Origin of the sequence: Alcaligenes sp. AB3, assembly GCF_031844565.1 — a bacterium.
Taxonomy (GTDB): domain Bacteria; phylum Pseudomonadota; class Gammaproteobacteria; order Burkholderiales; family Burkholderiaceae_B; genus Alcaligenes; species Alcaligenes faecalis.
In genome coordinates, this window is sequence record NZ_JAUZVM010000006.1 from 1 (window position 1) to 57,671 (window position 57,671).

General features: G+C 57.1%; 53 protein-coding genes (1 of these 53 running past the window's edge). 16 read left to right on the forward strand and 37 right to left on the reverse strand.

Annotated features, from left to right (window positions below):
• Nucleotides 1-208 precede the first annotated feature (208 nt).
• Complete coding sequence (gene rng / locus Q9R35_RS13080; protein WP_042484397.1) at nt 209-1,672, forward strand: ribonuclease G; 1,464 nt, start codon at nt 209-211, stop codon at nt 1,670-1,672.
• Nucleotides 1,673-1,971: 299 nt separating this feature from the next.
• Here rng and Q9R35_RS13085 read toward each other — a convergent pair whose 3' ends face one another.
• The 3 genes from Q9R35_RS13085 to msbA all read right to left on the reverse strand — a co-directional run bounded on the left by Q9R35_RS13085 (nt 1,972) and on the right by msbA (nt 4,920).
• Nucleotides 1,972-2,487: an ATP-binding protein gene (locus tag Q9R35_RS13085; RefSeq protein ID WP_198501048.1), complete on the reverse strand. Its 516-nt coding sequence runs from the start codon at nt 2,485-2,487 to the stop codon at nt 1,972-1,974.
• Between the two features lie 150 nt (nt 2,488-2,637).
• Nucleotides 2,638-3,096: a hypothetical protein gene (locus tag Q9R35_RS13090; protein WP_042484395.1), complete on the reverse strand. Its 459-nt coding sequence runs from the start codon at nt 3,094-3,096 to the stop codon at nt 2,638-2,640.
• A 30-nt stretch (nt 3,097-3,126) separates the two neighbouring features.
• Nucleotides 3,127-4,920, reverse strand: a complete 1,794-nt coding sequence (msbA, locus tag Q9R35_RS13095; protein WP_404977952.1) for a lipid A export permease/ATP-binding protein MsbA — start codon at nt 4,918-4,920, stop codon at nt 3,127-3,129.
• Between the two features lie 147 nt (nt 4,921-5,067).
• On the opposite strand from msbA, the gene Q9R35_RS13100 reads away from it, so the two are divergent.
• Genes Q9R35_RS13100 through Q9R35_RS13110 form a run of 3 tightly spaced genes read left to right on the forward strand, consistent with a single transcriptional unit; the run spans nt 5,068 to nt 6,997 of the window.
• Nucleotides 5,068-5,973 (forward strand): glycosyltransferase family 9 protein, encoded by a 906-nt coding sequence (locus Q9R35_RS13100; protein ID WP_042484393.1) that lies wholly within the window; start codon nt 5,068-5,070, stop codon nt 5,971-5,973.
• Nucleotides 5,970-6,734 (forward strand): YdcF family protein, encoded by a 765-nt coding sequence (locus tag Q9R35_RS13105; protein WP_042484390.1) that lies wholly within the window; start codon nt 5,970-5,972, stop codon nt 6,732-6,734. The genes Q9R35_RS13100 and Q9R35_RS13105 overlap by 4 nt, the downstream gene beginning before the upstream one ends.
• On the forward strand, nt 6,731-6,997 hold the full coding sequence (locus Q9R35_RS13110; protein WP_042484388.1) for a YkgJ family cysteine cluster protein: 267 nt from the start codon (nt 6,731-6,733) through the stop codon (nt 6,995-6,997). The genes Q9R35_RS13105 and Q9R35_RS13110 overlap by 4 nt, the downstream gene beginning before the upstream one ends.
• Before the next feature lie 68 nt (nt 6,998-7,065).
• Here the strand turns inward: Q9R35_RS13110 and Q9R35_RS13115 are convergent, their stop codons facing one another.
• The 8 genes from Q9R35_RS13115 to hrpA form a co-directional block, all read right to left on the reverse strand.
• Nucleotides 7,066-8,181: a glycosyltransferase family 4 protein gene (locus tag Q9R35_RS13115; protein WP_042484385.1), complete on the reverse strand. Its 1,116-nt coding sequence runs from the start codon at nt 8,179-8,181 to the stop codon at nt 7,066-7,068.
• A gap of 158 nt (nt 8,182-8,339) precedes the next feature.
• Nucleotides 8,340-9,524, reverse strand: coding sequence for a glycosyltransferase family 4 protein (locus Q9R35_RS13120; RefSeq protein ID WP_042484380.1), 1,185 nt, complete (start codon nt 9,522-9,524; stop codon nt 8,340-8,342).
• Complete coding sequence (locus tag Q9R35_RS13125) at nt 9,521-10,237, reverse strand: polysaccharide deacetylase family protein (protein ID WP_042484378.1); 717 nt, start codon at nt 10,235-10,237, stop codon at nt 9,521-9,523. The genes Q9R35_RS13120 and Q9R35_RS13125 overlap by 4 nt, the downstream gene beginning before the upstream one ends.
• 33 nt (nt 10,238-10,270) lie before the next feature.
• Complete coding sequence (locus tag Q9R35_RS13130; protein WP_042484375.1) at nt 10,271-11,077, reverse strand: glycosyltransferase family 2 protein; 807 nt, start codon at nt 11,075-11,077, stop codon at nt 10,271-10,273.
• On the reverse strand, nt 11,050-11,892 hold the full coding sequence (locus tag Q9R35_RS13135; RefSeq protein ID WP_042484371.1) for a polysaccharide deacetylase family protein: 843 nt from the start codon (nt 11,890-11,892) through the stop codon (nt 11,050-11,052). The genes Q9R35_RS13130 and Q9R35_RS13135 overlap by 28 nt, the downstream gene beginning before the upstream one ends.
• Nucleotides 11,889-12,995 carry a glycosyltransferase family 4 protein gene (locus Q9R35_RS13140; RefSeq protein WP_311219966.1) on the reverse strand — a complete coding sequence of 369 codons (1,107 nt, stop codon included), beginning with the start codon at nt 12,993-12,995 and terminating at the stop codon, nt 11,889-11,891. Before Q9R35_RS13140 ends, Q9R35_RS13135 begins: the two co-directional genes overlap by 4 nt.
• Complete coding sequence (dnaE, locus tag Q9R35_RS13145) at nt 12,992-16,468, reverse strand: DNA polymerase III subunit alpha (protein WP_197313373.1); 3,477 nt, start codon at nt 16,466-16,468, stop codon at nt 12,992-12,994. Before dnaE ends, Q9R35_RS13140 begins: the two co-directional genes overlap by 4 nt.
• 157 nt (nt 16,469-16,625) lie before the next feature.
• Nucleotides 16,626-20,417, reverse strand: coding sequence for an ATP-dependent RNA helicase HrpA (hrpA, locus tag Q9R35_RS13150; protein WP_311219967.1), 3,792 nt, complete (start codon nt 20,415-20,417; stop codon nt 16,626-16,628).
• A gap of 72 nt (nt 20,418-20,489) precedes the next feature.
• Here hrpA and argA point away from each other — a divergent pair, with 72 nt between their 5' ends.
• The 4 genes from argA to Q9R35_RS13170 all read left to right on the forward strand — a co-directional run bounded on the left by argA (nt 20,490) and on the right by Q9R35_RS13170 (nt 25,644).
• Nucleotides 20,490-21,845 (forward strand): amino-acid N-acetyltransferase, encoded by a 1,356-nt coding sequence (argA, locus tag Q9R35_RS13155; RefSeq protein ID WP_042484360.1) that lies wholly within the window; start codon nt 20,490-20,492, stop codon nt 21,843-21,845.
• A gap of 208 nt (nt 21,846-22,053) precedes the next feature.
• A complete protein-coding gene (locus Q9R35_RS13160; protein ID WP_009461661.1) occupies nt 22,054-22,326 on the forward strand; it encodes an oxidative damage protection protein in 273 nt (90 codons plus the stop codon).
• A gap of 316 nt (nt 22,327-22,642) precedes the next feature.
• Complete coding sequence (locus Q9R35_RS13165; RefSeq protein WP_109088660.1) at nt 22,643-24,100, forward strand: SulP family inorganic anion transporter; 1,458 nt, start codon at nt 22,643-22,645, stop codon at nt 24,098-24,100.
• A 257-nt stretch (nt 24,101-24,357) separates the two neighbouring features.
• On the forward strand, nt 24,358-25,644 hold the full coding sequence (locus Q9R35_RS13170; RefSeq protein ID WP_311219968.1) for an EAL domain-containing protein: 1,287 nt from the start codon (nt 24,358-24,360) through the stop codon (nt 25,642-25,644).
• 104 nt (nt 25,645-25,748) lie between these two features.
• On the opposite strand, the gene phoU is transcribed toward Q9R35_RS13170, so the two are convergent.
• From phoU to alr, 12 genes are all read right to left on the reverse strand, one after another.
• Nucleotides 25,749-26,483 (reverse strand): phosphate signaling complex protein PhoU, encoded by a 735-nt coding sequence (gene phoU / locus Q9R35_RS13175; RefSeq protein ID WP_009461659.1) that lies wholly within the window; start codon nt 26,481-26,483, stop codon nt 25,749-25,751.
• A gap of 87 nt (nt 26,484-26,570) precedes the next feature.
• Nucleotides 26,571-27,254: a ribose-5-phosphate isomerase RpiA gene (gene rpiA / locus Q9R35_RS13180; protein ID WP_042484348.1), complete on the reverse strand. Its 684-nt coding sequence runs from the start codon at nt 27,252-27,254 to the stop codon at nt 26,571-26,573.
• 39 nt (nt 27,255-27,293) lie between these two features.
• Nucleotides 27,294-27,638 (reverse strand): Spx/MgsR family RNA polymerase-binding regulatory protein, encoded by a 345-nt coding sequence (locus Q9R35_RS13185; RefSeq protein ID WP_042484346.1) that lies wholly within the window; start codon nt 27,636-27,638, stop codon nt 27,294-27,296.
• A 27-nt stretch (nt 27,639-27,665) separates the two neighbouring features.
• Nucleotides 27,666-28,472, reverse strand: coding sequence for an ABC transporter permease subunit (locus tag Q9R35_RS13190; protein ID WP_042484343.1), 807 nt, complete (start codon nt 28,470-28,472; stop codon nt 27,666-27,668).
• Nucleotides 28,469-29,389 carry an ABC transporter permease subunit gene (locus Q9R35_RS13195; RefSeq protein ID WP_042484340.1) on the reverse strand — a complete coding sequence of 307 codons (921 nt, stop codon included), beginning with the start codon at nt 29,387-29,389 and terminating at the stop codon, nt 28,469-28,471. The genes Q9R35_RS13190 and Q9R35_RS13195 overlap by 4 nt, the downstream gene beginning before the upstream one ends.
• Complete coding sequence (locus Q9R35_RS13200) at nt 29,386-30,516, reverse strand: ABC transporter ATP-binding protein (RefSeq protein ID WP_042484336.1); 1,131 nt, start codon at nt 30,514-30,516, stop codon at nt 29,386-29,388. Before Q9R35_RS13200 ends, Q9R35_RS13195 begins: the two co-directional genes overlap by 4 nt.
• Before the next feature lie 5 nt (nt 30,517-30,521).
• A complete protein-coding gene (locus Q9R35_RS13205) occupies nt 30,522-31,616 on the reverse strand; it encodes a polyamine ABC transporter substrate-binding protein (protein ID WP_404977953.1) in 1,095 nt (364 codons plus the stop codon).
• Between the two features lie 89 nt (nt 31,617-31,705).
• A complete protein-coding gene (locus tag Q9R35_RS13210) occupies nt 31,706-32,425 on the reverse strand; it encodes a 3-deoxy-D-manno-octulosonic acid kinase (protein ID WP_042484330.1) in 720 nt (239 codons plus the stop codon).
• A 9-nt stretch (nt 32,426-32,434) separates the two neighbouring features.
• Nucleotides 32,435-33,214, reverse strand: coding sequence for a sulfite exporter TauE/SafE family protein (locus Q9R35_RS13215; RefSeq protein ID WP_042484326.1), 780 nt, complete (start codon nt 33,212-33,214; stop codon nt 32,435-32,437).
• Between the two features lie 5 nt (nt 33,215-33,219).
• Nucleotides 33,220-34,605 (reverse strand): DNA repair protein RadA, encoded by a 1,386-nt coding sequence (gene radA / locus Q9R35_RS13220; protein WP_026484350.1) that lies wholly within the window; start codon nt 34,603-34,605, stop codon nt 33,220-33,222.
• A gap of 9 nt (nt 34,606-34,614) precedes the next feature.
• Nucleotides 34,615-35,331: an SDR family oxidoreductase gene (locus tag Q9R35_RS13225; RefSeq protein WP_042484323.1), complete on the reverse strand. Its 717-nt coding sequence runs from the start codon at nt 35,329-35,331 to the stop codon at nt 34,615-34,617.
• A gap of 18 nt (nt 35,332-35,349) precedes the next feature.
• Entirely contained in the window at nt 35,350-36,480 is a 1,131-nt protein-coding gene (alr, locus tag Q9R35_RS13230; RefSeq protein WP_045931122.1) for an alanine racemase, read from the reverse strand.
• A gap of 70 nt (nt 36,481-36,550) precedes the next feature.
• Here alr and hpnC point away from each other — a divergent pair, with 70 nt between their 5' ends.
• Genes hpnC through hpnE form a run of 3 tightly spaced genes read left to right on the forward strand, consistent with a single transcriptional unit; the run spans nt 36,551 to nt 39,564 of the window.
• On the forward strand, nt 36,551-37,411 hold the full coding sequence (gene hpnC / locus Q9R35_RS13235; RefSeq protein ID WP_042484317.1) for a squalene synthase HpnC: 861 nt from the start codon (nt 36,551-36,553) through the stop codon (nt 37,409-37,411).
• Between the two features lie 6 nt (nt 37,412-37,417).
• Nucleotides 37,418-38,281, forward strand: coding sequence for a presqualene diphosphate synthase HpnD (gene hpnD / locus Q9R35_RS13240; protein ID WP_009461634.1), 864 nt, complete (start codon nt 37,418-37,420; stop codon nt 38,279-38,281).
• Entirely contained in the window at nt 38,278-39,564 is a 1,287-nt protein-coding gene (hpnE, locus tag Q9R35_RS13245; protein ID WP_311219970.1) for a hydroxysqualene dehydroxylase HpnE, read from the forward strand. The genes hpnD and hpnE overlap by 4 nt, the downstream gene beginning before the upstream one ends.
• A 16-nt stretch (nt 39,565-39,580) precedes the next feature.
• Here the strand turns inward: hpnE and speG are convergent, their stop codons facing one another.
• From speG to alaC, 4 genes are all read right to left on the reverse strand, one after another.
• The gene (gene speG / locus Q9R35_RS13250; RefSeq protein WP_042484305.1) at nt 39,581-40,138 is read right to left on the reverse strand and encodes a spermidine N1-acetyltransferase; all 558 of its coding nucleotides are present in this window, start codon (nt 40,136-40,138) and stop codon (nt 39,581-39,583) included.
• 311 nt (nt 40,139-40,449) lie between these two features.
• Entirely contained in the window at nt 40,450-41,859 is a 1,410-nt protein-coding gene (thrC, locus tag Q9R35_RS13255; RefSeq protein ID WP_311219971.1) for a threonine synthase, read from the reverse strand.
• On the reverse strand, nt 41,859-43,157 hold the full coding sequence (locus Q9R35_RS13260; RefSeq protein WP_022983573.1) for a homoserine dehydrogenase: 1,299 nt from the start codon (nt 43,155-43,157) through the stop codon (nt 41,859-41,861). Before Q9R35_RS13260 ends, thrC begins: the two co-directional genes overlap by 1 nt.
• Nucleotides 43,154-44,341 carry an alanine transaminase gene (alaC, locus tag Q9R35_RS13265; RefSeq protein WP_026484343.1) on the reverse strand — a complete coding sequence of 396 codons (1,188 nt, stop codon included), beginning with the start codon at nt 44,339-44,341 and terminating at the stop codon, nt 43,154-43,156. The genes Q9R35_RS13260 and alaC overlap by 4 nt, the downstream gene beginning before the upstream one ends.
• Before the next feature lie 166 nt (nt 44,342-44,507).
• On the opposite strand from alaC, the gene Q9R35_RS13270 reads away from it, so the two are divergent.
• From Q9R35_RS13270 to Q9R35_RS13290, 5 genes are all read left to right on the forward strand, one after another.
• A complete protein-coding gene (locus Q9R35_RS13270; protein WP_042484296.1) occupies nt 44,508-44,951 on the forward strand; it encodes an Mth938-like domain-containing protein in 444 nt (147 codons plus the stop codon).
• Nucleotides 44,948-45,415 (forward strand): peroxiredoxin, encoded by a 468-nt coding sequence (locus Q9R35_RS13275; protein ID WP_042484293.1) that lies wholly within the window; start codon nt 44,948-44,950, stop codon nt 45,413-45,415. Before Q9R35_RS13270 ends, Q9R35_RS13275 begins: the two co-directional genes overlap by 4 nt.
• A 52-nt stretch (nt 45,416-45,467) precedes the next feature.
• Nucleotides 45,468-47,192: a PhoH family protein gene (locus Q9R35_RS13280; RefSeq protein ID WP_042484290.1), complete on the forward strand. Its 1,725-nt coding sequence runs from the start codon at nt 45,468-45,470 to the stop codon at nt 47,190-47,192.
• 117 nt (nt 47,193-47,309) lie between these two features.
• Nucleotides 47,310-48,302 carry a 4-hydroxythreonine-4-phosphate dehydrogenase PdxA gene (pdxA, locus tag Q9R35_RS13285; RefSeq protein ID WP_086046089.1) on the forward strand — a complete coding sequence of 331 codons (993 nt, stop codon included), beginning with the start codon at nt 47,310-47,312 and terminating at the stop codon, nt 48,300-48,302.
• Nucleotides 48,299-49,270: a bile acid:sodium symporter family protein gene (locus Q9R35_RS13290; RefSeq protein ID WP_311219972.1), complete on the forward strand. Its 972-nt coding sequence runs from the start codon at nt 48,299-48,301 to the stop codon at nt 49,268-49,270. The genes pdxA and Q9R35_RS13290 overlap by 4 nt, the downstream gene beginning before the upstream one ends.
• 328 nt (nt 49,271-49,598) lie before the next feature.
• Here Q9R35_RS13290 and Q9R35_RS13295 read toward each other — a convergent pair whose 3' ends face one another.
• From Q9R35_RS13295 to Q9R35_RS13340, 10 genes are all read right to left on the reverse strand, one after another.
• Complete coding sequence (locus tag Q9R35_RS13295; RefSeq protein WP_063693582.1) at nt 49,599-50,969, reverse strand: replicative DNA helicase; 1,371 nt, start codon at nt 50,967-50,969, stop codon at nt 49,599-49,601.
• A 274-nt stretch (nt 50,970-51,243) separates the two neighbouring features.
• Nucleotides 51,244-51,699, reverse strand: a complete 456-nt coding sequence (gene rplI / locus Q9R35_RS13300; protein WP_311219973.1) for a 50S ribosomal protein L9 — start codon at nt 51,697-51,699, stop codon at nt 51,244-51,246.
• A gap of 18 nt (nt 51,700-51,717) precedes the next feature.
• Nucleotides 51,718-51,990, reverse strand: coding sequence for a 30S ribosomal protein S18 (rpsR, locus tag Q9R35_RS13305; protein ID WP_003802444.1), 273 nt, complete (start codon nt 51,988-51,990; stop codon nt 51,718-51,720).
• 89 nt (nt 51,991-52,079) lie between these two features.
• Complete coding sequence (gene priB, locus Q9R35_RS13310; protein WP_026484338.1) at nt 52,080-52,397, reverse strand: primosomal replication protein N; 318 nt, start codon at nt 52,395-52,397, stop codon at nt 52,080-52,082.
• Nucleotides 52,398-52,410: 13 nt separating this feature from the next.
• Entirely contained in the window at nt 52,411-52,809 is a 399-nt protein-coding gene (gene rpsF, locus Q9R35_RS13315; RefSeq protein WP_026484337.1) for a 30S ribosomal protein S6, read from the reverse strand.
• Between the two features lie 143 nt (nt 52,810-52,952).
• Complete coding sequence (gene folE2, locus Q9R35_RS13320) at nt 52,953-53,756, reverse strand: GTP cyclohydrolase FolE2 (RefSeq protein ID WP_042484276.1); 804 nt, start codon at nt 53,754-53,756, stop codon at nt 52,953-52,955.
• Between the two features lie 149 nt (nt 53,757-53,905).
• A complete protein-coding gene (gene dxs / locus Q9R35_RS13325; RefSeq protein WP_042484274.1) occupies nt 53,906-55,771 on the reverse strand; it encodes a 1-deoxy-D-xylulose-5-phosphate synthase in 1,866 nt (621 codons plus the stop codon).
• 113 nt (nt 55,772-55,884) lie between these two features.
• Nucleotides 55,885-56,793, reverse strand: a complete 909-nt coding sequence (locus tag Q9R35_RS13330) for a polyprenyl synthetase family protein (protein ID WP_080723742.1) — start codon at nt 56,791-56,793, stop codon at nt 55,885-55,887.
• Between the two features lies 1 nt (nt 56,794).
• Nucleotides 56,795-57,061: an exodeoxyribonuclease VII small subunit gene (locus Q9R35_RS13335; protein ID WP_003802451.1), complete on the reverse strand. Its 267-nt coding sequence runs from the start codon at nt 57,059-57,061 to the stop codon at nt 56,795-56,797.
• Between the two features lie 181 nt (nt 57,062-57,242).
• Nucleotides 57,243-57,671: the 3' portion of a sulfurtransferase gene (locus Q9R35_RS13340; RefSeq protein WP_404977954.1), read on the reverse strand. 423 nt of this gene lie beyond the right edge of the window; only the last 429 of its 852 coding nucleotides appear in the window; the start codon falls outside the window, past its right edge; it ends in the stop codon at nt 57,243-57,245.

Below are 57,671 nucleotides of genomic sequence, written 5' to 3' on the forward strand. Positions count from 1 at the left end.
AGTCCGCCCCAACACCCTGTCCCGGGGCCCCGAGCGGCGTCCTATATAGAGCGGTTAGAACCACATCCACCCCCAAGCAGCCTCCAGAACAAAGGCAAGCGAAGCATTCCTTCTCACTAAACTCTCTATATAGTCATAAAGGCATAGCAGCCTCCCTGACTTGGCCCTACACTAGGCCGAAACAGATATTCCTTTAGCGAAACTAATTATGCATGAAGACATCCTGATTAACGTCACTCCTTTTGAAACCCGTGTTGCCCTGGTCGAGCAAGGTGCTGTCCAGGAAATTCATATCGAGCGCAGCATCCAACGTGGCTATGTGGGGAACGTCTATCTAGGAAAGGTGGCGCGGGTTCTACCCGGCATGCAAAGTGCCTTTATTGATATTGGCCTGGAGCGCGCGGCATTTATCCATGTAGCCGACTTGCGGCAGAACCGTACCGAGCGCAATCAAGGTAGCGCGACTACCCCCATTGAAAAACTCCTGTTCGAAGGCCAGTCTCTATTAGTACAAGTCATCAAGGATCCTTTGGGCACCAAAGGCGCTCGCGTCTCTACGCAGATCAGCATTGCTGGACGCATGCTGGTGTATTTGCCCTTTGATCCGCATATTGGTGTGTCGCAGCGAATTGGTTCGGATGCAGACCGGATCGAGCTACGCGAACGCGTCAGCCGCCTGATGCCCAAGGACGAAAAAGGCGGCTTTATCGTACGGACTCAGGCCGAATGCGCGACAGATGAAGAGATCAGTGCGGATCAGCAATATCTGCGCACTTTATGGACACGCATTCAGGAACGTATCCGCGAGCAAGGCGCCCCTTCCGTTCTCTATACGGACTTGAGCCTGGCACAACGTGTTTTGCGCGATATGGTCACGCCCAACACTCAATCCATCATTGTGGACTCACGCACTGTGGTTCAAGAGATGAAGGAGTGGGCCCAGATTTATACGCCCTCCGTGCTGGAGCGAATTAGTCACCACAAAGGCAGCCGCGCCTTGTTCGATACCGCTCATGTGGATGAAGAGATCAACCGCGCCTTGTCGCGCCGGGTCGATCTGAAGTCTGGCGGTTACTTGATTATCGATCAGACCGAAGCCCTGACTACGGTCGATGTGAATACGGGTGGTTTTGTCGGTGGCCGCAACTTTGACGACACCATCTTCAAGACCAACCTGGAAGCAGCGATTGCCCTGGCTCGCCAACTGCGTCTGCGCAACCTGGGTGGCATTATCATTCTGGACTTTATTGATATGGACGATCCCGCTCACCGGGAGTCTGTCTTGCAGGAGCTGCAAAAAGCACTGGCCAAGGATCGTACTCGCGTGACGATCAATGGCTTTAGCCAGTTAGGCCTGGTGGAGATGACACGCAAACGTACACGTGATTCCCTGGCGCACCAGTTGTGCGAGCCCTGCCCTACTTGCCAGTCGCGTGGTTCCGTGCGCACGGCCCGTACCGTCTGCTATGAAATTCTGCGCGAAGTCTTGCGCGAGGCCAAGCAATTCAACCCCAAGGAATTCCGCATCCTGGCAGCACAGGAAGTAGTGGATCTGTTTCTGGAAGAAGAAAGCCAGCATTTGGCCGTGGCGGGCGACTTTATTGGCAAGCCTATTTCCCTGGAAGTAGACCCGCACTACTCCCAGGAGCAATACGACATTATTTTGCTGTAAATGGTCTGTTTTGGGATTGGCGGGGTAGCCAATCCCCTTCATTCGCCATCGAACGGCAAGGTCTGCGCCCTGCAACCGGGCGTCACTTAATAGTGGCGTGGAGTCAACTGGCTAGTTCAATAGAGCCCATAGCGCAAAGTGCTTTAAGCATTACATGAGTGGCTTGCCCTAATACGCATCAAAAAATACTTCACCACACCCAGCTTAGCCCTCTCTTGCAGCCTGCTCGCGCAGGCATCTACAAGCTCAAGACTTAGCCAAGTAAACAGCATCAAGCGACTGAAAACTAAACTCCAAGCCTATTCCTTGATCTGATGGCGGATGACATGAAAGCCCTCTGACTCCTGGGGCGCTACAAAATAGCGGCTGAACAAATCAAACTGCGCTTCAGTCGTTTCAAAGGGATGATCACCGCTGGCATTACGAGCATGCAAGCGCGCTTTGCACAACTCATCGGCCACATCCAGATAATGCAATTCGTGAGCCACGCTCGCCTGTTCAATCAATTCCCGCGCCCAAGCTCGTGTTGCCAGAGTGTTGGATGGAAAATCCAGCACCACGGGCACTCCGGCCTGGAGCAGACCCACGATGTGCGGAGCCATGGCAGTACGCAGCAGCTCCGAACAACGAGCGTAATCCTCCAAAGAGGCAATTTGACCGGAATACAAACTTGCCAACCAAAAGTCTTCGCTGATCAGCACCGTTCTTGACTGCTCGGACAAGCGCTTGGCAAAGGTGGATTTGCCCGCCGCAATCTTGCCGCAAATCAGATAGAGCATTGCTGCTGTCGTGGCTGTCTGTTTGGTTTGGGACATAGCGGCAAAATCCAACATCATCTCTATTAACGAGAAAAGACTAAAAACAATAAACCCGCTTGAAAAAGCGGGTCAAGAGCAAGACAGAGCTGTCCTGCGAGTGGGGCGCCTCAGGTGGAGAAAGAACCGCCCTGCACCCAGCTTGAGCACTTACTGCGGTGCAACGGGGACAAAGTCGTCCTCGGGCAATTCTTCTTTCGGTGCATCATCCGGATTACACACGCCTGGCGCGCGAATCGAGGTGAAGATCTCCTTGATTTCCTTTTTCACATCCGCGCGGTAGCTATACACCTTGGCATCTACCCAGCCTTTTTGCATCAAGGTCAGATCAACCAGAATGCTTTTATCCCAACCCGCCCCCGGCTCCAGTTCATAACGCAAGGTGCCGTAGCTGGCCTGGCGTTCGTCCATCTTGAAGACGGCTGCTTTGCCACACTCTGCCTGGTGCTTGAACAAGGCACGCTGAATGCCCACAAAGTCTGCATTGATGCGTCGCTCTGTCTTGAAATAGCTGGAACGACGCAAATCCTGTTCTCGCAGTTCCGCACCCTGCTTGGCACATCCTGCCAACACAGCCAGCCCAGCCAGCGCAAGAATGATTTTCTTCATGATGTTCCTTATTGTGCAGCCCCAGGCTGCTTATTCGTTGAACTGAAACTGCATTTGGTAGAAACCGGCATACACGCCGTTACGGGCCAGCAATTCGTCGTGACGACCTTGCTCAATGATCCGCCCTTCGTCCAGCACCAGAATTTGATCTGCATTTTGTACGGTAGACAGACGATGTGCAATCACCAGGGTACTGCGGCCTTTCATCAAGGTTTCCAACGACATCTGAACCTGACGCTCGGACTCGTTATCCAGAGCCGAGGTGGCTTCATCCAGAATCAGGATAGGTGCATTTTTGATCAGGGCACGGGCAATTGCCAGGCGCTGACGTTGACCGCCGGACAGAGCGTTGGCGTTCTCGCCCACCATCGTATCCAGACCTTGTGGCAGACCTTCCACAAACTCGCGCAGATTGGCCGCTTCCAAGGCCTTCCAAATACGTTCCGGCGGAACATCGGCACCTGCGCCATAAGCGACGTTCTGGCCAATTGTCGCCTCAAACAGCACCACATCCTGGCTGACCAGGGAAATCTGGCTGCGCAGGCTGCGCAAGGTCAACTCTTCCGAGGGGATACCGTCCACACGGACTTCTCCGCCGGTAGGAATCAAGAAACGCGGCAGCATATTGGCCAGCGTGGTCTTGCCACTGCCGGACCTACCGACCAAGGCAATGGTCTGGCCAGGCTGCACCGCAAAGCTCACCTCGGACAGAGTATCGCGATGCGCGTTAGGAAAACGGTGAGAAACCGTGTCAAATTCAATATGACCGCGCACAGGCTGCTTGAATTCGCGAGTCCCGGTATCAGGCTCGGGCTCCTGATCGACCAGTTTGAACACGCTTTCTGCCGCTACCAACATGCGCTGCATGGTGCCCGTGATATTGGTCAGACGCTTGATGGGATCAAAAATCTGCCCCAAAGCCGCCATGAAAGCGGCAAAGCTACCAATAGTCAGCGTGCCGGTGTTGGCCTGGTAAAGGGCCACAAAAATCACCCCGGCCACGGCGATGGACACAAACAGCTGGGTAATGGGCGACAAGGCCGCATCCGCGGAAGCCGCGCGCATGGCAAAGCGACGCAAACGTGCGTTCACATACATGAAACGCGTATTTTCACGCTCGTAACCGTCAAACAGCTTGATGACACGTTGAGCATCAATGGCTTCGCTGACCACGCGGGTCAGCTCGGCATTCATGTTTACCGTATCGCGGTTAATGCGGCGCAGGCGGCGCGACACCAGCTTGGCTACAAAGACCGAGGCGGGCATGACCAGAAACACGATAACCGTCAGTTGCCAGGACATGTAGAGCAAGACGCCCAGCAAGGCAATCACCGTCAGGGTCTCGCGCACCACGACAGTGACCACCTCGGTGGCTACCCCGGTCATGGTGCCCGCATCAATGGTGAAACGGTTCAGCAAACGACCCGTATCCCCTTGCTTGAACTCCGAATCGGACAATCCCAGCAAGCGGGAGAACATGTCGCCACGTAAAGTCAGCAACATTTTGTTGGCGATCCAGGCAAACAAGTAGGAGCTGCCATAACTGGTGACGCCACGCACGAACATCAGCCCGATCACCGCCAGGGGTATGGACCACATATAGTCGGGATTGGCACCGGTAAAGCCGTCATCCAGCAATGGCTTCATGATCACTGCCAGCACCGGCTGCGTTGCCGAGGAAATGCTGACCAGGATCAGCGCCAGCACCGCTACCTTCCAATAAGGTAGCAAACGACTGTAAATGCGCTTCCAGAGATCGGATTTGACGGGATCGTGCCCAGCAGGCTTGATTTTGGTTTCTATGGCGTTGGACAACGAGGACACCCTATATACTATCTAATTGTGTTTATTCTAACGCTCATTGCCTGAATCGAGCGTCCCCGCTCTTGTTCGTCCTGCCTAGTTGTCCTGTTCATGTCTGATCCCTCTGCCCTTTACCTGCGATTGCCTAATTGGTTAGGCGATGTATGCATGAGCCTGCCGTGTTTACAGGCCCTGCTGGATACTGGTTTGCCCGTTGTGGTTTGCGCCCGTCCCTGGGCCCGCGAACTGCTGTCAGCCTACCCCTTGCAGGGTTTCATCCCCATGACCAGCCACTGGCACCAGGATGCCAAGGCCATACGCCGCTATCGTCGCCAGCATGGCCACCGCAATGCATACGGCCTGCTGCTGCCCGATTCGCTTAGCAGTGCGCTCAGCTTCAAACTGGCGGGCCTGCCCGCCTGCGGTTACCGGGACGATGGCCGTAGCCTTTTATTACGTTGGCCACTCAATAAGCCGCAAAAGCAGTTGCACGCGGTGCAATCCTGGTTCTATATTGTTCAGCAGGCTTTGGAGCTGTGGAAGTTGAAACCAGCTCCTGAACAAGCCCCAGCCACCCTGGATTTGACGCTTAGCCCCCTGCAACGGCAAGAAGGCGACAACAGTCTGCGCCAAGCCGCCCTGCGCCCCGGTGACTATATTCTGATCGCCCCTACCGCAACGGGACTGCACAAAGGCCGCGTCAAAGTCTGGCCGTATTTCGACCAACTGACCCGCCATCTGCAAGCCCAAGGCAAAACCGTCATTATGTGCCCTCCACCCAACGAGCATGAGGCTGCCCTGCGTAATGCGCCCAGCGCACGCTGCTTGCCGCCCCTGCCTCTGGGGGCGTTCGCACGGCTTTGCCAACAGGCGCAGTGGGTTATTTGCAATGATTCTGGCGTCTCCCATGTCGCAGCAGCCATAAAGGCTCAGCAGCTGACCTTATGTGGTGTTACCAACCCCGAAGACACTGGTCCCTGGTCGCCGCGGGCTATCTGCCTCGGCCGGGATGGCCAATGGCCTACACTCGATGAGGTGGTGCAAGTGCTGGAGTCAGAGCGGGAGCATTCATGAGTCTATCGAGCATTCTGACCAGCCTTGTCATTCCGCTGAATCTGTTTGCCGCCCTATTACTTTTGGCGGTACTGCTTTTTATCCTGCGTCTGCGCAAAACCGCAGCTGCCTTGGCTTTGGCGGGTTTGCTCTGGACCGGTGCCTGGTCCCTGCCCGCCACCAGCCTGTATGCCGGTGGGTATCTGGAAAAAATGTACCCCTACCAGCCCGCTGACCAGGTAACGCAAGCCGATGCCATTGTGGTGCTAGGTGGCCATACCGCCCAAAACCGCAGCAATTGGTTCCTGCCCCAGACCGCACAAAAGACATCGGCACGGGTAGAGCGCGCTGCTGATTTGTATAAAGCAGGTCGTGCTCCCTATATTGTCCTGTCGGGCGCCGCTCTGGATGGAGGGATCAGTGAGGCCAAGGTCATGGCCAATACCCTGAACAACCTGGATGTTCCCCCTTCGGCCACGCTGATGGAAAACGAGAGCCTGACCACCCAGCAAAATGGGGAATACACCGCGCAGCTGCTGAAAGAAAAGCAGGCTAACCAGGTCTTGTTGGTGACCTCTGCCCTGCACATGCCACGCGCCATGGCTATTTTCCGCAAGCAAGGGGTCAATGTGATTGCTGCAGGGGCGGCACCTCAGCTAACCGTTCCCAACAGTCCCGAATTTTCCATATGGAAACCCAATCTGATGGCGCTGCAGTCCAGCCGCTCCATCATCAAGGAATATGTAGGGATTCTGGTGTACTGGTCCCGAGGCTGGGCATGATTTGTCGTTCTGAATGCGGGGCATGCTGTATCGCCCCCTCTATTTCCAGCCCGATTCCCGGCATGCCCCACGGCAAACCCGCTGGTGTGCCCTGTATCCAGCTGGACGAACAACTGCGTTGTCGGATTTTCGGCCAGCCTGAACGCCCTGCCTGTTGCTCGGGCTTGCAAGCCTCGCAGGAAATGTGCGGGGAGAAACGGGAGGACGCCTTGATCTGGCTGACCAGGCTGGAAGCGCTGACCGCCCCGGCCATCAAGAACTAGATGTAAAAAAGAGGTGTTCTGAATTCAAATCAGAACACCTCTTTTATATGTCTTCAATAAGCAGACTGCTACAAGGCCCGCGCTTTCAAATAGGCTTGATACGTATCCAGCGAAAAGCGCTGCGCATCAAAACGCTGTTCTGCGCGATGCCGCGCCCGCTGGCCCACTGTATGCAAACAGTACTTCTGGCACAACATGTCACGCACATGGGCTTCAATGGCCAGCACATCCCCGCAAGGCACCACCCATCCCTCATGCAAGTGCTCAATGCTTTCCGGCAAACCGCCAGCATTGGAAATCAACACGGGCAAGCCCAAGGCCAGGGACTCATAACAAGCGTACGAGGCTGACTCTTTATAGGACAGCACAAAACCCACATCGCATGCGGCCAACACCGAGCGTACATCCTTGACCAATCCAGGAAAGAGCACTTGCTCGGCACAGCCCAGGGCCTGCACTTTTTCGCAGACGGCTGCTGTAGGCGGATCCCCGGCAACCACCACGCGGACGCGCTGTTTCAGCTCTGGCTCCAGACGGGCCAGCGCCTCCACCAGCAACAACCAGCCTTTTTCCAGATCCGTACCACCTACCGAGCCCAACACCAGACAGTCCGGCGCAAGCTCTGCAGCAAAAAGCTTCTGCCGTGCAATCTGCTTTTCCTGCAGGGAAACGGGTCGGTAATGCTCCAGATCCAGGCCGTGATAAATACGCTCGACACTACAGCGACGATAATCAGAATTGGCCAGTTGTCGAGCGACATAATCACTGACAGCAATACAAAGATCTGTCCCGAAGCGTGCCCGCAAACGGTTGCCCATACTGTGAAGGCGGTTGGTATTGTGTTTGGTCCAGATGATGACCGGAGGATTTGCCAAGGTCTTACAAGCGATCATGACGTGGCGATGATCGGTACTGCCATTGCAATGCACGATGTCGAAGGCTTCACGCTGCAAAAAGCGGCGCAGGCTCCAGATCTCTGACAAGGCCGTCCCGATACGGGCGGTATACAGCCCCGGCAATACTCTTACACCGGGTATTTGCGACGCTTCACGGTACAGTCGACCCGTTGCCGGTGCGGCCAGAGTGAACTCACACTGATGGGCCAAACCGCGCAACAAACCCAAAATATACGTGACATGGCCGCCGCCATTACCGTGGTGGATATCAGTGATCAGGACCTTCAAAACTCGCTCCGTCAGCGGCTGTGAATGACAGACAAATACTCAGATCGAGCACCTGCAGGCCACAAAGTGTATCCGCTATTGCGTAAGCTGAACAATGACTGAACAGCAGTTTTGACAATTTAATATCAGTAACAGAGAAAAGCTCGCGTCACCTGCCCTTAATCTTGGCGGCGAAGCAACACTTTTTGATACAGGTCCTGATAGCGAGTTGCGACTGCAGGCCAGCTGAACTGAACCAATAACTCACGCGAGTTCTCGATCAGATTCCTGGCCATGGCCGGATCCTTGCTGATTTTCTCAATCGCATGGGCCAGTTCCTGAGCATCTTCCGGATGGCTGAGCAGCAAGGCGTGATAGCCGCCCTGCACATATTGAGCAAAGCCACACCATGGAGCTGGACTTAGCACAACCGGCAAGCCATAGGACATGGCTTCCAGCGGTGCCATGCCAAAGCTGTCATTCAGGGTGGGATGCACGTAAATATCGGCAGCGCGATAAAAGGGTTCGACATTAGAGGTCTCGCCCTGCAGGATGACGCGATCCTGCATGTTCAGCGTCTGCAGCTGCTGACGCATCTGGTCACGCAGGCCAGGCTTTCCGCCCACTACCAACAGACGGTAATGAGAGGGCAATTTCGCCAGGGCTTCCAGTACCGTGCTCAAGCCTTTGCGCAGAGGATTTCGAGCCACCAGCAGGCAGACGACCTGCTCCTTGGTGAAACCCAAGGACTCACGCACTTTGGCACGCTCTTCCCCTTGCAAATCAGCTTGCGGCAAGGCCACGCCAGGAGCGATAACGGGATAATCGTGCACGCTGCCATAGGCTTGCTGCAATTGTTCGGCAATCAAGCCTGAAACAGCGACAACCGCATGAGGACCAGGCCGCAAACGGCGCTTTTCCAGACCCAGATAGCCCCAGACACGCGGGCTGAAGTAGGAACCCAGTTTTTTAAGCCAGGGCAAGGGTCGCACACGCCAATTGAAACGAACTGGGGTGACATGAACCACTTCCACATCCCCGCACCACCCGTTCATATGCGAATGCACAATATCAAAACCTTGGGCCGTGGCCTTGGCCGCCTTGCGGGCGAACAGAATGCCGCGTATCCAGCCAGGCCAGTGCGACCAATGACGGATAGGCACGTAGGCCAGCTTCAAGTCGCAGCGGCTGTCATATTCACGCGCAAACACGGTGATTTCGTGCTTTTCGGCCAGCTCGCGCATCAGCTCCACCCCGTAGGCCTCGGCACCGCCAAAGCGGTTGCCGAAACGATCAACCACAAAGGCAATGCGCAGACGCTCGGGAATCGCAGCGGGCGTGTCATGGGTATGGTCTGAACTCATGAGCGTGAAACCGTACGGCGTTTGTCTTCCAGGCGTGTCACGCACTTTTGCACAAAGCGCAAAATATTGGTGGAGCGCGAAACCGTGACGCGGGGCAGGTCAAACAAATCATCGTCCGAGCGCGCCAGACCACGATTGGTGGTGGTAGCGTTCAGATAACCTGCCTGACGCACTTGCTCGCGGATAGCCCGATTCTGGTCGCCGTAGGGATAACAAAAGGCACTGACTTCCACTTGCAGCGCTTCTTGCAGCTCTGCTTTGGATTGTGAAATCTGGTAATGGGCGATCTCCGAGGACACATCAGTCAGATGCACATGGTCCAGGGTATGCGAGCCCGCTTCATGGCCGGCATTCACCCAGGCGCGCAGCTCGGGCAAGGACATCAGACCGGAATGCGGTACGCCTTTGGGTTGATCCCAGAAGTTGGAGCCATCCAGATGCCGCGCAACAATGTAATTAGTGGCGGTAAAGCCCAGCTCGTCCAGCACCGGCATGGCATTTTGAAACACGTTACGGTAGCCGTCATCAAAGCTGATTCCCACGACCTTGCCCTGCTTTTCACCGCGCAGATACGGCATCAATTGCGCCATGGACAAACCTTGATAGCCCAAGCGCTTCAGCCACGTCATCTGGCGCCGAAAGTCAGTAGGATGCACGGTCAAGCCACGATACGGCGAACCTTTGGGAGCGGGCACCCCGACCTGGTGGTACATAAGAATCGGAATCATAGGCGGCATTATAAGGGGCTAAACAGACTTCTGACGGGTGTAATACCACAGCTTACTATATCGAAACAGGCTGCCAGAAGCGGCCATGCACGCCAGAATGAAGCCTTGCGGGCCATCCAGAAAACCGCGTCGAACAATATAGTGACGCACAAAGGTCCAGCTGGCATGTCCGGCAATACCTGGCAGGCTGGTGGTTTTGCCCTTGGCCTGCATTTGACGCGCTGCATCCGACGAGTAACGGTTGATCTTGTCGATAAAGATCTCGAGGCTGGCGTAGGGATAATGCAGAAAATGCCCGTCCAGAATCAGGACGGGATGGTCGGTCTGTACGCTTTCATGGACCTTGGCATCGTTAAAACGGGCGGTGCCACGCTTGAACAGACGCAGAACCCGGTCTGGCCACCAACCACTATGGCGCATCCAGCGGCCAGCAAATTCGGACAGACGGGCAATCCGGTAAGCCGTGCCACGCGGTTGGGCCATTTCTTGCTGAATCAGCCGTGCCAGCTCCGGGGTGACGCGCTCATCCGCATCAATGGACAGCACCCACTCGCCCGTGGCCTGATCCAGCGCCCGATTTTTCTGTGGGCCAAAGCCGGGCCAATCCGGGGTGACCGTGACTTTCGCGCCCATGGAGCGGGCAATTTCCACGGTCTGGTCGGTACTGCCCGAATCCACCACAATGATCTCGTCCGCAAAGGCGACCGACTCCAAGCAGGCACGAATATGCGCCTGCTCGTTTTTGGTAATCAGGATAACGGACAGGCGCGTGCCGGAGCCGGTCACAGCGCGCTGCTCTACTTCTGTCGTTGACGACGACGCCATGCTTTCCACCTGTTGAAAATCGGACCAATCACGGGGTGTACTGCGACATTCAGCCTGCGCCCGACCGATACACCCGTCGTATCACGCACGGCGAAGCGATAAATATGCAAAGGATCGCTGCCAGGCTGGTTGGAGCCAAAGGCACGCGTCGTGTACAAATAGCGAAAACCTGCCTGCTGGGCGACCTGCACGTAATCTGGATCAAAATAACCTTGAGGCCAGCAAAGCTGATCGGAGACCGTGCCCATATTGGCCTTCAAGGTCTTGCGGGACTGTTCCAGCTCCCAACGCATCTTGTCATTTTTCTGATCGCGCTGCTCGCTCAAGTCCCAGCGAGTATGCGTATGGGTATGGCTGTGGAACTCGAACACGCCATCAGCCTGCATGGCGTGGATTTCACTCCAGCGCAAAATCACCTCGTCACTGCGTCCTTGCTCGATGCGCGCTTCACACTCGCCGTGCACCGGACACTCGGGCACCTCCTGACCTTGCCCCAGATAAGGGCGTACCGGGCCGTCCTTGATCCAGCTTGTCACCAGGAAAATCACGGCATTGAAGCCATATTTTTTCAGCAAGGGATAGGCGTAGACCCAGTTATCCAGATAACCATCGTCAAAGGTGATCAGCACCGATTTGGGTGGCACGCCCTGCCCTTGCAAATGGCCGACAAACTGTTCGGTTGTCAGACTGGTCCAGCCATGCTTTTTCAACCATTGCAAATGCTGCTCGAAATGCTGGGGACTGGCATTGATCATGCCCCCTTGGGGGGTGACATGGTGATACATCATGACGGGCACAGTGCTTGCCACTTTCATCCCTGAAGCTCCTTTAACCAGCGGTAGTACGCACTCTCCAGGCGGTCGCCCATGGCGACGGGGGTAAAGCGCTCGTCGCTACGACAAAACAGGCGACCAGCGGCCCCCATGTCTTGGCGTCGCTGTGGATTCTGAATCAATTGCTCTATAGCAGTACACCAGGCCTGCTTGTCGTGTAAATCCGCCAGCAAGCCACTTTGGCCTTCCTGCATCATTTCCGGCACACCACCGACACGGCTGCCCACCACGGGAACCCCGGCGCAACCCGCTTCCACAAATGCTGTGCCCGAAGCTTCCATATGAGTCGCCAGGGCAAATACATCCAGATTGGGCAGAATTGAAGGTACATCGGAGCGGGAACCCAGCAAATGAATGCGTTCCAGCAAGCCCAGCTCAGCGATCAGGGCCTGCAATTGCTCATAGCCCGGCGAGCCGCCCCCCACCAGCACCAAATGCACTTGAGGATAGCGATCAAACAAGGGCTGCATGGCGGCGATCAGTTCATGATGGCCTTTTTCGCGCCGCAGTACGGCAACGCAGCCTACCAGCACGGTATCCGGTGCCAAGCCCAACTCGGCACGCAAATCCAGGGCGGGTGCCGAATCAATCACGCTGGGATCAACACAGGGGTAGACCACCTGGACGTGCTCGGGTTTCACACCGCGCTCGATCAAGTGATCGCGCACATAGTCGCTGGGCGTGATTACCCGCTTGGGCACGATGGTGTAAGACATCAAGGAACCCACTTTCTTGGCCAGATGGCGCGTGCGCACAATCAGGGGAGTCCCCGCCAACCGCCCGGCCACACCCGCCAGCATGGTATCGCGACGACTATGGCTGTTCAGCACATCAAACTGGCCTTGACGCAGCACCCGGCGCAATTGGCTCACACCGCGCACGTAATTGGCCGGGCCATCCATCAACAAGGTATGAACAACGAAGCCCTCGTCGCTCAAGCGCTCGGTCAGCTGTGCATGGGGTTGGCAGGCGGCCTCCACCTGATGCCCCCGCTCGCGCAAGATGCGCATGGCGCGCAGGATGTAGTTTTCCTGGCCGCCAAAGCTGGTGGCAGCTTCCGAGTGCAGAATGCGCAAGGGCCTCATCGGTAGCTGATCTCCACCTCGTGCGTGGCATCCCAGTCTTCCAGCTGCTCCAGCAAGGAGTCGGCCAGACGAACACGCCATTGCGGGCCCAACTGCACCACACACTCGTAATCGGGACGCTGCAACTGCACTTCAACCGGCACCCCGCCCTGCTGCTCGGCACGATGGGGCGCCAACAAGGTTTGCAGACGCTGTGCGTCGGCATTATTGTTCAGGCCAATACTCAGGCAACTGGCACGGGCTTCACGGGCCAGCTGCAAGTCGAAAATAGCGTCGGCATTGATACGCAGGCCGCCGGTGTAATCGTCGTTGCTGACCTTGCCCTGGATGATGATCAACTGATCTTCTTTCAGACGCTGGCGGTGCTCTTCAAACAACTCATTGAAGATCGCCACCTCCAGCTGCGCCGAGCCGTCATCCAGCATGGCGTACAGCATCTTGCCACGACGTGTCATGCGTACACGCACGGCTGACAGCACGCCGGCGAACCATTGCGGGCTGCGCGAGGCTTCCAGACGTGCCAACGGTGTTGGTGCGAAACGGCGGACTTCATCGCGCCAGGCGTCAAACAAGTGGCCGCTGAAGTAAAAGCCCAGCGCCGTCTTTTCCTGACGCAAGCGATCCTGCAGGCTCCAGGGGGCAACTTTCGCAACTTCGCCCTCCACAATATCGTTGGAGTCATCAGCAAACAGCGAGGACTGGTTCGCGCTACGTTCGGCCTGTTCGGCAGCTTCCGTAGCCGCCCCGATACTGGCCAGCAAGGCGGCGCGGTTTTCATCAATCGAGTCAAAAGCACCGGCACGCACCAAGGCTTCAATAGTGCGTTTGTTGACTTGATGGCGGTCCACGCGACGGCAGAAGTCAAACAGGCTGGTAAAAGGACCACCTTGCTTGCGAGCGTCCACAATAGCTTCAACGGCGGCCTGACCAGTGCCTTTCACGGCGCCCAGGCCGTAACGCATGGTGCGCGGCGGCAAGCCTTTTTCGGTATAGCTGTCCTTGACCGGCTCAAAGCGGTAGTTGGACGCATTGATATCCGGTGGCAAGACTTCTACACCGTTGGCCAGCGCGTCTTTCCAGAAAATCTGTACCTTGTCGGTATCGTCCATATCGGACAGCAAGGTCGCAGCCAGGAACTCGGCCGGATGGTGAGCCTTCAACCAGGCGGTGTGATAGGCAATCAGCGCGTAAGCAGCGGAGTGACTCTTGTTAAAGCCATAGCCCGCAAACTTTTCCATCAGGTCAAACAGCTTGACCGCCAATTCTGGGTCATGGCCTTTCTTGACCGCCCCTTCCTCGAACAGGACCCGGTGCTTGGCCATTTCCTCGGGCTTTTTCTTGCCCATGGCACGACGCAGCAAGTCGGCACCACCCAGCGAGTAGCCACCGATAATCTGCGAGATCAGCATCACCTGTTCCTGGTAGACAATCACCCCGTAGGTACTGCTCAGGGTGCTCTCCAGATCCGGGTGGAAATAATCCACTTCAGCCCGACCGTGTTTCCGGTTCACGAAGTCCACCACCATGCCCGACTCCAACGGCCCCGGACGATACAGGGCCAGCATGGCGATAATGTCTTCAAAGGTGGAGGGGCGCAGACTGCGCAACAGCTCTTTCATGCCGCGCGATTCCAGCTGGAACACTGCTGTCGTATTCCCTTCGCACAGCAGCTTGTAGGAGGCGTCGTCATCCAATGGCAAGGCCATGATGTCGAACTCGCGCTTGTCTGCATTGAACTGGCGCACGTAGCGCACCGCCCAGTCCAGAATCGTCAGGTTACGCAGGCCCAGAAAGTCGAACTTGACCAGGCCAGCGGCTTCCACGTCGTCCTTGTCGTACTGAGACACGGCGTTGGCATCGGGGCCGGACTGCGCATACAGCGGGCAGAAATCAATCAATTTGCCGGGCGCAATCAGCACGCCCCCGGCGTGCATGCCCACGCTACGGGTCAGGCCTTCCAGGGGGCGGGCCAAGTCGATCAGAGCTTTGACTTCCTCGTCGTTCTCGTAACGCTCGCGAAAGGCGGGCTCGTCGGCCAGCGCGCGCTCCAGCGTCCAGGGATCGGCGGGGTTGAAAGGAATCAGTTTGGACAAGCCATCGCACAGGCTGTAGGGCAGCTCCAGCACGCGGCCTACGTCGCGCACCACCGCTTTCGCACCCAAGGTACCGAATGTGGCGATCTGGCTGACGGCCTGACGACCATATTTCTGTTTAACGTAATCAATAACGCGTTCGCGGTTGTCCTGGCAAAAGTCCACGTCAAAGTCAGGCATGGAAACCCGCTCGGGGTTCAGGAAACGTTCGAACAGCAAGTCATAGCGTAAGGGGTCCAGGTCGGTAATCCCCATGCTGTAGGCCACCAGGGAGCCCGCACCCGAGCCTCGGCCTGGTCCTACGGGCACGCCATTGTGCTTGCCCCAGTTAATGAAGTCCGCCACGATCAGGAAGTAGCCAGGGAACCCCATGGAGATGATGGTGTTGCACTCCCACATCAAGCGCTCTTCGTAGGTCGGGCGTTGCTTCTCGCGCTCCTCGGGGTCGGCATACAACTGCTTCAAGCGGGTTTCCAGACCTTCTTTGGCCTGCTGAATCAGAAAGTCACCCAGTGACATACCTTCGGGTGTGGGGAAGTCGGGCAGATACGGTTTGCCCAGTTCCAGCTCCAGGTTGCAACGCTTGGCAATTTCCAGCGTGTTTTCCAGCGCAACAGGAACGTCCGCAAAACGCTGCTGCATCTCATCCGTGCTGAGAAAGTATTGCTCTTGCGTAAAACGCTTCACGCGCTTGGGATTGGCCAACTGCTCGCCTTCGGCAATACACACCCGCACCTCGTGCGCGCGGAAATCGTCCGGTGCAATAAATTGAATCGGGTGCGTCGCCACCACGGGCAGGTCCAGCTCCGCGGCCAAGCGCATGGCAGCTTGTACATACAGTTCGTCGCCGTCCGCACCGCTGCGTTGCAACTCAATATAGAAAGCACCCGGGAACAGACTGTCCCAGTGGCGGGCGCAATCACGGGCCAATTCCAGATTGCCATCGGCCAGGGCCTGGCCCACATCGCCCATACGTCCACCGGACAGGGCAATCAGGCCACTGCACTCTTTCAGCCAGGCGCGCTGCACTTCTGCTCGCCCCTTGTACTGGTTGCCCAGCCAGGCACGGGTCAGAATGTCACACAGGCTCAGGTAACCAGCCTCGTTTTGCACCAGCAATAACAAGCGCGACGGTTTTTCGCGGTCTTCCTCGTTCTGCAGCCAGATATCACAACCCATGATGGCTTTCAGCCCGGCTTTACGCGCCGAGGTATAGAACTTGATCTGCCCAAACAAGTTGCACAAATCCGTCAAAGCCAGCGCAGGCTGCCCATAGGCCTGCGCTTTTTTGATCATTTCGGGAATACGGGCGATGCCGTCCACCACGGAGAACTCCGAGTGGGATCGCAAATGGACAAAGGAAGGGGTGGTTTCGCTCATGATGGAATTGTACTGAAGCCAATAGACATTGGTGACCCTGAAGCGATGCTCAGGGTGAATAAGGGCAGGCAATATGTTTCGATTGGTTCACATCTCGCTGAACAACAAACGCACAATCACCCGCCCCCTGCCGACCAATACCAAAATAACAAACAATCTAGCGCTGCAAGGCAGCCCAGGCTTTTTCCAGCCGCTTGACCGAGACAGGCATAGGGGTGCGCAGTTCCTGGGCAAACAAGGACACGCGCAATTCCTCCAGCATCCAGCGGAAGTCCCGCAAGCCGCTATCAGTCGCACCTTTCAGCGCCGCGACGGCACGCTGGTACTTCGTCAGCAAGACTGACATATCCTGCATCAAGCGTTGATCGCGAGCCGGGTCGGCACGCAGCTTGTCCACCCGAGTTTGTACGGCTTTCAGGTAGCGCGGCATATGAGCCAGCTGCGCGTACTCATTGCTTTCCAGAAACAAAGTGGGCATCAGGGCATTCAATTGCAGCTGTATGTCTTTCAAAGCCTCGGGGTGTGCTTTGATTTGCGCCAGTTTCTTCTGGGCAGCACTCCATTCATTCAAGATCTGCCCGGCCAGACGCGCCACTTCCTGGGCCACCAGACCCAGACGGCTACGCCCTTCCTGTACACGGGCCTCGAACTCCGCCTGGTTCTTGGGCCAGGGTTCCATCATGCAGGACTGCTCCAGAGCCACATCAATAATCTGGTCACGCAATTGTTCCTGCGTCCCCAGGTTGATGTACAGCATGCTGATGCGGGTCAGATCCGTAATGTTCTTTTCCAGAAAGCGCACCTGCTCGCGCAAAGCCAGGCGGAACAGACGGCGCAAACCCAGTCGGTGTTGACGCTGAGCCTGGGCCGGGTCGTCAAATACATCCAGATCGCAATGGGTTTTCTTGTCAATCAAGGCGGGGTAGCCAATAAAGCTGCGTCCCTTGCGCTTGATTTCCATCAGCTCGGGCAGTTCACCAAAGCTCCAGCTGGTCAGTTGCTCGTGATCCAGCACCTGCGCCACCTGCTCGTCGCTGGCGGCCATCTGCTGGAAGGAGGCCTGCGCCTGACGGCCATGTTCGGCCTTGAGCTGGTCCAGATTTCGGCCGCCCGACAACATGCGACCATGCTCGTCAATCACCCGGAAGTTCATGAACAAGTGCGTCGCCAGCGTTTCCGGCTTGAAATCGCTGCGCTGTGGTCTTTGTTTGACGTGCGCCCACATATCCTGGGAAATCGCGTCCAGCAGGCTCATGCCCGGATCGGCCGCTTTTTCAAACCAGCGCTGGTGAAAGGCGGCGGCGTAATCGGGCAAAGGCACACAATGGCGGCGAATACGCTGTGGCAAGGATTTCAGCAACGCGAGCACTTTTTCTTTCAACATGCCGGGCACCAGCCATTCACAACGCGCGGCGTCGATCTGGTTCAAGGCGAACAAGGGCACACTCAAAGTCACCCCATCGCGCACCGAACCCGGCTCGAAGTGATAATCCAGCGCCATCTTCACACCCTGCCATTCAACGGAGCGCGGAAAGACCTCGGTGGTGATACCCGCTGCGTCGTGCTGCATCAGCTCGTCGCGGTTCAGCTCCAGGCCCTTGGCCTCCTCTTTGGACAAGCCCTTGAACCACTTTTCCAATGTGGCGGTCTGGTACACGTCCTTGGGGATGCGCTGATCGTAAAAGGCGTAGATCAGTTCCTCATCCACCAGAATGTCAGGACGGCGAGATTGGTGCTCCAAACGCTCTACCGCCTGAATTTGCTGACGGTTATGACGCAGGAAAGGCAGGTTGGAATCAATCTCGCCCGGCACCAGAGCCTGGCGCAAGAACAATTCGCGGGCCTGCACCGGATCAATGCGGCCAAAGTGAATGCGACGGCCACTGTAAATCAGCAAGCCGTACAAGGTAGCGCGCTCGTTGGCTACCACTTGGCCAGCTTTCTTCTCCCAACGCGGATCGCCCCAGGTTTTACGCAGCAAATGGGCGCCAACTTTTTCAATCCACTGCGGCTCGATACGCGCCACACAACGGGCAAAGAGTCGCGTGGTTTCCATCAACTCGCCTGCCAGAATCCAGCGGCCTGCTTTCTTGACCAGCTTGGAACCGGGGTGAATCACAAAGCGCAGCTCACGCGTGCCCTGATAGACGCCGGTTTCTTCACTCTTGTAGCCAATATTGCCGATCAGCCCCGTCAGCAAGGCCAGATGCACCTGCTCATAAGTGGCTGCCGAGGGATTGGCGACCCAGCGCTGTTCCTGCACCAGACTGCGCAATTGGGTATGAACATCACGCCACTCCCGAATGCGCAGTGGGGACAACAAAGCCTGTTTGACGCTATTGGCAAACTTGCGCTGCGAGCTTTGTTCCTGCGACAGCTCTTCCAGCCAGTTCCATAGCTTCACATAGGACAGGAACTCGGATTTGTCGTCATTGAAACGGGCATGGGCCTGATTGGCCGCCTCACGTTCGTGCACAGGGCGATCACGCGGATCTTGCACGGACATGGCCGAGGCCACGATCAGCATTTCCGTCAAACAATGATGTTCATGACCGGCCAGAATCATGCGGGCCACACGCGGGTCCACAGGCAGCTTGGCCAGAGAACGACCCACCTTGGTCAGGCGCTGCTGTTCATCCAGCGCACCCAGTTCTTGCAGAATCTGATAGCCATCGGCAATCGCCCGGCCAGTGGGCGGCTCCACAAAGGGGAAGGTTTCCACATCGTCCAGATGCAAGGCCTTCATGCGCAGAATCACCGAGGCCAGCGAGGAACGCAGAATCTCGGGATCCGTAAAGGGGGGGCGGCTCTTGAAGTCCTGTTCGTCATACAGGCGAATACAGATACCGGGGCCAATACGACCGCAACGCCCTGCCCGCTGGCTGGCCGAGGCCTGGCTGATCGCCTCAATACGCAACTGCTCGACCTTGTTGCGCCAGGAATAGCGCTTGATACGGGCCAGACCGCTATCGACCACAAAGCGTATGCCGGGTACGGTCAAGGAGGTTTCGGCCACGTTGGTCGCCAGTACCACACGACGCGCATTGCCTTTGGGGCGAAAAATACGTTCCTGATCCGCCTGCGACAGACGCGCAAACAAAGGCAGGATCACGGTATTGATGGGCTTTTCTTTTTCCAGCGCTTCGGTCGCTTCACGGATTTCGCGCTCGCCGGGCAGGAACACCAGAATATCGCCAGTACCGTGTCGGGCGCATTCCTGCACCGCATCCACAATGCCTTGCATCAGATCCCGCTCTTCCTCGGAGGCAGAGCGGCGTTCCTCGGTATCGACCAAGGACGGGTCCAGAATCGGGCGATACACAATATCGACGGGATACAGACGGCCCGACACTTCGATCACCGGCGCCTTCTTGCCCTTGTGAGCAAAGTGCTGCGCGAAACGCTCGGCATCAATCGTGGCCGAGGTAATGATCAGCTTCAGATCCGGACGCCGTGGCAGCAGCTGCTTTAAAAAGCCCAGCAGGAAGTCAATGTTCAGACTGCGTTCATGGGCTTCGTCAATAATGATGGTGTCGTAGCGACTTAATAAAGGATCGCGCTGGGACTCGGCCAGCAAAATCCCGTCCGTCATCAATTTGATGGCCGAGCGCGGCCCGGTCTTGTCATTAAAGCGGATTTGGTACCCTACCCAGTCACCAATCTCGGATTGCAGCTCCTGGGCAATACGCTTGGCGACCGACGTGGCCGCCAGACGGCGCGGCTGGGTATGGCCAATAATCTTGCCCTGCAGGCCGCGGCCCAGCTCCAGACAGATTTTGGGTAATTGGGTGGTTTTGCCCGAGCCGGTTTCACCACACACAATGACCACCTGATGGTCTTTGATCGCCTGCGCAATTTGGGCCCGTCGGGCGCTGACTGGCAGGTCATCAGGATAAGAAATTGTTGGTAAAGAGTGTGGGTTTTCAGTCAATTCGTCGGACTCATGCATGAAAGGTAGTTTCTGGTACAGACATCATTATAATTTTGGCTTGAAACCATTTGGACGCAAAGATCCCCCGCAATGAACACAGACATTCCCGACTCGTACAACGCCATCGACACCCCTGATGAATCCCAGGCACAATTTGTGCGATGGTTCAGGGAAGTGGCGCCTTATGTACACGATTTTCGTGGCAAGACGTTCGTGGTGGCCTTTGGGGGCGAGCTCATCAACGATGGGTTGCTCTACACCCTGATCCCGGACTTGTCGCTGCTGTCGGCACTGGGCATCAAGCTGGTGCTGGTGCATGGCTCACGCCCCCAGGTCAATGAGCAGCTGCGCCTGAAAGGCGAAACCACGCAATTTGGCCGCGGTACCGAGCCGACCAGTGCGGTCGCTCTGGAATGCGCCAAAGAGGCTGCCGGTGAAATTCGCCTGGATATTGAAGCCGCATTCAGCCAGGGTTTGCCCAACACCCCCATGTCACATGCCCAGATTCGCATTATTTCGGGCAACTTTGTGACCGCGCGTCCTGTGGGGGTCATTGATGGCCTGGACTTCAAACATTCCGGTGCGGTGCGCAAACTTGATGTGGACGCCATGCGCGTCATCCTGAATCAAGGAGCGCTTATTCTACTCTCCCCGCTGGGTTTTTCTCCAACCGGGGAGGCCTTTACCCTGGACATGGAAGATCTGGCGACCAGCACAGCCATCGCCCTGCGCGCTGAAAAACTGATTTTCCTGACGCCGGAGCATATTGGTCACTCCAATAATCTGGATATTGATTCAGAACTGGCCCGTGCCGATGCTGATGGCCTGCTGGCCTCGGGCAAGCTGGACCAGGACTGCTCCACCTTCCTGCGCTATGCCTCGCAAGCCGTCAAGCGCGGTATTGCCCGTGCGCACCTGGTGCCCTACAAGCAGGACGGCAGCATTTTGCTGGAAATCTTCACCCACGACGGGGTGGGCACCATGGTGGTGGAAGACACACTGGATGATTTGCGCCCGGCCAATCTGGACGATGTGGGTGCGATTGTGCAGCTGATTGAACCCCTGGAAATTGATGGCACCCTGGTGCCCCGTGGTCGTTCAGTCATCGAGCGCGAAGTGGAACGCTTCACGGTTCTGGAGCACGACGGCATTATTTACGGCTGCGTTGCCCTGATCCCCTACGAAGAAGAAAGCATGGCCGAGATGGCCTGTCTCATCGTGCACCCGGAATGGCAAGGCTCGGGCGAAGGCGAAATCCTTTTGCGTCATACCGAAGCCAAGGCCCGTGCGGCCGGTTTCAAGCGTCTGTTCGTGCTGACCACCCGCACCTCGCACTGGTTTATCAAGCGCGGTTTTGTACAAGGTGGCGTGTCGGATCTGCCCAAGGGCAAGCAGTCGCATTACAACCGCTCCCGCAACAGCATGGTCTTTATCAAGAAGCTTTAAGCCTTTGCGCTGAACTTCCAAGGTCCTGCCCACTCCAAAAAAAACAGGCAAGGCGATGCCCACGCATCGCCTTGGTGTCATCAAGCCCGGGCATGATGGGCAGCAAATCATTCGCCTGGCACATCAAGCCGCCATCGGGCTGGTTTGACGGCCTTTATGCCCTCAGTACAATACGCCCATTCAAGTATTTGATTAAAAAGGAAAGCATATGGCACGCATGATTCACTGTGTGAAGCTGAAACAGGAAGCCGAGGGCCTGGAGTTTCCCCCCTACCCCGGCGAACTGGGTACCAAGATCTGGCACTCGATCTCCAAACAGGCCTGGGCCAACTGGATGGACGTGCAAACCCGTCTGGTAAACGAGAACCGCCTGAACCTGGCTGACGCCCGTGCCCGCACGTATTTGAAAGAACAGATGGAACAATATCTGTTTGAAGACAAGGACGTGGAAGCGGACGGCTTTACCGCCCCCAGCGCTTAAGTCTTTGCAGAATGCGGATCGCTGAACGGCGGTCCGTTTTCTGAGTACAATTCTGCCCATGGCTACTCTCGCATTCCTCACACTCGCACCGCTTGATTATCGGGGCTCAGCCATGCCGCGCGGACACTTCCATTCCGTCACACCGCCCTAAGCAGGCAACGCGCCGCAAGAGCGCTCCTTTCTTGCATCCCCTACCTCTGACCGGTTCGTAGCACGCTGTTGCTATGGGCTTGTTCGGGTTTGCCTTGTGTTCCGCCTGCTCGCTGACCGAGCCGGGCACACAGGCTTGTTATCTCTGCTTGAGCGCGGTGTATTAATGTTTATTGAAAAAATTCGAACGGAGTGGTTCTCCAACGTTCGGGGTGACTTGCTGGCTGGCCTGGTCGTCGCCCTGGCACTGATCCCCGAGGCAATCGCCTTTTCCATCATTGCAGGCGTGGACCCCAAAGTGGGTCTGTATGCTTCTTTCTCCATTGCCACACTGATTGCCTTTGTCGGCGGTCGACCCGGCATGATTTCGGCGGCCACGGGGGCCATGGCTCTGGTCATGGTGACACTGGTCAAAGAACATGGCCTGGACTACCTGCTGGCGGCCACCATTCTTGCCGGTATATTGCAGATGCTGGCCGGCTTTCTACGCCTGGGTCAGCTCATGCAGTTCGTCTCACGCTCCGTCATCACCGGCTTTGTCAATGCCTTGGCCATCTTGATTTTCATGGCCCAGTTACCGGAACTGACCAATGTCAGTTGGCCGGTTTACGCCATGACAGCGGCGGGACTGCTCATCATCTACGGACTGCCTTATTTCACCAAGGCCGTGCCTTCGCCCTTGGTCGCCATCATTGTGTTGAGCATTGCCTATAGGGTGTTCGAGCTGGATATTCGTACGGTCGGCGATATGGGCGCCTTGCCGGACAGCCTGCCCAGCTTCCTGATTCCCCAGGTCCCGTTTACGTGGGAAACGCTGCAAATCATCCTGCCCTACTCGGCAACCCTGTGTGTGGTGGGCCTGCTGGAATCACTGATGACAGCCACCATCGTGGACGACATGACCGATACCGGCAGCAACAAGGACAAGGAGTGCGTGGGTCAAGGCATCGCCAATATCGCAACAGGCTTTATGGGCGGGATGGCCGGGTGTGCCATGATTGGCCAATCCGTTATCAACGTAAAGTCGGGTGGCCGTGGCCGATTGTCCACGCTGACGGCCGGTGTCGTATTGCTGATACTGGTCGTGTTTCTGGATGAGTGGGTCAGGCAAATCCCCATGGCCGCCCTGGTTGCCGTCATGATCATGGTCTCGATCAGTACCTTTAACTGGGGCTCTGTCAAAGACCTGGTGGTTCACCCCAAAACCTCCAGCGTCGTCATGCTGGCAACGGTTGTGGTAACCGTTGCCACCCACGACTTGGCCAAAGGCGTGCTGACAGGCGTTCTGTTTTCGGGCGTCTTCTTTGCCCACAAGGTCCGCCGTATCTTGCACGTCGTTTCCACCCTTAGCCAGGACGGGCAAACACGTAGCTATCTGGTTTCCGGACAAGTGTTCTTCGCCTCCTCCGAGAACTTCACCTCGCAGTTTGATTACCAGGAAAAAGTCCCTTATATCTGCATCGATGTCAGCCAGACACGCTTTTGGGATTTGACCTCGGTCGACGCGCTGGACCGGGTGGTGCTGAAACTGCGCCGTGGTGGCAGTCAAGTTGACGTTCATGGGCTGGATGCCAGCACCAGTCCCTTGGTCAAACAATTCGCCTCTTACCTGAAAATATCGTAACCAAATGAAACCCGGCACAACGTTTTGACACCGAATGGTCAAAAATCAAAAGAAATGGGAATTTTCAACAGTTATTCCTGGCTCCAGGGAAGAGAATCACGGCTGGCCTTGATGCACTCGTGGGGTGCGCGTAGGCAAGCTTAGCTCTTGCAGCTAAACGGGTTCCCTATCCCTTGCCTCTTTCTGAGCAGCCCGGCACACGCATGATGTGGTGCCGCGCAGCCGCTTACTTGCTTTACCCACAGGAAAAGAAGTTCATGAGCCGCCTAGACATACCCGTGATTGATCACTGCTCCACCCACTTGCGCTTGTGGCTGGTCAATCTGAGCTACTTGCAGGCTTTGTATGGCGCGGACTTTCACGCTTTTGTTCTGGATACCGTGCAGCGAAGGCTGCTCGATTGCGGTCTGAAAGCGGACGAGGTCTTTATTCAAGGCGATTTTGTGCTGATTGCCCTGGGCCAGTTGGGCAGGCAAAACCGTTTCCAGCGCGCCCATCCCAATACCCTGGCCCAACTGCTGGGGGCCGCGCTGGAGTGTGACCCGATTGCACACGAAGACACACGCATCTATTTGCATACACAGGTGGCCTACCATTTCGACCACCGCCAGTACGACAAGGATCTGCTGCACCCTCCCGCCCCCAACCCCTGCTCCCATAGCCACCCGGCCACCTTGGCGGCCTGGCACAAGGTATGGGCCCAGACCTACCGGGACGACATGACGCTGGCAGTACAGATGCTGGATGATTTGCAGGCTGGCCGTTTGGTGCTGGCCTTCCAGCCGGTCTACCACCTGGGTGAGCAGCACCAGAACACATACTTTTATGAAGAAGCCCTGATTCGTCACCAGGGCCAGGCTGATTACCAACTGCCTGAAGCGATTAGCGCCCTGGAGCGCCTGGGGCTGATTTCCCGGCTGGATCGCAGTGTTCTACGCAGCGTGGTTGAACTGTTAAGTGCCCAACCTGCCCTGTGTCTGGGGGCGAATCTGTCTGCCGGCTCCTTGCAGGACGATTTATGGTGGCAAGACTTGTTCAGCTATCTGGACAGCCGTCCCGATGTGGCACAACGCCTGATTCTGGAAGTGACCGAAACCGGCACAATTGCTCACAAACCCACCGCGCTGCGCCTGATTGCTCAGCTGCAAAATCTCGGGGTGCGGATCGCCCTGGATGACACCGGCTCCGGCAACAGCACCCTGGCTTTTCTGGTGCAGACCCACGCCGACATTATCAAAATTGACCGCTCTATCTTGTTGCGAGCCCGTACTCCCGGTCAGCCTGCACATTTGCTACGTAATCTGGTCAATGTTTGTGCCGACTACAGCCCTTACGTGGTGATTGAGGGCGTTGAGGATGAAGCGGATCTGGAGTTTGTGCGCCTGTCCGGGGCTCATGGTGTTCAAGGTTTTCTGCTGGCCCTGCCCACAATCCACCCACACTGGCTAAAACCTTCTGATGTGATTACCGTGCGGGATGCGGTGTACGTTCGTACCCAGTTCTACCCCGGTGAGCCTCTGGCGGATTACGGCTTTGGCTTCTAGGCGGGGAACCCAGCAGGCCAGACGCCCATTTCTCTCCCCCCAAAAAGCAAACAAGCCTTGCATGACACCATGCAAGGCTTGACGCAAGAAGGCCAGGATCAGAATCAGGCTTTGTCTTCGGATTCCGGTTCGGGCAAAGGCTCACCACGTGCCGTACGTTCGGTGTTCTTCACACCGGTGTGACGCACATCGTCACCACGCACCATGTAGATCACGCGTTCAGCCATATTCTTGGCGTGGTCACCAATACGCTCCAGCGCACGGGCGATAAAGATCAGGTCAATAGAGTGCGAGATCGTGCGCGGGTCTTCAATCATGTAAGTGATGATGTGACGCAGCGAACCCTTCCATTCACGATCCACTTCCTTGTCGCTGCGCACAATCTGTGCCGCGTGCACGGCGTCCTGGCGCGCAAAGGCGTCCAGCACATCGTTGATCATGCCAGCGACCGAGGAGCTCATGTGACGCAGCTCGACCACAGGCTCGTAGCCAGCGGTACCTTCGTGCAGACGGCGAGCCATCTTGGCGATGCGCTCGGCCTCGTCCCCGCAGCGTTCCATATCGGTCAGCATTTTGGAGATGGACAGCAACATGCGCAGGTCAATGGCGGTGGGCTGATTACGGGCGATCAGGTTGGTGATGCGCTCGTCAATCTCCACTTCCAGGCGGTTGATTTCTTTTTCACGCTCGCGAACCTGGTCAACCAGCGACATATCCCCGGTTTGCAGGGCTTCGGTCGCACTGCGAACCATCGATTCAACAATACCGCCCATCTGCAAGAACAGCGAACGGGTGGCCTCCAGATCGGAGTGAAACTGCTTATTGGTATGTTCGTTCATAGTGGCCTTCTTTAACAGCAAAATGGCTCGCGCCAGCGCTTAATCCGTGCATAGATTAAGCACCGATTATGACAGAGACATTAAAATTCAGAAACCGTTGCCCGACAGGGTACGTACCCCTTGTTGACCGGCAATCAAGGCCACACTGGCCGGGGCAATGGCGAACAGACCGCAACACACCACACCGGGCATATTGTTGATGCGCGCTTCCAAAGCAGCCGGGTCTTCAATGGACAGACCGGACACGTCCAGAATCAGGCCGCCGTTATCCGTGACAAAGCCCGTACGCTCGACGGGATTGCCGCCCAGGGCACGCAACTGACGGGCGACCGCATTCTTGGCCATGGGAATGACTTCCACCGGCAAGGGGAAAGCCCCCAGACGTTCTACCAGCTTGGAGTCGTCCACAATGCACAGAAACTTGTCCGAGACCGAAGCCACGATTTTCTCGCGAGTCAGTGCGCCACCACCGCCTTTGGTCATGTTCAGGGCGGCATCGATTTCGTCGGCACCATCGACATACCAGTCCATGCGTTCGATCGTATTCAGGTCTTGAACTTCAATGCCCAGACCTTGCAGGCGAGCAGTGGAGCGTTCCGAGCTGGACGCCGCGGCCTTGAAGGTATGCTTGTGCGCCGCCAGGGCGTCAATAAACAGATCAACCGTGGAACCTGTACCCACACCCAGAATGGAATCCGGGGTCAGGAAAGGAAGGACGTAGTCAACGGCGGCCTGGGCCACCTGTTGTTTGAGTTCGGACTGTGTGTACATGGCAGATATAAAAATCGGGGGGCTTGGCCCCCCTTTGGTTTACTTGAGAAAACGAGCGGCAAATTTGCCTTCGTTAAAGCCCACGCTGACTTCACCCTCTGGCGTAATCAGCAAGGGACGGCGTACCAGGGCAGGAAACTCGGCAATCAAGGCCAGCCATTGGGCATCGTCCTGCGGTTCTTTACGTTCCGCCGGCAGATTACGCCAGGTCATGGAAGCGCGGTTGACCAGTTTGGGCCAACCGCCCAGCTCCTGCGCCCATTGTTGCAAACGGGCCGCTTCCAAGGGATGTTCGCGGTAATCCACAAAGGTCAACGACAGACCATTTTGCTCAAACCAGGCAATCGCCTTTTGGCAGGTGCTGCAGTTTTTCAAACCATACATCGTGAACACGGCAATACTCCTTATCAATCAGGCGCGACGCTCGCGGCGTGCCTGCAAGCGATTGGCGACGACCACAAAAACACCAATCACCAAAATAAGCAGGGTTGCCAGGGCGTTGATCTCGGGCTTGAGGCCCAGACGTACGCGCGAAAAAACTTCCACCGGCAAGGTGGTAAATCCCGGACCAGACAGGAAAGAGGCAATCACCACATCGTCCAGCGACAAGGTAAAAGCCAGCAACCAGGCAGCCATCAAGGACGGCACGATCGAGGGCAGGACAACCTGGAAAAACGCTCTCAGGGGAGTGGCGCCCAGATCCAGCGCCGCTTCTTCCTGGGAGCGATCCAGCTCACGCATACGCGATTGCAGAATCACGGTGGCATAGGCGGTACACAAGACCACATGCCCGATCCAGATCGTGAAAATACCGTTCTGTTCCGGCCAGCCAAACAGGGAGTTCAGTTCCACAAACATCAGCAGCAGGGAAATGCCCAACACCACTTCCGGAATGACCAGCGGTGCGCTGACCAAACCAATGTACAGGGCAAAGCCCTTGAAGCGCCCCATGCGGGCCAGCACATAAGCAGCCCAGGTACCCAGAATGGTGGCCATGGTGGCCGTCAGCACCGCAATCAGAAAGGACAGCTTGGCGGCACTGAGCAAGGCCTTGTCCTGGAACAGGGATTCATACCAGCGGAAAGAAAAACCCGACCAGGACGTCATGATGGCCGATTCATTAAATGAAAAGACAATCAGGAACAGAATGGGGATGTACAGAAAGCCGAAGCCCAGAGTCAGAACCAGGGCACGCAACCAGAGATTAGGCTTGGTCATGAGCGGCCTCCCCGTTGTGCTTCCATTTGTCGCATCTGGCTGTACTGGAAGAAAATCAAAGGGATGATCAACAACAAGACCATCACGCAAGTCACGGCAGCGGCCATGGGCCAGTCGGCATTATTGAAGAACTCGGTCCACATGACGCGGCCCATCATCAAGGTATCGGCACCACCCAGCATTTCCGGAATGACGTACTCCCCCACTGCCGGAATAAACACCAGCATGGCACCGGCAATCACGCCGGACATGGACATGGGCAAGGTGATATTCCAGAACGCCGACCAGGGACGTGCACCCAGATCGTACGCGGCTTCCAGCAGACGCATGTCCAGCTTCACCAGATTGGCATACAGCGGCAGGATGAAAAACGGCAGATAGGCGTAGATCAAACCGATGTAAACGGCCAGATCGGTGCGGTAGATTTCCAGCGGCGCATCAATAATGCCTGTCCACAGCAAGACCTGATTGAGCAGGCCATCACCCCGCAAAATGCCTACCCAGGCATAGACGCGCAGCAGCATGGAGGTCCAGAACGGCAGAATCACCGCCAGCAAAAGCAGGCTGCGAACGGCTGGTGCGGAACGCGCAATGTAGTAGGCCACCGGGTAGCCGATCAGGATACAAAAGATCGTGGTGACGGCGGCCATCTTCAGCGAACTGACGTAGGTGGCCAAATACAGATTATCGCTGAACAGCAGGATATAGCCGCGCAGGTTCAGGACAAAGGAAATGCTTTCCTCGGCAAACTGGGCCAAGGGCGTATACGGCGGCACCCCGAAATCAAGATCGGCAAAACTGATCTTGAGCACGAGCAAAAACGGCACCAGCAGAAACAGAATCATCCACAGGAATGTGGGTGCGACCACCAGCGTGCGACTGGTGGGCAGCAGTTTGCGCCAGGACAGGTTCTTCATGTGCTCAGTACCGTTGCGCTGTCGTCGGACCAGGACACGTAGACTTCTTCGTCCACGCCGGGAGCATCAGGCTGGGCCAAGGTACCGCTGGGCATTTGCGCTTCGATCAGCATGCCGGCATCCAGACGAATCTGGTAGCGGGTATAGCTGCCCATCCAGGACACGTGGGTCACAATGCCGTGGCCCCAGTTGGTATCCTCGGAAGGCAATTCACGCCCCACCTTGATCTGCTCGGGGCGGATGGACACGTACACGTCCATGCCCAGCGGTTCGCTGATCCCGTGGCTGACATACAAGGGGCGACTTAATTCTTCGCACTCGATATGAACATGGTCGGGCTCGTCCACCGTCACCACGCCGGTGAACAGATTGGTGGAACCGATAAAGCCCGCCACAAAACGCGAGTTCGGAAAGGAATACACGTCGTAAGGCGTACCGGACTGGATGATCTGCCCGTCGGACATCACCGCCAGTCGGCTGGCCATGGTCATGGCCTCTTCCTGATCGTGGGTCACCATAATGCAAGTCACCCCCACGCGCTCCAGAATCTTGACCAGTTCAATCTGGGTTTTCTGACGAATCTGCTTGTCCAGTGCGGACATGGGCTCGTCCAGCAAGAGCAGCTTGGGACGCTTGACCAGGCTACGCGCCAGAGCGACACGCTGTTGCTGACCACCCGACAACTGATTGGGCTTGCGGCGTGAAAAACCCGCCATCTGCACCAGGTCCAGCGCCTCGAACACACGCTCGTGGATTTCGTTGCGGGGCACGCCTTCCTGCTTCAGGCCAAACGCCACATTGGCCTCGACCGACATGTGCGGGAACAGCGCATAGGACTGGAACATCATATTGACCGGCCGCCGATAAGGCGGCAGGTCGGTAATGTCCTCGTTGTCCAGGTAAATCCGACCGGAAGTCGGCTCCTCAAACCCTGCCAGCATGCGCAGCAAGGTGGACTTGCCGCTGCCCGAACTGCCCAGCAGTGCAAAAATCTCGTGACGGGCCACGTCCAGACTCACGGACTGAACAGCCACGGTGTCGCCAAAGATCTTGACGACTTCGTCCACACGCACGAAAGCATCCTCGCCATCCATCCAGGGCGAGGTTCCGGTACGGATATCTTGCATGATGCCTAGCGTCCAGACTTGAGTTCAGCCCACAGGCGCGTTTGCAGACGTTGCACCTTCAATGGCTGTGGTTTGATCACGAACAAAGTCTTGGAGACTTCGGGCGAAGGGTAAATCATGGGGTTGTCAGCCACTTCCTTGACCACGAACTCGCGCGCATCTTTATTGGCGTTCGGGTAGAACATGGTGTTGGTAATGGCAGCATGGACTTCCGGCGTTTCAATGTAGTTGATAAAGGCATGGGCCTCTTTCACATTGTTCGCACTCTTGGGGATGGCCATGGTGTCAAACCAGACCGGCGCCCCGCCTTGCGGAATGTAGTAGTCGATGGAGTACGGCTTTTTCGCCTGACGCGCGCGGTCGGCCGAGATCATCACGTCGCCAGAGAAACCGTAGACCATGCACAGATCACCCGCAGCCAGCTCGTCGATATACCCCGAGGAGCTGAACTGACGCACGTAAGGACGAATGGTCTTGAGCAGATCCAGCGCTTCGCGGTAGTCGGCTTCGTTGCTGCTGTTGGGGTCTTTGCCAATGTAGTGCAGCACGGCGGGAAATACCTGGGCGGCTTCGTCCAGGATGGAAATGCCACAGCCTTTCAGCTTCTCGGCATTTTCAGGCTTGAACAGCATGTCCCAGTTACCCAGGTCCACCTGCTCGCCCATGATTTCCTTGACCTTGGTGACGTTGTAGCCCAGGCCATTGGTGCCGTAGCCCCAGGGAATCAGGTATTCATTGCCGGGGTCCACATCCGAGAGCAAGGCCATGATGTCCGGGTCCAGGTGGGACCAGTTGGGAATCTGACTTTTATCCAGCTTCTGGAACAAACCGCCTTCGATCTGACGCGCTGCGTAATGCGTGGAGGGAACCACCACGTCGTAACCCGACTTGCCCGTCAACAACTTGGCTTGCAAGGTGTCGTTATTGTCGTAAACGTCATAACGCACCGTAATGCCCGTGGCTTTCTGAAAGCCGGACAAGGTATCGGGGGCCGTATATTCAGCCCAGTTATAGACATTAACAACCTGATTTTGTGCCTGTGCAACAGGCATGATGGCAGCAGCGGCCAGCAGGCCGGCGAGTACCTGTGGTGTGTTCATCCCAAAAGACATCACGAGTCCCCTTCCTATCGAAAGCGAAAAACCCAAAAGGCGAGATGATAAAGCTTTTTTAAAGCCCGTAGTCGTAATTAACGCTGCGTTTCGTGGCGGTAAGCAGAAAACATCTGCTGCCACCACTGATCGCCACGCGGCCCACACACTTTGAGCAAGGATCGTCTGAGGCGTTGCACATTACCCAGCGCCTGGGCGGGGCTGACAGGCCCCTGTCGTGCACGGTCAAAATCGATCAGCCAGACTTTGTCATTCGCATCCAGCAAAATATTGTAGGCGTTAAGGTCAGCGTGCCAAACCTCGAATTGGTGCATGCGGACAATCTCGCGCGCGACCGCTTCGGGGGAGGCGCGGTCCAGGCACAGAGTCAAAGGCTGCACATCGGGCACCCGCTGGCTTATCAGGGCCGCATGGTACCAAAAACCTTGCTGCCACCACGCCCCCGCCAGCACTTTGGGGACGGCCAAACCCTTGTTGTGCAAATAAGACATCACCTGAAATTCTCGCCAGCTGCGAGTCCGGGAGGCGCCTTGCCACAAGTAGCTGGACTCATTGAAGCGAGCCACCAGACCACCACGACGGTAGTGACGCAGCACCGCCTGCCCAAAAGGCCCGTTCACAAACCAGGCAGCCTGACGACCACCCTGCCCGACTTTGCTGGCTTGGTCGCCGTAGGAGGCGGCCTCGAACCAGCGCTGCAAGGCTTCGGGTTCCAGATCCAGCTGATTGGCCAGCTCGGGTGCCAGCAAGGCACCGCCACCGGGCAAGGAATAGACAGTTTCGGACTGGGCGCTCACGGTAGCTCCTCAGGCACGGACCAGCAACAAGGCCATGATCAGTACCAGCATGCAGGCAAAAATAAACTTCAGACGATTTTCGGGCAGGCGATAGGCCAGACGCACGCCAAAGGGAACCAGCATCAGACTACCGATAGCCATGGGTATCCCAACCTGCCAGGTCGTTTGGCCATGAAAGGCATACGTCGCCAAGGCCACCAGAGTACCGGGAATAATCATGGACAGGGCTAAACCTTGCGCACCTGTCTGGCTGTATCCCATGCGGCTGGTCAGGAACGGCACGACCAGCACCGCGCCGCCCACACCGAACACACCTCCGGCCAAACCAGCCATCATGCCAACGACGATGTACCACAGTTGCCCAAACGACTCGGGGTCCGGGCGCGGCTTGTCACTGCGACGACGGCGTCGGGAAAAACCCAGGCTCTGGTCGAAATAATACAAGGCAATGGCCATCACAAATATCGAATAGATACGACGCAACAAGATCGCATCCATGCCCAAGGCCAGACGTGCGCCCAGCCAGGTAAAGATGATGGAGGAGATCGCCCCCAGTGCAGCCCGGCGGAAATCAATATGGTTGCGGCGATGGTACTGGCGCACAGTCAGCAGCACGGCGGGCACCACCATGATGAGAGCCGTCCCCTGAGCCGTTTGCTGATCCATACCCAGAATCAGGCCCAGCAGCGGAATGGCCAACAAGCCGCCACCAATCCCCAGAACCCCGCCGGTATAGCCAATAAGCGCGCCTCCCAGCAAACAGGCCAGGATCAATTCAATACTTGTCATGGCGATTACAGGTTGCGCAGACGGTCGACAGCGTCTTCCACCCGGTCTACCGCCCAGATTTCCAGGCCTTCGATCGACTGACGCGGGGCGTTGCTCTTGGGAATCAAGGCAATGCTGAACCCCAGCTTGGCCGCTTCGCGCAAACGCTCCTGCCCACGCGGGGCCGGACGAATTTCACCGGCCAGACCGATTTCACCAAACACGACCAGGCCGCGTGGCAAGGGGCGGTTATTCAAGGAGGACAAAATAGCCAGCAGCACCGCCAGGTCAGCCGCTGGTTCGGTAATCTTGACGCCACCGACGGCGTTCACGAACACGTCCTGGTCGTAGGTGACCACACCAGCATGGCGATGCATTACCGCCAGCAACATGGCCAGACGGGAACTTTCCAGGCCCACAGACAGGCGGCGCGGATTGGGCACATGGGCCGAGTCCACCAAAGCCTGAATTTCCACCAGCAAAGGCCGTGTGCCTTCCTGAGTAGCCATGACGCAGGAACCGGCTACCGACTGGGAGTGCTGCGACAAGAACAGGGCCGAAGGGTTGCTGACCCCTTTCAACCCCTTTTCCGTCATGGCAAATACGCCCAGCTCATTGACCGCGCCAAAGCGGTTCTTGAACGCGCGCACCATGCGGAAGGAGGAATGGGTATCACCCTCGAAATACAGCACGGTATCCACGATGTGCTCCAGCACTCGTGGCCCGGCCAAGGTCCCGTCTTTGGTGACGTGACCGATAAAAATCATGGAGGTGCCGCTTTGCTTGGCCAGGCGGGTAAGCTGAGCCGCGCATTCGCGCACCTGCGACACCGAGCCTGGAGCCGCGCTGAGCTGATCCGAATACAGGGTTTGAATCGAGTCGATCACCACCACGCTGGGCTGGTGCGACTGCAAGGCCTGGCTGATGGACTCCAGACGAATTTCGGCCAGCAAGTCCACACCTTCGGTAGGCACACCCAGACGACGAGCACGCAAGGCGACCTGTTCGGCTGATTCCTCGCCTGTCACATACAGCACTTTGGTTTGCTGGGCCAAGGCAGCCATGGCTTGCAGCAGCAGCGTGGATTTACCGACTCCGGGATCGCCCCCGATCAGGATCACGCCGCCCTCAACCAGACCGCCGCCCAGAACGCGATCGAACTCGCCTATGCCGGTGGGCACACGCGGCAGTTCCCGCGCCTGCACATCGGAAAGACTTTGAACCGGGCTGGAACCGGCCAGGGAAGCAAAACGGTGGGCGCTGGCCGCAGCCGGCGTCTCCACCGTTTCCTGCAAACTGTTCCAAGCCCCGCAGGCCGGGCATTTGCCCGCCCACTTGGGTGTATCTGCCCCGCACTCTGTGCAAACAAATACAACTTTGGCCTTGCGGGCCGCACGAGTACTGGTGGCCATAGAAATTCCTTAACGTCCGGCCAGGCTGCCGCCGCCATCCACGCCCAGATTCTGGCCGGTGATATAAGCGGCTTCATCGCTTAGCAGGAAGGTGACCGCAGCAGCCACTTCCACGGCCTGCCCAAAACGTCCCAAGGGAATGGAGGACAGGCTACGTTGTTCGGCTTCACTGCCAACGGGATGATTGGCACGGAACAATTCGGTTTCGATCGGACCAGGAGAGACCGCATTGACGGTAATGCCGTAAGGAGCCAGTTCCAGCGCCCAGGTGCGGGTGCAACCCAGCAAGGCACTTTTGGCCGCGGCATAGCTGGTGCGGTCGGAACCGCCGTGCACGACACGACTGCAAATATTGACGATGCGGCCTTCCTTGCGCGCTTTCATCGAGGGGATGAAAGCCTGGGCCACTTGCACCGCCACACGCACATTCAGGTCAAACACCTGATAGAGATTGCCCAGGTCCACCTGACCAATCGGCTCGGGCGCGACCATACCCACATTGTTCACCACCGCATCAACGGGGTATTTTTCGCGGATAACGCGCAGCATTTCCTCGGTTTCGCCTGCATTGCTCAGATCGCAAGAGTACAGATATCCGGGGAAATCAATGCTTTCGGTATGGCGTGCCAGACCCACCACGTGGGCCCCGGCATCGGCCAGCCTTTGGCTGATTGCCCAGCCTATTCCTTTGGTAGCGCCGGTAACGAGTACACATTTATTTTTCATGGCTATGCCTTATTGGTGTTAATCCTGGATGATGCGCGGCACACGTGGGGCGACCGCGCAAATCAATTCGTAGCCCAGGGTTCCGGCTGCCGCAGCAACCTCATCCACACTGGGCCCGCCTTGACCGAACAACACCGCCTGACTGCCTACACCGGCGGCGGGCACCGGCGTCAGGTCTACTGCCAACATGTCCATGGAGACACGACCGAGCAAACGGGTACGCACACCGTTGACGGTAATAGGGGTGCCGGTTCCCGCATGGCGCGGGTAACCATCGGCATAGCCGCAAGCCACCACCCCAACGCGCATGGCCTGCTCGGCAATATAGGTATGGCCGTAACCAATGCCCTCGCCCTGCTTGACGCCGCGCACGCTGATCAGCTCTGCTGCCAGCGTCATGCCGGGCTGCAAACCGAAGTCATCGGCGCTGATGTCCGCAAAAGGAGAGCTGCCGTACAAACAGATACCGGGCCGCACCCAGTGGTCCGGACCGGAAGGCATGTAGGCCCCCAGGTCAGGGCTTAGGGTTGCGGCTGAATTGCACACACTGACCGGGCCGGGCAAGCCGTCGGTGATCCGGTCAAAGCAGCGAATCTGCTCCAGCGTGGCATCAATATTGTCGTCGGCGCGCGCAAAGTGCGTCATGCGACCGACCGTGCCCAGCTTGCCCGCTTTTTGCAGACGCTGGGCGCGCTCGAAAGCAGCGGGGTAATCGTCCACGCTGAAACCCAGACGGTTCATGCCGCTATTGAGCTTGACCATGGCATTCAAGGCCACCCCGCCCTTCCACTGCTCCAGCATCTTGAGCTGCTCGTGGCAATGAATAACGGTGGTCAGGCCAAATTCGGCCAGCACATCCAGATCTTCAGGCTGGAAAAAACCTTCCAGCAACATGATGGGGCCGGTCCAGCCGGCAGCCCGACAGCGTATGGCTTCTTTCAGGTCCAGCATCGCCATGCCTTCGGCGGCACTGAATGCCCGCACCGCATTTTCGATGTCATGACCGTAAGCATTAGCCTTCATGACGGCCCAGATATGGGGCCGTTTTACGCCGGATGGAGCCGTGGCGTTATTCAGGCTCTGAATAACCATATCGAGATTGTGACGCAGTGACGCAATATGAATGGTGGCCGAGATAGGACGTGGCATGGTTCTCCCCGAAGCAATACGAAAGTCTAAACCAGCCCTAGTGGAAACGAAAGCCGTATACTGGCGGACTATGTCTATCGAGCACTATGAAAACTTCCCTGTCGCCTCTGTGCTGCTACCTCGTCGGCTACGCCGACCGGTCACCGATATTTATCGTTTTGCCCGCAGCGCCGACGACATTGCTGATGAAGGCGATTTAAGCGCTGCCGAGCGCCTGGAACTGCTGGCGCAGTTCAAAGCCGGAATAGAACAACTGCAATATCACCAGCCTGTCCTGGCCGATACCCCGCACAGCGAAATTTTTGCCCCTTTGGCCAGCAGCATCAGCAACTTCCAGTTGCCACTCAAGCCTTTTCTGGACCTGCTGTCGGCATTCCGCCAGGATGTTACCACCCATCGCTATAGCGATATGGCGCAGGTGCTGGATTACTGTACCCGCTCGGCCAACCCGGTTGGCCGCTTGATGCTGCATCTGTATGAAGCCCACAGCCCGGAGCTGGTCGAGATGGCCGACTCCACCTGTACGGGGCTGCAATTGGTTAATTTCTGGCAGGACGTGGCGCTGGACTGGCACAAGAACCGTGTCTATATCCCGCAAGACCTGCTGGCCCAATACGATCTGGATGACGATTACATCCAGGCACGCACCCAGCTGCTGCGCCAGCCCGAGGCCGATGCACGCTGGCAGGAAATGATGCAGCTGCTGGTTACCGATGCCCGCCAGCGCCTGCAAGCCGGCCTGCTGCTGTCCCCCCACCTGTCCGGGCGCATCAGCCTGGAACTGAAAATGATGGTGCTGGGCGGTCTGCGTATTCTGGAACGCCTGGAAGCGGTACAGTTTGATGTCTTCAGCCACCGCCCCACCCTGTCCCGCCTGGACTGGCTACGCCTGATTACCCGCGGCCTGAGCCGTACCCCTTACCGACCCTGAACGTCCATGAGCCCAGACGAGTATTGTCAGAACAAGGCAGCCCAAAGCGGCTCCAGCTTCTACTACGCCTTTTTGTTTCTGCCGCCCGAACGCCGCCGTGCCATCACGGCCTTGTACGCGTTTTGCCGCGAGGTTGACGACGTGGTGGACGAGGTTCACGAAGAGTCGGTCGCCCGCATGAAGCTGGTCTGGTGGCGCACGCAAGTGGCCGATCTGTACGAAGGCCGTGCCCATCACCCGGTCATGCAGGCCCTGGCTCCCCATATCAAGGCCTTCGACCTGCCCCAGGACGAGCTGCTGGCCGTCATTGACGGCATGGAAATGGATCTGGACCAGGTGCGCTACCAGAGCTGGAGCGAGCTGGAACGCTACTGTTGGCACGCCGCCAGCGTGGTGGGACTGCTGTCGGCGCGTATTTTTGGCCAAACCCAGGAACAGACCAGCGACTACGCCCAAAAACTGGGCCTGGCTTTTCAGCTGACCAATATTATCCGTGATGTAGGCGATGACGCTCGTCGTGGCCGCATCTACCTGCCTCAGGAAGATCTGGACAAGTTTGGCGTATCGCCCCATGAGATTCTGGATCAGCAACACTCGGAGCGCTTCGAGGCCCTGATGGCCTTTCAAACCGAACGTGCCCAGGATCTGTACCGCCAGGCTATGCGTGCCCTGCCCGCTGTTGATCGCAGGGCACAACGCCCCGGCCTGTTGATGGCGGCCATCTACCATGCCCTGCTGGTGGAAATTGCCAATGATCGCTGGCATGTGCTGGAACAGCGCATTTCGCTGACGCCCATTCGCAAGTTCTGGCTCGCCTGGAAAACCTGGGTATCGGGCGGCCGCAGCTTGCAACGCAAACTGGGCCGATGAAAGTCGCGGTTATCGGGGCGGGCTGGGCGGGCTGTGCCGCTGCCTGGCGCTTGAAGACCCAGGGCCATCAGGTCAGTGTCTTTGAAGCCTCGCGCCATATAGGCGGGCGTGCCCGCCGCATTCACAGCCCCAATCTGGGGCGCGACACCGATAACGGCCAGCACATCATGCTGGGGGCCTACTCCGTCATTCTGGGTTTGATGGGGGAAATCGGCCTGGACGAAGCCTCGCGTCTGGACCGCAAGGATCTGGACGTGATCTCGGCCGACGGACATTTTCGCCTGCGCAATCGCGCCCTGCCCGCCCCCTTCCATTTATTGACCGGCCTGCTGGGAGCCCAGGGCCTGAGCTGGTCGCAAAAAATCAAGCTGGCGCGTTTTTGCCGCTGGCTGATGACGCAGCAATGGCGCACGCCAGCCGGTCTGACGGTGTTGCAGCTTCTGGAGCAACACGAGCAAGACAGCCATGTCATCCGTCTGTTCTGGCAACCGCTGTGTGTAGCCGCCATGAACACCCCGATTGAGCAAGCCTGCGCCCAGCTGTTTGCCCATATCCTGCGCGATAGTCTGGGCGGCCCGCGACAAGCCAGCCAAACCTTGATTCCGTTGACAGACTTAAGCCAGCTCTGGTGCGAATCCGCCCTGCGCGATATTCAGCTACAGCTAGGCCACCGGGTACAAAGGCTGGAACTGACGGAAGCGGGTGTACACATTGACGGCCTGCAGTTTGATACAGCCATTGTGGCTTGCCCGCCCGTCCAAGCTGCGCGCCTGCTGCATAGCCTGCCCAGCAGCCCGGCCAGCGAACAATTGCTGGCGGATCTGGAGGCATTCAGCTATGTCCCTATCGCCACCCTGTATCTGGAACTGGAACAGGCCTGGAACCTGCCCCACTCCATGTTGATGCTGGACGACAGCAGTGGCAGCGGCGGGCAATGGCTGTTTGATCACAGCGCGCTGAAGCCGGGTAGCGGCGAAACGCTGGTGGGGATCGTCATCAGCGACGCAGTGCGCCTGCAGGCGCTGGACCGCGAGCAAGCCATTGCCGCGATTATCGAGCAGGTACGCAGCCAAACCCGGCATCTGAAAGCCATGCCAGCGGTACGAGCTAGCGAACTGATTATCGAAAAGCGAGCTACTTTTGCAGCCATACCCGGCTTGCGTCGTCCTTCAGTAACGACACCGTGGCCAGCCATTCGTGTGGCGGGCGACTGGACCGATACCGGCTACCCCGGTGTGCTGGAAGGTGCGGTGCGCAGCGGTCTGAAAGCGGCGCATCTGTAAGGGCCACGGCTGAGCACTACTGCGCCGACGGTGTCAGCAACGTCTGCGCGGGCTTATGAGCCGCCAGAAACTCTTGCTGGAACAAACACATACGCACCACGTCCCGGTACTGGCCGTTAATGAAGAACTCGTGTTTGAGCTCGCCTTCCACCTGGAAACCAAACTTCTGATAAATGTGAATGGCCTTGTGGTTTTCCTTATCCACAATCAGCACAATCTTGTACAGGTTCAGCACCCCAAAGCCGTACTCGATAGCCAGCTTGGTCGCCCGCGAGGCAATGCCCTTGCCCTGAAATTCCGGCGCAATGATGATCTGGAACTCGGCCCGGCGGTGTACATAATCAATTTCCACCAGCTCCACCACACCGGAGGGCTGCCCTTCCCACTCCACCACAAAACGACGCTCACGCTGATCATGAATGTGCTCATCGTACAGAGCTGCCAGCTCGCCATAGGTTTCGTAGGGTTCCTCGAACCAGTAGCGCATCACGCTGGCGTTATTGTCCAGCAAATGCACAAAGCGCAGGTCCTCGCGCTCCAGGGGACGTAATTTCACGTGAGTCGTTTTACTCATGACTTTTCTATCCTTTCTCTATGTTCGATAGACGAGCCGCCTATCTGCCTATACCAAAGGCCATAGACATCATGCCCGCATATCGTGTGTTTTTGATGAAGGCCTGATAGAAAAAGTTCAGTTAGCTGCGAAACCGCAGCCCTGCCAGTCTTGCAGCAAAACCGGCCAAAAACGCAAAAACCCCGATTTCTGCTTTCCTGCATAGCAAACTGAATATCATTCAGGCCAGCAGGAATATCAAAATCGGGGTTTGAAACTACTACCTGGCCGCCATGGCTGCGCCAGCACAGGGCCAGCGCAGATAGCGGGCATCAGGTTGGGGCGTGTTCCTCGATGTAGCGACGTACTTGGGCTACATCCGAATCCATCACCACCACTTTCTGTGGCAAGTCTGCCAGACCGGCCAGGTGCGCAGGCACCGGTGCGGGCTGACCAATCGCTTCTTCGATCGTCTCGGAGAACTTGGCAGGCAGCGCGGTTTCCAGCACCAGCATGGGGATGCCTTCTTCGCGGAAGCTCTGAGCCACCTTGACGGCGTCTGCCGTGTGCGGGTCGATCAGAGTCTGGTACTGCGTGTTTACCTGGGCAATCGTGTTCAGACGATCCTGGTGCGAGCTGGCGCCAGCCACAAAGCCGAACTCTTCCTGGAAGCGTGGCAGATACTCGCTCAGATCGAACTGGCCTTCTTTAGCCAACTGTTCCCACAATGCCTTGACCTTGCTGCCATCACGGCCCAGCAGGTCAAACACAAAGCGCTCGAAGTTGGAGGCGCGGGAAATGTCCATGGACGGGCTGGACGTGGCGTAAGTTTGCTCGGAACCACGGGGACGATAAATGCCAGTGCGGAAGAACTCTTCCAGCACGTTGTTTTCGTTGGTGGCAAGAACCAGCTTGGCGATAGGAAGACCCATCTGGCGAGCAATGTGACCCGACAGAATATTGCCAAAGTTGCCCGAAGGAACAGCAAACGAGACCTTTTGACCGGCCTGGTTCGTGCTGCGCAGCCAACCCCAGAAGTAGTACACCACCTGAGCGGAAATACGTGCCCAGTTAATGGAGTTCACGGCACCCAGATGCCATTTGGATTTGAACTCCAGATCGCCTGCCAAAGCCTTGACGATATCCTGGCAATCATCGAACACACCCTTGACCGACAGGTTGTGGATGTTTTCGTCTTGCAAGGAGTACATCTGAGCGCGTTGGAAAGCGCTCATGCGGCCGTAGGGCGAGAGCATGAACACGCTGACGCCACGCTTGCCGCGCAAGGCGTATTCAGCCGCCGAACCTGTGTCGCCGGAAGTGGCGCCCACAATGTTCAGGGTGCTGTTGCGCTGTGTCAGCACGTACTCAAAAACCTGGCCCAGGAACTGCATGGCCATGTCTTTAAAAGCCAGGGTTGGACCTTGGGACAAGCCCAGCAAGGAGAAACCAGGTTCCAGTTCCTTGACGGGTACCACCTGCTCGCTGTCGAACACGCCAGGTGCGTAAGCACGTGCCGTCAAGGCGGACAGTTCATCAGCTGGGATATCGGTGACAAACAGGCCCAGCACTTTGGCGGCCAGTTCGGGGTAGCTCAGGGCGCGCCAGGATTCCAGCGTTTCTGCACTGACTTGAGGGTAGCTTTCTGGCATGGCCAAACCGCCATCCGGAGCCAGGCCTTCCAGCAAGATGTCCGAGAATAGCTGGGCCTTCATGCCGCCGCGGGTAGAGATGTAATTCATTACAGGTTCTCCACGCGCAAACGGGTCACGGCAGACTGTACAAAAGGCAGATTCTGAATCTGGCTGATTGCGCCATTGATGGCACCTTCACGCGCTTCGTGCGTCAGGAAGATGATATCGGCCTGTTCGCCAGCCGGTTCCTGGAACATGGAACCGATCGAGATCGAGGCTTGAGCCAGAATGCGGGCCACATCAGCCAGCACACCAGGACGGTCGTCCACACGCAAGCGCAGGTAGTACGAGGACACCACCTCATCCATAGGCAGGATGGGGGTATCGGACATGGCGTTGTGCTGGAAGGCCAGGTAAGGCACGCGGTGTTCGGGTTCTGCAGTTTGCAGACGGGTCACGTCCACCAGATCGGCCACCACCGCCGACGCGGTTGGCAAGGCACCGGCACCGGCACCGTAGTACACGGTTTGGCCCACGGCGTCGCCATGCACCAGCACCGCGTTCATGGCACCTTGCACATTGGCCAGCATGCTTTGCAGCGGAACCAAGGTGGGGTGTACGCGCAGTTCGATACCTTCTTCACGGGCGCGGGTAATACCCAGCAGCTTGATGTTGTAGCCCAGACGTTGTGCGTGTTGCAGGTCTTCCAGTGCCAGGCTGGTAATGCCTTCCACGTGGGCCTTGCTGAACTGCACCGGAATACCGAAGGCCAGGGAGGCCAGCAGGCTCAGCTTGTGCGCCGCGTCCACCCCTTCAATGTCGAAAGTAGGATCAGCTTCGGCGTAACCCAGGCGCTGGGCATCGGCCAAGGCTTCAGCAAAGCTGACGCCACGGTTGCGCATTTCGGACAGGATGTAGTTGGTGGTGCCGTTGATAATGCCGGCCAGCCACTGAATACGGTTGGCCGTCAGGCCTTCGCGAATCGCCTTGATGATAGGAATACCACCGGCCACAGCGGCTTCAAACGCCACCATGACACTGCGCTCGTGAGCAGCGGCAAAAATCTTGTTGCCATGCTTGGCCAGCAGCGCCTTGTTGGCGGTAACCACGTGCTTGCCCTGGGCAATGGCTTCCATGACCCACTCGCGTGCCAGGGTGTCGCCACCCACCAGCTCGACCACAATATCGATCTCGGGATTGCGCACCACATCCATGCCGTCTGTGGTCAGGGTGACTTCGTCCCCAACCAGCGCACGTGCCTTTTCCAGGTCACGCACAGCAATAGCGACCACCTCAATACGGCGACCGGCGCGGCGAGCGATTTCATCTGCATTGCGTTTCAATACGTTCCAGGTGCCGCTGCCAACCACACCCAAACCCAGCAAACCTACTTTGATAGGACTCATTGAACAAATCCGTCCTTACGGAACATTTCTTTGATGCCGCGTACCGCCTGACGGGTACGTTGCTCGTTTTCGATCAGCGCAAAGCGCACATAGTTGTCGCCATACTCACCAAAGCCGATGCCGGGGGATACGGCTACTTTGGCATCGCTCAGTAAGCGCTTGGCAAACTCCAGCGAACCGATGTCCTTGTAGAACTCGGGAATCTTGGCCCAGATATACATTGATGCCTTGGGGACATCGACCATCCAGCCTGCTTCATGCAGGCCCTTGGCCAGTACGTCGCGACGGCGGCGGTACTGCTCCACCACCTCGCTGACACAATCTTGTGGCCCTTCCAGCGCCGCAATGGCGGCCACCTGAATCGGTGTGAAGGTGCCGTAGTCGTGATAGCTCTTGATACGTGCCAGAGCATTGACCAAGGACTCGTTGCCCACCATGAAACCAATACGCCAGCCGGCCATATTGTAGCTTTTGCTCATGGTGAAAAACTCGACCGCTACATCGCGCGCGCCTTCCACCTGCATGATGGAGGGGGCCACGTAGCCGTCAAAGGTAATGTCGGCATAGGCCAGATCATGTACCACCAGAATATTGTGCTCGCGTGCCAGCGCCACAATACGCTCAAAAAAGGACAGTTCCACGCACTGGGCCGTCGGATTGCTGGGAAAACCCAGAATCATCATTTTGGGCTTGGGAATGGACTCCCGCACGGCTTTTTCGATTTCCTCGAAAAAATCCACGCCTGGGACCATGGGTACCGAACGGATATTCGCGCCGGCAATGACGGCACCATAGATATGAATGGGGTAGCTGGGGTTGGGCACCAGCACAGTGTCGCCCTTGTCCAGCGTTGCCAGCATCAAGTGGGCCAGACCTTCTTTGGAACCGATGGTAACGATCGCTTCACTATCAGGATCCAAGTGCACATTGTAGCGGCGCTCGTACCAATTGGTCACGGCTCGGCGCAGACGCGGAATGCCTTTGGAGACAGAATATCCATGAGTGTCCGGGCGGGTGGCCGCCTCGACCAGCTTTTCCACGATGTGCGCCGGTGTCGCTCCGTCCGGGTTCCCCATGGACATGTCGATAATGTCCTCGCCACGACGGCGGGCGGCCATTTTCAGCTCGCCGGTAATGTTGAACACGTAAGGCGGCAAACGCTCGATGCGCGGAAAGCGAATCATGACATTCCTTGATAAGAAAAAGCGAAGACCCAAACCAAAAGTCAAAAGTGAATCAAAGAGTTTAATCCATGATTGACTTACTGAGAATCACTGCAAACAGATCAGGTGCCGCATCGTCACTGGCGCTTTGCGCTATCATCGAAGCTGAAAACCGGAGAGACTCATCGTGCAACTGCAACGCGAACACAATCCAGCCATGAATGCCATCACCGCTTACGGTGACGATTATGTGGCGATCAACTTTCAAAACCACGATCATTCCATCTTCTTTAGCCCCGAAGGTCCGGTTCAGGACCTGGCCATTCAAAACGCCTCCGAGCTGACAGCCGTGCTGCTGCGCCGGATTGCGGGACTGGAATCGGTCAAGCAAGACCCCATGGCTTTTCTGGATGACGCCCCGCCGGCGCGCCCTGACAACGCCCCCGAACTGATTTTGATTGGTACTGGCCAGCGCCAGCACTTTTTGCATCCCGCTGTCACGCAGGAAATGCTGCAGTGGGGCATAGGTGTGGAAATCATGGATACCCAGGCTGCCGCCAGAACCTACAATATCCTCATGGCTGAAGGCCGCAAAGTAGTCGCGGCCTTACTGATACAGGAAAAAGCATGACTGCCGTACAAATTGGTGCCCCTATCCCCGACTTTTCCGTGCCCTCCACCCAGGGCGAGTTCAGCGCGGCTGACCTGAAAGGAAAAATGACAGTGTTGTACTTTTACCCCAAAGACAACACGCCAGGCTGCACCACCGAGTCCCAGAATTTCCGCGACGCCCTGCCTGAATTCCAGGCCGCAGGCGCGCAAATCATTGGCGTTTCGCGCGACTCGCTGGGTTCGCACGAACGTTTTATTGACAAGCAAGCCCTGACTTTCCCTTTGCTTGCCGACACCGAAGAGCGCTTGTGCGAACTGTTTGGGGTCATGAAAATGAAAAACATGTACGGTAAACAGGTACGTGGCATCGAGCGCAGCACCTTTTTGATCGACGCCCAAGGTGTGTTGATTCAAGAATGGCGTGGCATCAAAGTGCCCGGCCACGTCCAGGCTGTATTACAGGCTGTCCAGCAAGCCGCCTGAAACCTTACCGTGCCGGCCTGCAGGTCGGCACACAACCAGGAGTACGTGTTATATGCCGCTACCAACGTTGCCCACCAAGCTGGGAACCCTGCTTAGCGAAAAAGATGACAGTGTCATCCTTGCCGACCCACCCGTACCACTAGACGAACCCGACACTCCCCCCGCCAGCCCCCAAGCCGCCCCCAGTAAAGCGGCTGCTACGCCACGCTCCAAAAAGCCTGCGCCCGTCAAAACGGCGCCCGCGGCCCCTGCAGCAGCGCCTGCGCCCGCCAGTGTGGCCAAAGCAGCTCCCAGCAAAAGCGCTGCCGACAGCCCTGCCCAGGCTCCCAAGCCTGTCGCCGGCGCAGCCAGCAAACGCACCCGTCTGGCCCCCACCCAGCGCAAGTTGTTTGTGCTGGATACCAACGTCTTGCTGCACGACTCCAATTCGCTGTTCAAGTTTGAAGAGCACGACATCTTCCTGCCCATGATGGTGCTGGAAGAACTGGATCACCAGAAAAAGGGCCTGTCTGAAGTGGCTCGCAATGCACGTCAGGTCAGCCGCTCCCTGGAAGGTCTGGTGGGCGATCATGGTCTGGACAAGCCCATCAATCTGGATGGCATCGGCAATACCGAAGCGCGTGGCGCCGTCACCTTCCAGACCAGCGCTCTGGATACCACCCTGCCTATCCAGCTGCCGCTGGGCAAGGCGGACAACGCTATTTTGGCCGTGGTCAATGCCCTGACCCAGAGCATGCCCAAACGCGAAGTGGTGCTGGTGTCCAAAGACATCAATATGCGCCTGAAGGCCAAGGCACTGGGCCTGCTGGCCGAAGACTACCGCCACGATCACGTTCTGGATGACTCCGACCTGCTGTATGACGGTGTCATGCCCTTGCCGGACAATTTCTGGACCAAGCACGGCAAGAACATGGAATCCTGGCAACAGGGTGGCACCACCTTCTACCGCATCAGCGGGCCGCTGTGCAGCCAGTTCATGGTCAACCAGTTCGTGTTTACCGAAGGCGACGATCCCTTGTATGCCCAGGTACGCGAAACCGCTGGCAATACCGCGGTACTGGCCACCTTGCGCGACTACAGTCACGGCAAGAACAACGTCTGGGGCATTACGGCTCGCAACCGCGAACAGAACTTTGCCCTGAACCTGTTGATGAACCCGGATTTTGATTTCGTCTCCCTGCTGGGCCATGCCGGTACAGGTAAAACGCTGCTGGCCCTGGCCAGTGCGCTGACCCAGACCCTGGAGACCAAACGCTACAACGAAATCATCATCACCCGTGCCACCGTGCCTGTCGGAGATGACATCGGCTTCCTGCCCGGTACCGAGGAAGAGAAAATGCAGCCCTGGATGGGTGCGCTGGAAGACAACCTGGAAGTCCTGCACCTGGGCACCGGCAAGTCCTCCAACAACCTGAACAATCCGCAAGGCACCGAGGCTCCGCGCAACTCCACCATGGAACTGGTGCGCTCCAAGATCAAGGTGAAATCCCTGAGCTTCATGCGGGGTCGTACCTTCATGAACAAGTTCCTGATCATCGACGAGGCCCAGAACCTGACGCCCAAGCAGATGAAAACACTGGTGACGCGCGCCGGTCCAGGAACTAAAATTGTCTGCCTGGGCAATATTGCCCAGATCGACACGCCCTACCTGACCGAGGGCAGTTCGGGGCTGACCTACGTGGTAGACCGATTCAAAGGCTGGCCGCATGCAGGCCACATTACCTTGCAACGTGGTGAGCGCTCCCGTCTGGCCGATTACGCCAGCGACGCACTCTAAACCGAATCTCTACTCACTCAAACCGGGTCCTGGACCCGGTTTTTTTTTACCGCCAGGCTGCGTCAAAGCGCGCACGCACAGCAAGGACGCAGCGTGGGGGATTTTTTAATGACTGCTATGAAACGTACCGCACAGCCCATCGGGCTTACCATGGGCGATGCCGCTGGCATAGGCCCGGAAATTATTGCCCGCCTGATTGTTGAAGGCTTGCCCCACCCTGCCGTGGTTTATGGTGATGCCGGCGCACTGCGCCGTGCCCTGGCACTGATTGGTGCCGCTCAAGACTGGCACGTCGAGGAAGTGGAGCAGCCCGTTTGCACACCCAAAGGGGTAATTGCGGTACTGAATCGCTGGCAAGCCCTACCCGAAGACCTGCCCTATGGCGAAGTTCACGCCCTGGCCGGACGCGGTGCCTACGAATACCTGTGCCACGCCATTGATGATGCCCAGGCTGGCCTGATCCGTGCCATCGTCACTGCCCCGCTGAACAAGCTGGCCATGCAAAAAGGCGGTATCGATGCCCCCGGCCATACCGAGATTCTGGCCGAGCGCAGCCACACCGAGCACTACGCCATGATGCTGGCCAACGAGCATTTGCGCTCCCTTCTGGTCACCATTCACGAACCGCTAGCCCGTGTCCCTTCCCTGATTACTACAGAGCGCGTGCTGCAAACCATACGACTGGCACAACTGGCCTGCACCCAGGCCGGAATCGCCAAGCCCCGTGTGGCCGTCGCGGGCCTGAACCCCCACGCGGGTGAAGGCGGCAAATTTGGTTTGGAAGATATAGAACAGATCACCCCGGCTATTGAACAAGCCTGCGCTGAAGGCATCCAGGCCAGCGGCCCTTGGCCCGGCGATACGATTTTCATGCGGGCTCGTCAGGGAGAGTTCGATATTGTGGTGGCCCAATACCATGACCAGGGGCTGATTCCCATCAAGCTGCTGGGTCTGGACGAAGGCGTGAACGTGACAGTTGGCTTGCCTTTTATCCGCACCAGTGTCGACCACGGCACCGCGTACGACATTGCCGGACAGGGCAAGGCTGATGCCTCCTCCCTGGGCTATGCCTACCGTATGGCTCTTTCCATGAGCGCGCATCAAGCATGATCAAGCGCTTACCGATTGACCCGTTTTTGCTGAAGCTGTTTGCCACGGTTGCACTTGCCAGTCTGCTGCCCGCCCAAGGTTGGGGCGTGCCACTGTTTCAACACATCACCCAGATTGCGATTGCCCTGCTGTTCTTTCTGCATGGTGCTCGTCTGTCACGAGAGGCCATTTGGGGCGGCTTGTCTCACTGGCGCTTGCACCTGCTGATTCTGTCCGTCACCTTCTTGCTCTTCCCGATTCTAGGCAGTGGCGTGGCCGCCGTGCTGCGTCCCTGGCTAACCGACAATCTGTACCTGGGAATCCTGTTTCTGGCCTGCCTGCCCAGCACCGTGCAGTCTGCAGTGGCGCTGACCGCAATGGCTAGAGGCAATGTGCCGGTGTCCATTTGCAGCGCCTCTGCCTCCACCCTGCTGGGTGTGTTCATCACGCCTCTGCTGGTTGGCATCATGCTGGCTGGTGCCACCAGCGCCCAGGCCACGGTGTCGCTGGAAGCGGTGGGGAAAATCATGCTGCAACTGTTTTTCCCCTTTGTCTTCGGGCATCTGCTGCGTCCCGTGATCGGGGCCTGGGTCATGAAGCGCCAGCAACTGCTGAAAGTCGTGGATCAGGGATCGATTCTGCTGGTGGTGTATACGGCCTTTTCAGGCGCGGTGGTGGGCGGCCTGTGGTCCTCCACCCCATTGAGTGCCTTGGGACTGATTGTGCTGTCCAACGCCGTTCTGCTGACCTTGGCGCAAGTGCTGGCCTGGAACCTGGGGCGCTGGCTGGGCTTTTCCTTTGAGGACCGTGTCAGCCTGCTGATGTGTGGTTCCAATAAAAGCCTGAGCAGCGGCATCCCGATTGCCAACGTGATTTTCCCCAGTGCCATGGTGGGGCCTATCATCTTGCCGATCATGCTATTTCACCAGTGGCAGTTGCTGGTGTGCGCGTGGCTGGCCAAGCGACTGGCTGCCCGCAGCGGGGGCTGACAGGAGCGAGGGCTGAAAGGACCGGGGCGCTCTCTACACTGCTTCTTGGGCTACTTACTTGCCCAAGAGTAGTTGGCTTCAAACTCGGGTTTATATCTCTCTTCCAGGCTACGAACCTCCAAACTTGAATCCGTCTTTCATAGCCTCCAGAAGATCTGCTCCCAGGCCGATTGCCTGTTGCAACTCAACAGATCAACCTGTTCCTTCATATGGTTCAGCAACACGAAATAAAGGGGAGGCATACCAATGTATGCCTCCCCTTTTGTTCTTCACCCTGCTGTCCGTCATGCGCGTATAAACACACACATGAACACAGACCTTTAGCCTATTAGGTCGGCATGTAATCCAGAAAGCGCGTACTGGCACCAGCAAAGGTCAAGCGAACCGAACCGATAGGACCGTTACGCTGCTTACCAATAATGATTTCAGCCGTGCCCTTGTCCGGTGAGTCGGGGTTGTAGACCTCGTCACGGTAAATAAACAAGATCAAGTCAGCATCCTGCTCAATAGCGCCCGATTCCCGCAAGTCACTCATCACAGGACGTTTGTTGGGTCGTTGTTCCAGGCTTCGGTTCAGCTGCGACAAGGCAATCAAGGGGCAGTTCAGCTCTTTGGCCAGACCCTTCAAGGAACGACTGATTTCAGAAATTTCCGTTGCCCGGTTTTCGCCACCGCTTGAAGACATCAGCTGCAAGTAGTCGATGATGATCAAGCCAAGCTGGCCGCACTGCCGTGCCAGTCGTCGAGCTCGCGCGCGCACTTCCATAGAAGACAGGCCGGGCGTTTCATCAATGTAAATCTGGGCTTCCTGCACCTGCTGCACGGCATGCGTCAGGCGCGGCCAATCGTCGGCAGTCAGCTTGCCGGTACGCATGCGGTGCTGGTCCAGCAAACCAACCGAACCCACCATACGCATGGCCAGCTGCACCGCACCCATTTCCATGGAGAACACGGCAACAGGCAGGCCCTGGGCAATAGCCACGTGTTCGCCAATATTCATGGAGAACGAGGTTTTACCCATGGAAGGACGACCCGCCACAATCACCAGGTCGCCTGGCTGCAAGCCTGAAGTCATCTTGTCCAGGTCAATAAAGCCAGTCGGCACGCCGGTGACTTCCGAGTCGCCTTCACGGTGATACAGCTCGTCAATACGTTCCACCACCTGGCTTAGCAGTGGCTGGATTTCCAGAAAGCCCTGCGAGCCGCGCGCCCCTTCCTGAGCGATCTGAAACACACGGGTTTCCGCTTCGTCCAGAATCTGGCGGGCTTCCTTGCCCTGGGGGTTGAACGCCGCTGAAGAAATATCATCAGCAACGGTGACCAGCTTGCGTAGCGTGGAACGCTCGCGCACGATTTCGGCGTAGCGACGAATGTTGGCCGCCGATGGCGTATTGTGGGCCAGCGCATTCAGATACGCTAGGCCGCCCACCTCTTCCTGCTTGCCTGCAACCGACAGGGACTCAAACACCGTGACCACGTCGGCAGGACGGGCCAGGCCAATCAAGCGGGTAATGTGTTGCCAGATCAGCTTGTGATCAAAACGATAAAAATCCTCGTCGGTGACAATATCGGCCACCCGGTCAAACGCGGCATTATCGAGCAACAAGCCACCGAGCACCGACTGCTCCGCCTCAATGGAATGAGGCGGGACCCTAAGGTAATCCAGCGTTGAATCGGATTTGGCTGACTTGCTTTCCATGCATATACCTTCAAATCAAGGAAAAAAATCGACGCCGCAGCCAACAGTATGTGTTGTGCGGGCTTGAACAGTCTGTGTATCTGGGGTCAGAACAGTCAGGCTCAACAGTATGTTTGGCTGACAGGACCGGATGCGGCAGCACAGTCACGCGGCAGGCGTGCTGGCTCTCTTCGAACAGAATGAAGAGAAAACAAAAAAGCCGGCTTGCACCGGCTTTTTTGAGCTTGGCAGATACACTCCATGAAAGAATGTACCATGCGTCAACGCACTAGTCTTAGGCTACGTCGCCTTGAACCACAACGTTGATTTCAGCGATCACGTCAGGGTGCAGAACAACCTGAACGGGGTACTCGCCAACGGCTTTCAGGTGACCGTCGGGCAGACGAACCTGAGTCTTGACCAGGTCGGCAAAGCCAGCATTTTGCAATGCATTGGCGATGTCCATGGTGGTCACGGAACCGAACAGACGACCGTCCACGCCGGCTTTTTGAACCAGAGTGAAAGTTTGGCCGTTCAGCTTTTCGTTTTGAGCCTGAGCAGCAGCCAGCTTTTCAGCTTGCAGCTTTTCCAGTTCGGCACGACGTGCTTCGAACTCTTGCAGAGCAGCAGCCGTAGCACGGCGGGCAACTTTGCGTGGCAGCAGGAAATTACGGGCGTAACCATCACGTACGCGCACAACGTCACCCAGACTACCCAGGTTGGCGACTTTTTCGAGCAAAATAACTTGCATGACTAAGGTTCCTCTGGATTATTTGTGGTTGTCGGTGTACGGCAACAGAGCCAGGAAACGAGCGCGCTTGACAGCGGTGTCCAGCTGACGCTGGTAGTGAGCTTTGGTGCCCGTCAAACGTGCAGGGATGATCTTGCCATTTTCCTGGATGAAATCACGCAGGGTGTCCAGATCTTTGTAATCAATTTCTTCAACGCCAGCGACGGTGAAGCGGCAGAATTTGCGGCGCTTGAACAGTGGGTTCTGTTGTGCAAATTTGCGTTTTTTGTCTTTGCCTCTACGGAAAGCCATTTTGTGCCTCGTTAGTAACCGGGCTATACCCGGAAGAATTCAGTGTGAAGCGAGGTGTTGAACACTTCGCGACGATCAAGCCAGACCAGTCAAACCGTAACAGAGCCTTGTCCCGGAAAGTGACGCTGATATTGCTGCACATGCAGCACCAGACGCGTCGAACCTTTACGGGCGGGGGCAATAAAACCTTGTAGTTGCAAACGGGCTCCCAAAGGAGTGTCTGCCAGACCCAATGCATTATTTCCCAGAGCCACTACCTGCATCGTCAAAACGATTTGCCGGGAGTGACCGGCTTCCATCACGGAAGATTCGTGTTCCAGGACCAATTCCAGAGCTGGGACACCCGCCGGCGTATAACGCAAAGGCTTGATGTCGATAAGCTGACCGGCAAGAGAGAACTGGTTCACGCAGTCGGAGCTATTACTCTTCAGCTTGAGCTTCAGCTTCAGCCGCTGCAGGAGCGCTGGCTTCAGTACTTGCTTTACGTGCTTCTTCGCGTTCGACGGACTTCATCATGACCGAAGCGCCTTCAGGGGCTTTCTTCGTGCCAGCGACGAGGTAACGCAAGATAGCGTCGTTGTAGCGGAAGGAATGCTCCAGTTCGTCCAGAGTGGACTGACCGCATTCGATGTTCAGGCACACGTAGTGAGCCTTGACCAGTTTCTGGATTGGGTAAGCCAGTTGACGGCGGCCCCAGTCTTCCAGACGATGAATAGCACCGCCTTCGGAAGTAACAATCGCCGAATAGCGCTCGATCATGGCGGGCACTTGCTCGCTTTGATCGGGATGCACAATGAACACTACTTCGTAGTGACGCATGGAACAACTCCTTGTGGATATCGCCTACTACCTGCTGTAAAACCAGTCAGGCACCAAGCGCGACAGCCCGCCCATTCAATCCGGGTCGAGCAAGAAACCATAGATACTAGCACCAAGAAAGGCTGGCTGACAAGCCAAAAGCCTTAGCCCTGCACGCTTGCGTAGGCAGAGTGATTATGAATCGACTCAAAATTCTCGGCTTCGATGCTATAACGCAACACTCCGGGCAGGCTGCGCACGCTGACGGCCACATCACGCACCAGGTCTTCGACAAACTTGGGATTGTCGTAAGCGTATTCAGTGACGTATTTTTCGTCAGTGCGCTTAAGCAAGCCCCACAGCTGGCAGGACGCCTGCTCTTCAACCGACTTGATCAGCGTGGGCAAATCCAGCGCCGCCGGATCGGCAAATACGGCCTGCACCGTGACGTGCGAGCGTTGATTATGGGCACCGTACTCCGAAATGGCCTTGGAGCACGGGCACAGGCTGGTGACGGGAACCAGCACGGACAATTCAAATTCAGGCTGGGCATCCACACCGACACGTGCTGTCCAGCTGACGGTGTAATCCATCAGGCTGGCCACACCCGATACGGGCGCCACTTTTTCCAGGAAAACGGGGAAGGTGGCTGTCATGTCGCCACGCCCGGCATTGAGCAAAGGCAGCATGGCCTGAGCCATCTGCACAAAACCGGCGGGCGTCATGGCTTGACGGCGGTACTCTTCCAGCAAAGCCACAAAACGCGACATATGGGTGCCTTTTTCTTCGGGCGGCAAGGCCACCGTCAACTCCCATTGCGCCACGGTGGGCACGGCCTGCCCTTGCAGGTCCAGCATCATCGGATGCCGCACCCCGCGCACACCCACGCGCTGAATCGCAACACGGCGTGTATCCATGCTGCTTTGCACATCTGGCATGGCCAAAGGCGATTCCGACACTGTATTCATATCCATCAGGTTCAGCTACGACAGAGCCGCAACCGTAAATAAAAACAATAATGAATTATTATCTTACGCTTATCGCAAGCGAGGTTCGATAACCTTAACAAGAACACGCATATTGGGGTATTTAAACCCTAAACTGTGCAGAAATTGCCTCACGCCTCAAGCAAACTTGAGAAACGCTCACGAATCGAACGCTCGATGCCGGCGGCATCCAGACCCAGATCCTGCGCAATTTTCTTCTGATCACCGTGGTCGATGAACTCGTCGGGGTAGCCCAGTTGCAGCACGGGCATCACCAGCGCATCACGGCTGACAAACTCCAGTACCGCGCTGCCTGCACCACCCATCAAACAGCCTTCTTCCACTGTCACAAAAGCCTGATGGCTTTGTGCCAGCTCTTGCAGCAAGGCTTCGTCCATGGGTTTCACAAAACGCATGTCCACCACGGTAGCGTCCAGAACCTCGGCCGCTTTCAGGGCCTCGTGCAAGACGGGACCAAAAGCCAGAATAGCCAGGTTCTTGCCCTGACGACGCAGATTGGCCTTTCCCAGCGGCACGGTATGGAGCTCCTGATCGACGGCAGCACCGATGCCGGCTCCGCGCGGATAGCGCACCGAGCTGGGCCCTGGGTGCTGATAACAACAGGTCAGCAACAAGCGGGTTTCGTTTTCGTCCGAAGGCGTGGCCACCACCATGTTCGGAATGCAGCGCAAAAAGGCAATGTCGTAATTACCGGCATGCGTTGCCCCGTCGGCGCCCACAATACCCGCGCGATCCAGCGCAAACGTGACATCCAGATTCTGCAGGGCCACGTCGTGAATCAGCTGATCGTAGCCGCGCTGCAGGAAAGTGGAGTAAATCGCCACCACCGGCTTTTGCCCTTCACAGGCCAAACCACCGGCAAAGGTCACGGCGTGCTGCTCGGCAATGCCCACATCAAAATAACGACGGGGGAATTGTTGCTCGAACTCCACCATGCCACTGCCTTCACGCATGGCAGGGGTAATACCGTACAGGCGCTCATCCTGCCTGGCCATATCGCACAGCCACTGACCGAAGATCTGTGTAAAGGTAGGACGCGGCTTGGTCGTAGGCGTAACCAGCCCCACTGAGGGATCGAATTTGCCAGGACCGTGGTAGAGCACCGGGTCGGCTTCAGCCAGCTTGTAGCCCTGCCCTTTACGGGTAACCACATGCAGGAACTGCAAACCACCCAGATCACGCAGATTGCTCAAGGTAGAGACCAGCGCATCCAGATCGTGGCCATCAATCGGGCCTACGTAGTTAAAGCCCAGCTCTTCAAACAACGTGGCCGGAGACAGAATCCCCTTGGCATGGCCTTCAAACTTGCGCGCCAGTTCCAGAACTGGCGGGACATGCTGCAAGACAGTACGGCCTACATTCTTGGCAGCGGCATAGAATCGGCCCGACATCAGGCGAGCCAGATAATGATTCAGAGCCCCCACAGGTGGGGAGATTGACATGTCGTTGTCGTTCAGCACCACCAGCACATTCACATCCGGAGTGACACCGGCATTGTTCAGGGCCTCAAACGCCATACCGGCCGTCATCGCGCCATCACCGATCACGGCAATGTGCTGACGCTCGATCCCGGCATTGCGCGAGGCCACGGCCATGCCCAATACGGCAGAAATTGAAGTCGAGGAATGCGCGGTACCAAAGTCGTCATACTCGGACTCGGAACGCTTGGGAAAACCGGAAATGCCATCTTGCTGACGCAAGCTACCCATCTGATCGCGGCGGCCAGTCAGAATCTTGTGCGGATAGGACTGGTGGCCCACGTCCCATACGATACGGTCGTGGGGAGTCTCGAACACATAGTGCAAGGCGGTGGTCAATTCAACCGTGCCCAGATTGGACGACAAATGCCCACCGGTTTTGGATACGGATTGCAGAACAAACTCGCGCAGTTGTCGTGCCAGCTCGGGAAGATCGCGTTGATCAAGCTGGCGCAAGTCGGCGGGAGACTGGATCTGCTCTAGGGAAACGGTTGTCATACTAAAGACGTCTATCCGGGCAAATAAGTGAAACGACTGTCTAAAAACAATCGCCAATCGGCTATTGTAAAACGCTTCGCGGTCTGTGCCAAAGTAGCACAAGCCCACGTCGCTTAATGATTGCGACCCACGATGTAGTCAGCCAGTTGCGTCAGTCGCGCAGCGGCAGGTCCCAAGGGGCGCAAAGCCAGCTGAGCCTGCTCGTTCAACGCACCGAGCAACTCGCGCGATCCGTCCATACCCAGGATGGAAACATAGGTGGGCTTGTTGTCGGCCGCATCTTTACCAGCGGTCTTGCCCAGCGTGGCGGTATCGGCTGTCACATCCAGAATGTCGTCCACGACCTGGAAGGCCAGACCGACTGCCTGGGCGTACTCCTCCAAACCATTACGCACGGTAGAGGACGCCCCCGCCACGATACCACCCAGCAAAACGCTGGCCTGCAACATGGCGCCGGTTTTCATGCTGTGCATCTCTTGCAACTGATCGCGATCCAGAGCAATGCCCACACTTTCACAATCAATAGCCTGGCCACCGGCCATGCCGGCACTGCCTGCAGCCTGAGCCAATTGGGTAATGGCTTGCACAATCAAGGCAGGGGCAATTGGCATTTGTGCCAGCAGCTCAAAGGCCAACGGTTGCAAGGCATCGCCAGCCAGCATGGCGCAGGCTTCATCAAACTGAACATGGGTGGTCGGGCGACCACGACGCAATTTGTCGTCGTCCATGCACGGCAAATCGTCGTGAACCAGCGAGTAGGCGTGAATCAATTCCACCGCCGCCGCTGCCAGCTCCAAGGCTTTCAGTTGGGCAGCCGCCATGGGCTTGCCTTGCAAGGCGGCCTCACCGGCGGCGTAGACCAAAGCGGCGCGCACGCGCTTGCCACCACCCAGCACGGAGTAGCGCATGGCTTCGTGCAAACGAGCGGGTTCCTGACTGACAGGGGGCAACAACTGTTCCAGTACGGTCTCAGTTTGCTCAACCCGGGCCTGCAGCCAATCAGAAAAACTGGTAGAACTCATCTTAACTATCTCCAACAGCTTCATCCCCGGACAAGGGGCGCAGCAGATTGCCTTGCAATACGCTGACTTGTTCTTGTGCAAGGTCCAGCTTGCGCTGACACAATTGGGCTAACTCCACGCCCTGCTCGTAAGCCTGCAAAGCCTGCTCCAGCGGCAATGCCCCGCTTTCCATGCGAGCGACCAACGCTTCCAGTTGCGCCAGGGCGGACTCGAAATCCTGCTGGGCTGGCGCCTGGGCGCTTTGATTATCATCGCGAGATTTAACCATAACTATTCCTGATCAATGAGGGCTGTTCGGACTAGCCGAGGCCCAATTGGAAGTGGCATTGTACGGGAGCCTGCGTCAGGCGGTAGCCTACAAACAGGATAGAGAGTCCGTACCAGGATAAAGCGGTAAAAAAAGCCGCCCTGAGGCGGCTTTTTCAGCACCACGAGGACGAGTCAGCAACCTAGCTGCGCGCAACAGGCCGGCTGGCATCACTGACCCATTCACTCCAGGAGCCGGGGTAGATGCTGGAACCAGTTAAACCGGCCAATTCCATGGCAAAAAGATTGTGACAGGCTGTAATACCCGAACCGCACTGATGCACAACCATCTCTGCCGAAATCGAGCCCAGCAAGTCCTGAAACTCCTGACGCAATTGCTCGGCGGGTTTGAAACGCCCTTGTTCGCCCAGATTATTCAGGTGCGAACGGTTAAGCGCATCGGGGATATGACCTGCGACCGGGTCCATCGGTTCCACATCACCGCGATATCGTTCTGCGGCGCGCGCATCCAGCACAGTGAAAATAGGTTTGGACAGGTTTTTCAGTACCTGCTCGGTCTGCACAGTAGGCATGGCAGCCTGCTCAGGCACGCTCAACTTAGCAGCCGCTGG

Coding starts and splice junctions, on each gene's coding strand:
- rng (WP_042484397.1), top strand. CDS start 209: ATGCATGAAGACATCCTGATTAACGTCACTCCTTTTGAAACCCGTGTT.
- Q9R35_RS13085 (WP_198501048.1), bottom strand. CDS start 2,487: ATGTCCCAAACCAAACAGACAGCCACGACAGCAGCAATGCTCTATCTG.
- Q9R35_RS13090 (WP_042484395.1), bottom strand. CDS start 3,096: ATGAAGAAAATCATTCTTGCGCTGGCTGGGCTGGCTGTGTTGGCAGGA.
- Q9R35_RS13100 (WP_042484393.1), top strand. CDS start 5,068: ATGAGCCTGCCGTGTTTACAGGCCCTGCTGGATACTGGTTTGCCCGTT.
- Q9R35_RS13105 (WP_042484390.1), top strand. CDS start 5,970: ATGAGTCTATCGAGCATTCTGACCAGCCTTGTCATTCCGCTGAATCTG.
- Q9R35_RS13110 (WP_042484388.1), top strand. CDS start 6,731: ATGATTTGTCGTTCTGAATGCGGGGCATGCTGTATCGCCCCCTCTATT.
- Q9R35_RS13120 (WP_042484380.1), bottom strand. CDS start 9,524: ATGAGTTCAGACCATACCCATGACACGCCCGCTGCGATTCCCGAGCGT.
- Q9R35_RS13125 (WP_042484378.1), bottom strand. CDS start 10,237: ATGTACCACCAGGTCGGGGTGCCCGCTCCCAAAGGTTCGCCGTATCGT.
- Q9R35_RS13130 (WP_042484375.1), bottom strand. CDS start 11,077: ATGGCGTCGTCGTCAACGACAGAAGTAGAGCAGCGCGCTGTGACCGGC.
- Q9R35_RS13135 (WP_042484371.1), bottom strand. CDS start 11,892: ATGAAAGTGGCAAGCACTGTGCCCGTCATGATGTATCACCATGTCACC.
- Q9R35_RS13140 (WP_311219966.1), bottom strand. CDS start 12,995: ATGAGGCCCTTGCGCATTCTGCACTCGGAAGCTGCCACCAGCTTTGGC.
- dnaE (WP_197313373.1), bottom strand. CDS start 16,468: ATGAGCGAAACCACCCCTTCCTTTGTCCATTTGCGATCCCACTCGGAG.
- hrpA (WP_311219967.1), bottom strand. CDS start 20,417: ATGCATGAGTCCGACGAATTGACTGAAAACCCACACTCTTTACCAACA.
- argA (WP_042484360.1), top strand. CDS start 20,490: ATGAACACAGACATTCCCGACTCGTACAACGCCATCGACACCCCTGAT.
- Q9R35_RS13160 (WP_009461661.1), top strand. CDS start 22,054: ATGGCACGCATGATTCACTGTGTGAAGCTGAAACAGGAAGCCGAGGGC.
- Q9R35_RS13165 (WP_109088660.1), top strand. CDS start 22,643: ATGTTTATTGAAAAAATTCGAACGGAGTGGTTCTCCAACGTTCGGGGT.
- Q9R35_RS13170 (WP_311219968.1), top strand. CDS start 24,358: ATGAGCCGCCTAGACATACCCGTGATTGATCACTGCTCCACCCACTTG.
- phoU (WP_009461659.1), bottom strand. CDS start 26,483: ATGAACGAACATACCAATAAGCAGTTTCACTCCGATCTGGAGGCCACC.
- rpiA (WP_042484348.1), bottom strand. CDS start 27,254: ATGTACACACAGTCCGAACTCAAACAACAGGTGGCCCAGGCCGCCGTT.
- Q9R35_RS13185 (WP_042484346.1), bottom strand. CDS start 27,638: ATGTATGGTTTGAAAAACTGCAGCACCTGCCAAAAGGCGATTGCCTGG.
- Q9R35_RS13190 (WP_042484343.1), bottom strand. CDS start 28,472: ATGACCAAGCCTAATCTCTGGTTGCGTGCCCTGGTTCTGACTCTGGGC.
- Q9R35_RS13195 (WP_042484340.1), bottom strand. CDS start 29,389: ATGAAGAACCTGTCCTGGCGCAAACTGCTGCCCACCAGTCGCACGCTG.
- Q9R35_RS13200 (WP_042484336.1), bottom strand. CDS start 30,516: ATGCAAGATATCCGTACCGGAACCTCGCCCTGGATGGATGGCGAGGAT.
- Q9R35_RS13205 (WP_404977953.1), bottom strand. CDS start 31,616: ATGAACACACCACAGGTACTCGCCGGCCTGCTGGCCGCTGCTGCCATC.
- Q9R35_RS13215 (WP_042484326.1), bottom strand. CDS start 33,214: ATGACAAGTATTGAATTGATCCTGGCCTGTTTGCTGGGAGGCGCGCTT.
- radA (WP_026484350.1), bottom strand. CDS start 34,605: ATGGCCACCAGTACTCGTGCGGCCCGCAAGGCCAAAGTTGTATTTGTT.
- Q9R35_RS13225 (WP_042484323.1), bottom strand. CDS start 35,331: ATGAAAAATAAATGTGTACTCGTTACCGGCGCTACCAAAGGAATAGGC.
- alr (WP_045931122.1), bottom strand. CDS start 36,480: ATGCCACGTCCTATCTCGGCCACCATTCATATTGCGTCACTGCGTCAC.
- hpnC (WP_042484317.1), top strand. CDS start 36,551: ATGTCTATCGAGCACTATGAAAACTTCCCTGTCGCCTCTGTGCTGCTA.
- hpnD (WP_009461634.1), top strand. CDS start 37,418: ATGAGCCCAGACGAGTATTGTCAGAACAAGGCAGCCCAAAGCGGCTCC.
- hpnE (WP_311219970.1), top strand. CDS start 38,278: ATGAAAGTCGCGGTTATCGGGGCGGGCTGGGCGGGCTGTGCCGCTGCC.
- speG (WP_042484305.1), bottom strand. CDS start 40,138: ATGAGTAAAACGACTCACGTGAAATTACGTCCCCTGGAGCGCGAGGAC.
- thrC (WP_311219971.1), bottom strand. CDS start 41,859: ATGAATTACATCTCTACCCGCGGCGGCATGAAGGCCCAGCTATTCTCG.
- Q9R35_RS13260 (WP_022983573.1), bottom strand. CDS start 43,157: ATGAGTCCTATCAAAGTAGGTTTGCTGGGTTTGGGTGTGGTTGGCAGC.
- alaC (WP_026484343.1), bottom strand. CDS start 44,341: ATGATTCGCTTTCCGCGCATCGAGCGTTTGCCGCCTTACGTGTTCAAC.
- Q9R35_RS13275 (WP_042484293.1), top strand. CDS start 44,948: ATGACTGCCGTACAAATTGGTGCCCCTATCCCCGACTTTTCCGTGCCC.
- Q9R35_RS13280 (WP_042484290.1), top strand. CDS start 45,468: ATGCCGCTACCAACGTTGCCCACCAAGCTGGGAACCCTGCTTAGCGAA.
- pdxA (WP_086046089.1), top strand. CDS start 47,310: ATGAAACGTACCGCACAGCCCATCGGGCTTACCATGGGCGATGCCGCT.
- Q9R35_RS13290 (WP_311219972.1), top strand. CDS start 48,299: ATGATCAAGCGCTTACCGATTGACCCGTTTTTGCTGAAGCTGTTTGCC.
- Q9R35_RS13295 (WP_063693582.1), bottom strand. CDS start 50,969: ATGGAAAGCAAGTCAGCCAAATCCGATTCAACGCTGGATTACCTTAGG.
- rplI (WP_311219973.1), bottom strand. CDS start 51,699: ATGCAAGTTATTTTGCTCGAAAAAGTCGCCAACCTGGGTAGTCTGGGT.
- rpsR (WP_003802444.1), bottom strand. CDS start 51,990: ATGGCTTTCCGTAGAGGCAAAGACAAAAAACGCAAATTTGCACAACAG.
- rpsF (WP_026484337.1), bottom strand. CDS start 52,809: ATGCGTCACTACGAAGTAGTGTTCATTGTGCATCCCGATCAAAGCGAG.
- folE2 (WP_042484276.1), bottom strand. CDS start 53,756: ATGAATACAGTGTCGGAATCGCCTTTGGCCATGCCAGATGTGCAAAGC.
- dxs (WP_042484274.1), bottom strand. CDS start 55,771: ATGACAACCGTTTCCCTAGAGCAGATCCAGTCTCCCGCCGACTTGCGC.
- Q9R35_RS13330 (WP_080723742.1), bottom strand. CDS start 56,793: ATGAGTTCTACCAGTTTTTCTGATTGGCTGCAGGCCCGGGTTGAGCAA.
- Q9R35_RS13335 (WP_003802451.1), bottom strand. CDS start 57,061: ATGGTTAAATCTCGCGATGATAATCAAAGCGCCCAGGCGCCAGCCCAG.